Source organism: Bordetella tumbae, from assembly GCF_054780995.1.
In genome coordinates this window covers 1-56607 of the sequence record NZ_BAAGVG010000020.1, presented here as the reverse complement: position 1 = coordinate 56607, position 56607 = coordinate 1, and the positions used below count along the sequence as shown (strand labels likewise).

Sequence of the window (56607 nt, the reverse complement as noted above, 5' to 3'; positions counted from 1 at the left end):
CCACCGAACCCACCACTTGTTCATACAAGGGTTCGCCCATGCCGTGCAGGCATTGGAACTCATACTGCCCGGGATAATAGCTTTGCGGATCGGCCAGCTCATAAACCGTGGCCAGCGTTTGGGCATTGTGCGTCGCGAACTGCGGATAGACGGCATCGGGCGCGGCCAACAGTTTGCGGGCGCATGCGATATAGGACAAATCAGTGTAGGGCTTGCGCGTGTAGACGGGATAGTCTTCCATTCCCTCGAGCTGAGCACGTTTGATTTCCGTATCCCAATAGGCGCCCTTGACCAGACGGATCATCAAGCGCTGGCCGCTGCGCCGCCCCAGATCGATGATGAAATCAATGACATAGGGACAACGCTTCTGGTAGGCCTGGATGACAAAGCCTATGCCTTTCCAGCCCTGCAACTCCGGCTCAAAGCATAGTTTTTCCAGCAACTCCAGCGACAGTTCCAGGCGATCCGTTTCCTCGGCATCGATATTCAGGCCGATGTCGTACTGACGCGCCAGCCGGGCGAGTTTGAGCACGCTGGGATACAGCTCGGCCATCACCCGGCCGATCTGGGCACGGTAATAGCGCGGATGCAAAGCCGACAGTTTGATCGAAATGCCAGGGCCTTCATACACACCCCGTCCGTTCGACGCCTTCCCGATGGCATGAATAGCCCGCTCGTAGTCCTGGTAATAACGCTGCGCATCGGCCGCCGTCAGCGCCGCCTCGCCCAACATGTCGTAGGAATAACGAAAGCCCTGTGTCTCCAGCGCCTGTGCATGCTTGAGCGCCTCGGCCATGTTTTCGCCGGTTACGAATTGCTCGCCCATCATGCGCATGGCCATGTCTACGCCTTTGCGGATCAGCGGCTCGCCCCCCTTGGCAATCAAGCGCCCGAGCGAGTTCGTCATGCCTCGCTCACTGTGCGTCGCTACCAGCTTGCCGGTCAGCATCAGCCCCCAGGCGGCAGCGTTGACGAACATCGACGGGCTCTGGCCGACGTGTTCTTTCCAATTGCCATGGCTGATCTTGTCGCGAATCAGCACATTGCGCGTGGCCGTATCCGGAATACGCAGCAATGCCTCTGCCAGACACATCAGAGCAATACCCTCTTGCGAGGACAGAGAGAACTCCTGCAGCAAGCCCTGGACCAATCCGGCCTTGCCGCGCGAGGCCTTGCGCGCGCGCAGTGCCGTCGCGATACGGGTCGCCAAGGCCTGGCTGCGCGCCACCATGTCTTCGGGCAAACGCGCCTGCTCCATCAACCAGGGGATTGCGGCGGGCTCCGGCCGGCACCAGGCCTCGGTGATAGCGGCCTTCAACGGCGATTGCGTTGCCAAAGGCGTCAGTTGGGTAAACCGATCAGCAGGGTGGCCGGTGGGCAATAAGGTATCCATGAAAACTTGGTGATGAGTAAATCAGAAACAGAAAAACGCCGAGCATCCCAAAGATGCCCGGCGAACAGAGTCGCGATTGCGCTACTTAAACACTATCGAGTTGTGATCGGTCCACATCCGCAACAGCAGCTTGCGCCGCCGATAAGGCCTGCAAAAACACCGGCGCGCAGATTCCGGCAATGACCGTCGCCAGATCCTGGTCCACCTGGTCGTAGGCATGACGACGGCTCAGCAGATTGAGCGAACCGATCACGCAGCCCCCATGGCGCACTGGAATATTGAAGGCCGAGTGCAGGCCACGGTCGATCAGCAACGACGCCTCGGAAAACACCGTTCGTATATCGTCCTCGTTGCGCGCAATATAAAACTGCCCTTGCTCGAGGACCTGGCGTGACCATGGTCCCGCGCCGGTCGCCTTGAACCCACCTAATGGACTGATGCTTTCATCAGAGGTATGGAGCCGCTTCATCAAACGGTGGTCTTCCAGATAGAGCAGCGACGTAAACAAGGCGTATCCGAAAGCCTGTTTCAGCAAACCCGAGATGGCCTCCCATTGAGCCTGCTCTGTGCATGCCAGGCCCAATGCCCGGGCATGCGCGGCCCATGGCTGAAATGGCGAACTCATGCCTCGATTTCCTCCAGCACCACACCACGGGTGTTCTTGCCAAAGAACAAGATACCCAGGCCGCCAATCAACAGAATCGTCGTCATCATGGCAAACACACCACCAAAGCCCAGGACGGGGTAGGCAACACCGACAATGGTCGGAGAGGCAATCGACCCGACTCGCGCAAAGGCCGAGGCAGCGCCCATCCCGGTCGCGCGAATCGCGGTGGGATAAATTTCAGCGGTGTACGTGTACTGGCCCGCAATCACGCCGTTCATACCAAAGGACAGCAGCATGCTCAGCAAGATGATCTCGGACTCGCCACTGGCAAAGGCCAGCCCCAGCGCGGCCAGGCACGAGAACAACATATAGGCCAGGATGGTGTACTTACGGCCGAACTTGTCATTGAAGTAGGCCGCCGAGAAATACCCCGGAATCTGCGCGAGGTAAATCAGAATCGTGAACGAGAAACTCTTGGTGATCGTAAAACCACGCTCGACCAACAAGCTCGGGATCCACACCAGGAATGCGTAATAGCAAAACAGCACCGTGATCCAGAATACCCAGACCAGTACCGTGGTGCCAAGGTACTTGGCCGAGAACAGCGATGCCAGTTTCGCCCACGCGCTTTGTTGCGGAGCCGCGGGCTTTGCGGCGCCCGACTTGCGCGTCGAGACAGGCATGGGCAAGGGACGCCCCAAATGCTGTTGCACCTGGTTTTCGATGTTGGAGCAGATACGATCGGCCTCGGCCGTTCTGCCCACGTGTTCGAGCCAGCGCGGGGACTCGAACAGTGACTTGCGCCACCACAACAGGAAAATCACCGGCACGGAGGCAATAATCATGATCCAGCGCCAGCCATCATCACTCATCGGCACGATGAAATAGCCCAGCAAGGCCGACACCACGAAGCCAAAAGAGAAGAAACCTGCCAACGCACCGGTAAAGCGGCCGCGATATTTGCTGCTGACGAACTCGGCCAGATACGGCGCAATGATGGCGCCCTCTGCTCCCATCCCGACGCCGGCAATCATGCGCAGGATGTAGAACTCATGGAAATTCGTGGCGAAAGCATTGGCAAAGGTCGCCAAGCAAAATAGCAGCAAGGCCCACATCATGACCTTTTTACGGCCAAAGCGGTCTCCGAGAATGCCGGAGAACAATGCGCCCACCAGAAAGCCCACGTAGGTGCTGCTGGCAATCCAGCCGATTTCGCCTGTCGTCAGGCCCCACTGCGTACGCAGCGAAGGAATGATAAAAGCGATGATGCCGGCGTCCAGCGCCTCAAAAGCCAGCCCGAGGCCGCCGATCATCAGCAGCTTAAAATGAAAGCGGCTGAACGGCAAGCGCTCCAGGCGCTCCGATATAGAAAACATAATGAAATCCGAGAGGGAAGGATGGGGCCTGTCAGCAGGCGTTCTTGTAGACTTGGCCGCGTTGCACGATCAGCTTGATCGAGTCAGTGTCCGTGAGCAGTTCGATGTTTTCCAGCGGATTGCCGTCGATCAACAACAGGTCGGCGTAGGCGCCTTCGACCACTTCACCCAGACGGCCCTCGTGATTGAGGATCTCCGCACCGATCAAGGTGGCTTGCTGAATGGCCTTGGCATTGCCCACGACACGGCTGCGCAGCACCAACTCCTGGGATTGCATATAGTGGGTTTCGCCCAGCAGATCGCTGCCAAAACCCATTTTCACGCCGACTTCCTCGAGGATCTCCAGCGCACGCATGCCATGCGTACGTACGTCCGCGATCTTCTTGACCGAGTCGGCCGGCAAGCCATAGCGCTCGCCTTCATTGGCCAGACCTTCGTACGTAATGACCGTGGGCACCATGTAGACGCCACGTTCCTTCATGAGTTGCGCGGCTTCGTGATCGACCAGATTCCCGTGTTCAATCGTGCGCACACCGCACTTCACTGCGCGGATGATGGCGCGCGCCGTATAGGCATGCGCCATGACATACGTGTTGGCGTTGTCGGCCTCTTCCACGATAGCGGTCAACTCCGCCTCGGAAAAACCCAGGTTTTGAACCGGATCATGCGGAGAAGACACACCGCCCGACGCCATCACTTTGATTTGAGTGGCGCCATTGAGTATTTGCTCGCGCACCGCCCGGCGGCACTCGTCAACGCCATCGACCACTTGGCCGATATTGCCGATTTTCCCGGCGCAGGAGCAGGGATCATCCAGGATGTCATTACGTGCACGGAAATCTGCATGGCCGCCAGTTTGAGACAAGGCCTTGCCAGAGCAGAAGACACGCGGGCCATCGATCAACCCCGACGTCACCGCATCGGCCAGTGCCCAGTCGGCGCCGCCTGCGTCGCGCACCGAAGTAAAACCCCGGTCCAACATGCCTTGCATAATGGGCAACGCACGCAACAACGCCATGGTGTTGGACATGCTCGCCATGCGCCCCAGGTTAAAGGACGAGGCCACGACGTGCACGTGGCAGTCGATCATGCCGGGCATGAGCGTCTTGCCCTGGGCGTCGATCACTTCGGCTTCCGGCGACACCACATCTGCACCGCCAATCTGGGAAATCAGCCCGTCTTCGATCAGCACATTCTGTGCCTCCTCGAGGACCAACGTACGAGTATTGAGGATCTTGCAATTTTTTACGACGACGGGCTTCATAGCGGTAACGATTTAACCAGACAAAATACGACAGGCCGCACTCTACCGCTACAATCGCCTCGAAGGATATGGGGTTCCCCCTTAGAAATTCGACACAAATTTGAACAGCCATATGAGTTTTACTCATACGCCCCATGAGACGCCGCTGCCCCACCCTCTCTGAGCTGAACGCCTTTATCGCCTCGGCACGTCACCTGTCGTTCTCCAAAGCGGGAAAAGACTTGTTTGTGACACAGAGCGCCATCAGCCGGCACATCGCGACCTTGGAAAGCTATCTCGGACACACTCTTTTTTTGCGTACGCCCAATGGACTGCAATTGACTCGGATGGGGACGACCTACCTCAGCCTCATCAGGCCGGCGGTTCGTGCGCTAGAGAGTGCGACATCTCAAGTGATGACAACACAACAGTCCGCTCAGTCGCTCAGCTTGTCGGTCGCCCCAACATTTGCATCACAGTGGCTGCTTCCCAAACTCAAGACCTTCAGGGCGATTCATCCGGATATCTCCATCAATTTTGTGCGCTATACCGTAGCCGACTATAAAAGCACGGAGCTTGATTTCGATGCTTCTATTGAATACGGCTACGGTGACTGGCCCGACGGCACAGCGACGTATTTAATCGGCCGCGAAACTCGGATCGTGTGCTCTCCCGATTATCTCGATCGGCAACGCATCAAACGCTTTGACGACATCAAGCGCTGTACCTTGCTCCAACACATCGAGATTCCCCAAGCATGGGAAGACTGGTTTGCCAGCACCACGGGCGAATACAGCCGGGCCCGCTTTGGACCCGGCTTCAATCTATTCACCATGATCATCCAGGCCGCCGCGTCCGGCTTAGGGGTTGCACTCATACCCGATTGCCTCATCGAACGAGAGCTCGCCACGGGCGAACTCGTCGATGTGTTTCAGCAAACATTTGAAGGCTCACTCGGCTATTACCTCTGTGCACCGACTTGGCGCAGCAACATGGAAAGCTACGATCTCCTGCGTCAGTGGCTGGCGCATGAGTGTCTGCACACGCCATTAACGGGCCTGCCGAAAGACCAACCCATCAGCGATGCGCAACTCGCCGGATGCCGCTACTGCGGCGCGGCACTATCTGCATAATTGCGGCGACGCAAAACTCGATCAGTCTCACTCTTTGGCATCCGCCGCGCCCCAGCCATATTCCCACAAGAAAATCTTGTGAGCAGCTCACGTAAGCCGCTCACAAACCTTTGATTTATATGGTTTTTACTTATATGCATAGTGCATATTGATGTTTCACACTTCGCATGTGAGTACCTAGAATGGTCTCATGTAGGCAGTTCTAGAAACATCTGTGAGCTGCTTACACATCCACTCTAGATGCGGCGGCCATGATCCTTCCCCCTGTTTTTTCTGCACCTGCACATGAAGCAAACAGCGCCTTAAGTTTTGGGGATGACGCCTACGCCCGCGTGCGGCGAGACATACTTTCTTGCCGATTGCCTCCCGGCGCATTTGTGACCGAGCCCGAGCTGATGACTCGGTACGGCATCCGCAAGAACAGTGTGCGTATCGCCTTGGTGAGACTGGCCCAGGAAGGCTTTGTAAAGTCTCGCCCCCGCAAGGGCTACCAAATTGCGCCCATTACCTTACGTGACGTGGAGGAAGTCTTTACGCTGCGGGTTCAGCTCGAACCCCTGGCGGCACGTCTAGCCGTCGGTCGCGTTGACATCGCACAGTTGCGTGAACTCGAGGCCGCCTGCCGAGTGCAACACCCAGTCATGCAACTGAACGACCAGATTGATGCGTTCATGGATGCGAACTCAGCTTTTCATCTGGCCATCTCAGCCGCGTGCGGCAATGAACGGCTGCATCGCACGTTGGCATCGCTGCTGGACGAAATGTCCCGGCTGGTCGCGCTGGGATTTGGCGTTCAAAAGACCAAGCCGGAAATCAAGCACGACCATAACGCCTTGATTACAGCTTTCGAAGACAAGGACGGCAAACGTGCCGAGCTGATCGCGCGGCGACATATTGAGACATTCCAGGCAATGACCATGGAGAAACTGTATGCAAGCCTGGCAGAAACCGGTGCGGCCATTCCTATTAGCGGCCCAGGGAGCTGGCGATGAGTGCCCAACCCGACATCGTATTGGCCGGTAATGCCGCCCGCAGCGCGGCACCCATCGTGCTGCAGGCGACGCAACTCAACAAATTTTATGGCTCGCTGCAGGCCTTGCGCGACGTGTCTTTCGACGTGCGCCGCGGCGAAGTCGTTGCCTTGCTGGGGGCTTCCGGCTGCGGCAAAAGCACATTGCTGAATATCGTTGCGGGCCTGGACTCATTCGATACCGGCGACCTGGACATCGAGGGCCAGCCCACCGCACAATTCAAGCAGTGGCACAAACTGGCGTATATGTTCCAGGAAGACCGTCTGCTGCCTTGGCGCACCGTACGCGACAACGTCGAGTTCGGCCTGGAGGCCCAGTCACTGTCCCGTCATGAACGGCATGAGCGTGCGGAACAAGCCCTGCGCACCGTAGGACTGGCCGAGTTCGCTCAATCGTGGCCTCATCAGTTGTCCGGCGGTATGCGCAGCCGCGTTGCCCTGGCGCGCAGCCTGGTCGTCGAGCCGTCAATACTGCTGATGGACGAACCCTTTTCAAAGCTGGATCCGCACACGCGCAGCCAGATGCATCAGGAACTGCTGCGGATTCAGGCGGCCAGTGGCGCCACCATTCTGTTTGTCACACACGACGTTGAGGAAGCCGTCGTGCTCGCGGATCGCATCGTGTTGCTGGAGCCTCGTCCCGGCCGTGTCAAACAAATCGTCGACGTGCCGTTGGCTCGTCCTCGCTTGCCCACCGACCCGGACACGGCCGAACTGACCCGCCAACTCCGCCTGAAGGTAACGCCATGACGCAAACCGCCACTCGTTCCGTGTGGATCCTGCTGAGTCAGCGTCTGTTCCTGGCGCTGGTCTTCATTGCCCTCTGGGCGCTTGCCGCGTCGCGCATGCCGGCCTTTATCCTGCCCGGCCCCACGAAAGTCTGGGCGGCCATGCAAGCCCTATTCGCCACGCCCACGTTCCTGCACGATATCGGCATGACGCTGTACCGCGTAGCGATGGGCTTTGTCCTGGCCACCATAGTAGGCACGCCATTGGGTTTGGCGCTGGGAGCGAATCGTACGCTGGCCAATTTTTTCGAGCCACTGCTCTCGGTAGTCAATACCGTCTCGTCGGCAATCTGGGCGGTGTTCGCCATCATCTGGTTTGGCATATCAAACGCGACAACGATCTTTGTTGTCTTCATGACCGCCATGCCGCTGATCCTGACCAATGTATGGCAGGGATCAAAGAACGTAGACAAACAGCATATAGACCTGGCGCGCAGCTTTCGCATGTCGCGCACACAGATCCTGCGCAAGATTTATCTGCCCACCATCCTGCCCTACTTTTTCTCTGGCGCCCGACTGGCATTCGGATTCGGCTGGCGGGTGTCGCTCGTGGCCGAAACGCTGGGCTCCTCTGATGGCATTGGATACCGGTTGCGTCAGGCGGCCGATCTGGTGCAAACCGACCAAGTATTTGCGTGGACACTCACGCTGGTCTTGCTGATGCTTGCCCTCGAAGGGGGGCTGTTGAAACCAATGGAACGTCGTCTGTTCCGCTGGAAACCGATTTAAAACTCAACGGAGTTTTTGTGATGAACTGGAAAAAATATCTGCCCGTCACGCTGGCAGCAGCAGCCCTGCTTGCCTCTGCCAATGCCCTGGCCGCCGACAAAGTACGTATTGGCTATTGGAGCAGCGGCGTCAGCCTGGGCTATGGCTCAGTGCTGGAGGCCACCGATTTTCTGAAGAAGCAAAATCTGGACGTTGAATTCATTCGCTTCCCCGATGTCAACGCCCCCTTGCGTGCATTGGCCTCGAACTCGATCGATCTGGCCTTTGGCGCACCCGCCGCAGGTGTATTCAGCAGCGCCGCCGAAGGGGTGCCCATCAAGGTCTTTTCCGCGACCCAGCCCGCCGACGTGCAATTCGTCGTACCCGAAGGCTCGCCGATTACTTCATTGGAACAACTGCGTGGCAAAAAAGTCGGCATGTCGCCCGCCGGCAGTTCCGTCGCTGTCATCGCAGGCGCAGTGCTGGACGGCAACTATGGCATCAAGAACGGCGACTTCTCGCTAGTGGGCGGCAACGAATCCCGTATCGCGCAGTTCCTCGCGCAAAAGCAAGTCGATGCCGCAGCATTGCGTTCCGTCACGATCGCCCAACTGAGCGAACTGAAAGTCACTCGCCTGGGTACGTTTGCCGACGAATGGAAAAAGCTGACCAAGAGCGACTCCGTGCCGTATATCGGCATCGGCGCCGTGCGCAGTGAATTCATCGCGCAACATCCCGATGTGGTGGCTCGTGTACTGGCAGGCATGCGCAACACACTGTCGTGGGGCGAAGCGCACCGGGACGAAGTCGTGGAGATCCTGCAAAAGTCCGCCAACCTCCCCGAACAAGATGCCCGCGTATACGCAGGCCAATGGTCGAACATGAACCGCGTTGCCTTCGAGCCGGCGGATATCGCCACCCTGAAACGTGAGCATCAGGTCTTTACAGAAAGCGGAATGATCAAGGGCGAACTCAAAGAGGACCTGTTTGTTACCGGCCCGTACGAACAATCTAAATCCATCAAGTAACACCCCTAGAGCGTAGAGAGAGAGTTATGAGCAAAACCATGAAAGCACTGCTGTTGAGCGAACACGGCGACCTGGACCAACTGAAGGTTGTCACTGATAAACCCGCCCCCACCGCCACGGCAGGCCATGTAGTGATTCGCGTGGGTGCGTCCTCATTCAACTATCACGACGTATTCACCGTGCGCGGCATGCCCGGCATCAAAGTCCCGCTGCCTGTCGTGATCGGCCTGGATATGGCGGGTGAAATTGTCGAAGTCGGCGACGACGTGTCTGACTGGAAAGTCGGCGACCGCGTCCTGGTCAACCCCTTGAATCGCGCCAAGGGCTTGATGGGCGAAATGCTGGACGGCGGCATGGCCGAATACTGCCTGGTGTCCGCACAGCAACTGATCGCCCTGCCCGAGAAGGTCAGCTACGAAGACGCGGCAGCCTTGCCCGTCGCCTATGGCACCGCACACCGCATGCTGATCACCCACAACACCGTCAAAGCGGGTGATCGCGTGGTGGTGTTGGGCGCCAGCGGCGGCGTAGGCACCGCCTGCGTCATCCTGGCAAAACTGCTGGGTGCAGAAGTCATCGCCTGCGCGGGCAGCGACGCCAAAGGCGAACAACTGCTCAAGATCGGCGCCGACCACGTCATCAATTATCGCGAGACCGATTTCTCGAAATGGGCCATCGCGCAATATGGCAAGCCCCAGCGCCGCACCGACGAAGGCGGCGTGGATGTCGTCATCAACTTCACCGGCGGCGACACCTGGGTGCCATCGCTGAAATGCCTCAAGCGCGGCGGCACCTTGCTCGTCTGCGGCGCCACGGCAGGCCATGACCCGAAAGAAGATCTGCGTTACGTGTGGAGCTTCGAATTGAACATCAAGGGTTCGAACAGCTTCTACGACGACAACCTCAAGGCCCTGTTGGACATGGTGGCCGACGGCAGCGTCAAACCCGTCATCGATCGCGTCGTGCCGCTGGAACAAGCCGCCGAAGGGCTGGCATTGATTCGCGACCGCGAAGTGCTGGGCAAAGTCATCGTCAAGCCCTGATTTGATGCCCGTTTCGAAACTATTTCCCTGAATATTTCACCATCCATATCATGAGCGAAACCACACTCCCCACCAAAGAAGACATCCAGGCCCGCCTGCGCCGCGGTCCTTATCACGAATGGCTGGGCATCGAAGTCCTGTCCGTATCCGAAGGCGAAATCGAACTGTCCGCCAAATGGCGCGAAGAATGGGTCGTCAACCCCGACGGCGGCTACACCCATGGCGGCATTCTGGCAGCCTTGGTCGATCTGACGGCTGACTGGGCACTCGTATCGCAGACCGGACGCGGTGTTCCCACCATCGACCTGCGCGTGGATTACCACCGCGCCGCGATGCGTGGTGACCTGCATGCCAAAGGCAAAGTCATCAAGTTCGGCTCGCAGGTTTCGATTGCGGAAGCCTATGTGTACGACGCCGAGGGCAAGCTGCTGGCCAGCGGCCGCGGCGCCTATTCCACGCCCAAGCCCAAGGCCTGATCACCCGGCGCGTCCTGGCACAGATGCCGGACGCGCCACTCCAACCGGCCTCGAATTCTTTCCCATTGCCACGCAGTCCGTATCATGACTACTCTGAAGAACCTCGGTGACCTGATAGACCCCAAAGCCGATCCGCAGCAAATCGCACTGATAGGGCTGGATGGCAAAGTAGGAACGCCAGAGACTGCGCAGCAATATACCTATGCTGAAGTCGATGACCTGGCGCGCGGCGTTGCCCAGGCCCTCCTGTCACAGGGGTTTCAGACCGGTGACCGCATTGCCATCCTCGCCGCGAACTCAGTGCCCTATATCGCCACAGTCCTGGGCATCATGCGCGCTGGACTCATTGCAGTCCCAGTCAACTTCAAGTTCCCGCCTGCGCTGATCGACTACGTACTGCAAGACAGCGGCGCACGTCTGGTGCTGCATGATCAAGCCCGCGCCACGGCCATTCCCAGTCATATTCCCCGCGTCGCGCTGGATACGCCGGAGTTCGATGCCTGGCGCGCCGAGGGCAGCACATCCTCATATATACCTGGCGATAACGACACAGCGCTGATGCTGTATACGTCCGGCTCCACCGGCAAACCCAAGGGAGTACGGCTATCTCATGCGGGCCAGTGGTGGACCGTCGATACGCGGCGCAAAGCGACTCCCTTGGCATCTGAACGCGCACTGATCGCCGCCCCGCTGTATCACATGAATGCGCTGGCCCTGGCCTTTCTATCATTGGCCAGCCATGCGACGACGGTCTTGCTGCCTCAGTTCACAGCGGCAGCCTACATCGATGCCATCGGCACTTATCGCTGCACGTGGCTGACCGCCGTGCCGCCCATGATTGCGATGATGCTGCGCGAGCGCGATCTGCTGGCACACGCCGATCTGTCATCCGTTAAGGTCATTCGCATGGGCTCTGCCCCGGTCAGCGCCAGCCTGCTGACACAGATTCACGCCCTGTTTCCGGCCGCACGCGTCATCAACGCTTTTGGAACGACCGAGGGCGGCCCCGTCGTATTTGGCCCGCATCCGGCAGGATTATCCACCCCGACGATGTCGGTGGGTTATCCGCACCCCTCGGTCTCCGTACAGTTGCTGCCGGGCCCCGGCGATGGCCCGGAACAAGGCATTCTGACGCTGCGCAGCCCGGGTTTGATGCAGGGATATCACCAACGCCCTGACCTGGCGCTGCCATTCACCCCGGACGGCCATTACATCACCGGCGACGTCTTTCGCCGCGATGCCGATGGCTTTTACTATTTTGTCGGCCGACGTGACGATATGTTTGTCAGCGGCGGTGAAAACATCTACCCCGGTGAAGTCGAAAAAATGCTCGAACAGCACCCTGCCGTTCAGCAAGCCGCGGTGGTGCCGGTCGACGATGACATCAAAGGCACCAAACCCGTGGCGTTCATCGTGTTACGTGCCGGCCAACATGCCGACACCGAACAGATCAAACAGTATGCGTTGGCAAATGCGCCCGCGTATCAGCACCCGCGTCAGGTCTGGTTTGTCGACGCGCTGCCTCTGGCATCGACGAACAAGATCGATCGTCATCAATTGCTGGCAGAGGCTGCCAGGCGATTGAGCCTGGATCCCCAACATGTGAACTGATCCCGCACGCAACATCATGTCGTTGATAGCGCGATACAGACTGCATGTACCGCCGACCGTTTTGATTAGAAAGGACTCACCATGCGCTTTACGTTGATCAGCTTGATGACCGCTCTCACCGCGATCGCTCCTATTTCCGCGCACGCCCTGGACGAAGTCACCGTGGCCTTGGCCATTCCGCCCGCCGTGCACGACGGCGCGCCATATGCTGCGGCACAAGAGCTCGGATTTTTCAAACACGAGAATCTGGAGGTCAAGACCATCGTCTTTCAAGGCGCAGGCGCACTGTTGCCTCAGGTCGCCAGCAAACGCGTGACCTTTGGCTATCCGACGTCGGAACCCATCATCTCCAGCTATTTCAGCGGCAAAGACATTCTGCCGCTACGCTATTTTTATAACGGCGTGCCATCCAATACGATGGAATTCGCGGTCCTGGCGGACTCGCCGATCAAAACCATCGCCGACCTGAAAGACAAGCAGATCGGCGTGGGCGCGCTGACGTGGGGCACCATTCCCGGCGGACGTGCTGCCTTGCGCACAGCGGGACTCACCCCCGGCAAAGACGTCCAGTACGTCGCAGTGGGCGCACTGGCATCAGGTTTTCAGGCACTGAAGACAGGCCGCGTCGATGCCTTGAATTTCAATAGCAGTTGGAACGATATGCTGGAGATGTCCGGCACCAAAATCCGCCGCATTGCCTATCCCGAGGTCTTCAGCGAGACCGCGGGAAATGGGTTCATTACGCATACCGATAACTTCCGCGATCATCCTGATCTGCTGGTCCGTTTTGCCCGCGCCTACACCAAGGCCCAGATCGCGTGCCAGGCCAACCCGGAATACTGCGTCCAGGCATTCTGGCGCGCGAATCCTCAAGCCAAACCCGCGGACGCGGATCCTGCGCGTGCATTGACCGATGCGACCACGCTGCTGTCACGCCGCCTGAGTCGCGTGCTCAACAAACCCGACGGCCAGCCCCGCGTACCCGGTCAATACGATCTGAAAGCCATTCAAAGCGGTATTCAAGCCATGGCGAACGCAGGCGAGTACCCCTCTGCCGACGTCCCCATCAACAACATCTTTTCGAACGACCTGATTTCTCAAATCAATGATTTCGATGCGGAGGCAGTACGCCAGCAAGCCCGGAGCGCGAAATGAGTCATCCACGCATTAATGTCAGCCCTCAGGACGCCGCCGTCGATGTGCGCAGGCAGATTCAGTTGACCGGATTCCAGCCGGGTCCGGTACAACTCGCTGCGGCCTTGACGCATCCAGATGGCAGCGTCTGGCGCAATACGGCAGATTTTGTCGTGGGTACTGATGGCGTCGTCGATCTGGACGTCCAAGCACCAGAGCATGGCGACTGGACCATCGCAGATGCCATGGCAGCCGTCTGGTCACTGCAACGCCAATCTCCTCCCACCGATGCCACCCGCTCCGAAGAAACCGAAACGCTGACAATTCAGCTATCGGCTCGGAACAACCAAGGCCAAGAAGCCCACGCCGAACTCATCCAGCGGTTTCTCGTAGAGGGCGTCACACGCCGCGAGATCTCGGAGTCCGGCTTGATCGGCACCCTGTTTACGCCAGCCACAACCCGCCCTCACCCCGTCATCATCGTCATGAACGGATCCGGTGGCGGGATACCAAAACAGCGGGCCGCCTTATACGCCGCCCACGGTTATACCGCATTTGCATTAGGCTACTTTAAGGCGCCAGGCCTGCCCGAGAGCATCGGGAACATGCCGCTGGAATATTTTCAACACGCACTGGCCTGGGTACACCAGCACCTGCAACCGGAAAATGGCTTTGTTGCCATCACGGGCCAGTCACGCGGTGGCGAGCTGTCGTTGCTGCTGGCCTCGCGCTTTCCCGACCAGATCAGCGCCACCATCGCTTATGTACCGAGCTCGGTGATTCACGGCACGCTGCGCGCGGGCGAACCGGGCCAGGCCCCCGACTCCCCAGTATGGACCTGGCAAGGCAAGCCACTCCCCAACGTCTGGCAGAACAACGACCAGGCAGACTGGAGCGCTTTCCATCAACGTCCGAAGAACGGCGAATCCGTACGTCAGGAACCCGCCTTTCACACGCCCATGCGCAATCCAGACGCCGTGGCCGCCGCACGCATTCCCGTGGAACAAATCCGTGGCCCGGTCATGTTGATCTCCGGCACAGACGACGGGTTCTGGCCGTCGTCCTGGTATAGCGAACAGATCGAGAAGACCTTGCATGACCATCAACACGCCTGGCCGGTCGAACATGTACGCGGCGATGGGGCAGGTCATGCGATAGGCTTACCCAACCTGCCCACGACGCTGATCGCCAAACCCCACCCCGTTGCCCAAGTTGTCTTGACCGGCGGAGGCACGCCCGAAGCCAACGCGCGCGCCAATACAGCCTCATGGTCGCGCGTCCATGACTTCCTCCGTGCTGCCATACGCTCACACCAAGACCCGCAAACCCGGGCCGCCGGCGCATCGGAACAGGGGGCACAATGAGCGCCAGCCTGAGTCTTAATGGTGTCGGGCTGACATATCCTACTCGCACGGGTCTCATCCAGGCGCTGCAAGGAATAGATCTGCAGATCGAGGCCGGCGAGTTTGTCGCAGTGCTGGGTCCATCAGGTTGCGGCAAATCGACCTTATTGAAACTGGCCGCCGGCCTACTGCCCGCCACAGAAGGCGAACTGCGGCTGGGTAACGAACGCATTACTCGACCAAGCCGCCGCGCGGGCGTCGTCTTTCAAAAGCCCAATCTTCTGCCGTGGAAAACCGTCCTGGACAATGTGCTACTACCGGCCACGACACTAAAGCTGCCCACGGCTCCCGCTCGCCAGCGAGCTCAGGAGCTGCTGGAACTCGTCGGGCTATCTGGTTTTGCAGGCAACTATCCCTATGAGTTGTCTGGCGGCATGCAACAACGCGTGGGGATCGCTCGCATGCTCCTGCCCGATCCGGATCTATTGTTGATGGACGAGCCCTTTGCCGCCCTGGATGCCTTGAGCCGCGAAGCGCTGACGCTAGAGCTGCAACGCATTTGGAGCACGCAGAAAAAGTCCGTGCTGTTCATTACGCACAGCATTCCCGAAGCCGTATTCCTCGCAGATCGCATCCTGGTGATGTCCCCTCGCCCGGGGCGCATCATCGAAGACTACCGTCCCGGCCTGCCACGTCCACGTACGCTCGAGACCCTGAACGACGCAGACTTCACTGCAGCCTGCCATCACTTGCGACGCCATTTCACCCATGCTCAAGCGACTTGATATCACCGCGTTTCTCTATCCGCTCATCAGCCTGGCCGTCCTGGTTCTGGTGTGGCACGTATCGATCGAGATTTTCACCATCCCCGATTACCTGCTGCCGCCGCCGGCATCCGTCTTTTCAGCGCTGTACCACGGCCTGATTTCCGGAGAACTCTGGCCGCACATCGCTACAACGCTCGGGGAAACCCTCAGCGGCTACGCGATAGGTTGCGGCCTGGCAGTATTCATGGGCGCCTTGCTGGCCGAGTCCCGCACCTTTGAACGATTCTTCTACCCCCTGCTGATCGGCCTGCAGGCCATGCCCAAGGTGGCCCTGGGTCCGATTATTCTAGTGTGGTTCGGTTTCGGCATGGCGTCCAAAGTCGTGCTGGTGGCGTTGGTCTGCTTCTTTCCGCTGTTCGTCAACACGGTAAACGGCATCAAGCGCACCGATCCCGAGCTGCTGGATGCATGCCGCGCCTTCTCCGCCTCGCGCCTATATCTGTTGCTGCACGTCAAGCTGCCTGCCGCATCAGGAGAAATTTTCTCAGGATTGCAGATTGGCGTCTCACTCGCCCTGATCGGCGCGGTGGTCGGCGAGTTTCTTTCCGCGCAGCAAGGCCTGGGCTACTTGATCGCCTCGGCGTCCGTCAGCATGAGCCTCGCGACCATGTTTTCTGGTGTGCTGCTGCTTGCTGCCATTGGGCTCACGGGATCATTGATCATGCGGGCTATCCATCGGCGCGTTGTCTTCTGGGAAGCGCGATCCGAGAAAACAGGCCGATAATCCCGAGCCACCGGCCGCCGATGCTGCCGTCGAGCCGCGGGGTACTCAGGAGATGTCCTGCCCCACGTGCGTGCGCACGGCTTTCTGTACTCGCTTGAGGTCGCGCGACTCCATCGCATCGACAATATCGAAGTGCTCTTTGGCCGACTGCACGATACGCTGGTGTGTCACCCACTCGCGCGCCGGTGCCGCCGGACCGCGCTTGCGCAGCTCGTAGATCAGCGCCACCAACTCTCTATTGCGACACATGTCGTACATGGCGGTATGAAACGCCATGTTGACTTCGTACAGATCAAGTACCGTGCCGGATACCAGCAGTCCCTGGAAACGCTCGGCCAGCGCACGCAGCTCGGTCAGCTTGGCTTTGGTGATGTGAGGCATCAGGTCTTCGACCGCTGCGACTTCCAGCAGTTTGCGTATATCGCGAACCTGCTCATCCCTCGTTACATCGCGCTCGAACACATGGTAGCCCCGGTTGGGGACATGGCTGATCACCCGGGTGCTCGCCAATTGGTCCAGCGCACGACGCACCTCCAGGCGAGTCGCATCGTAACGCTCTTGCAGATCGATCTGCTTCAGCCAGGAGCCCGCACTGAAAACTCCTGCCTGGATGTCTTGTGCGATACGGTCGGCCAGATCGACTTTTTCTCCAACCGATTTGGACATCGGCTACTCCCGCGATTTGCCTAAAGCACACATTTTAAGCTGAAGGTTCGCCCTCCAGACGCCAACGCAGGCTCACCCCTCCCACCCCATTGGGCGCCAAGGCGGGGATGGCCTGTAACAGGCGTCGAGTATAAGCGTGCTGGGGCTGGTCGAAAATCCCGTCACGCCCGCCCTGCTCTACGATTTCCCCTTCGCGCATGACAATGACCCGGTCGGCCACCTGCTCGACCACACTGAGATCGTGGCTGATGAACAGGCAGGAAAATCCGTGCTTTTCCTGCAGCTGTGCGAATAATGTCAATACCTGTGCCCGAACCGTGACGTCCAGTGCCGACACCGGCTCATCGGCGATGACAAAAGCAGGCCGTCGCACAACAGCGCGAGCGATGGCCACCCGTTGACGTTGTCCTCCCGAAAGCTGATGCGGATAGCGCGACGCGTACTCCGGCCCCAAGCCCACCTCCGTCAATACCTCGTCCAGACGCATGCGTTTCGCTCGTGCGTCCAACTGGGGCATGAAACGCAGCCCTTCGCCAACCAATTGACCGATGGTCATACGGGGATCTAACGATGAATACGGGTCCTGAAACACCATCTGGCAATTCATTCGATAATCACGCCACCCTGGCGAGCCTCGCCGGATGGATTGCCCACGGAACCGCACCTCGCCTGAAGACGCTTTTAGCAGACCTGCTATCACGCGTCCCAATGTCGTCTTGCCCGATCCAGACCCGCCCACGACGGCGACCACCTCGCGCGGTCGTACCTGCAGATCAATCCCTTTCAACGCGCGCATCCCCTCCGATCGGGAAAACAATCGCCGCCGCCCGGCATAATCCACAACCAGATTACGCACCTCGACCAATGGAGCCTCGGCCACAGGAGGGCGAGCCGGCATCCGCCTTGGCATCGCATCCAGCAGTTTTCGCGTATACGGATGGCGTGGCGTGGCCAGAATTGACTGGGTGTCGCCCGACTCTACGACCTGCCCTTGTTCCATCACCACAATACGATCGGTGTAGCACGCCACCATCGGCAGATCGTGACTGATCATCAACACGGCTGTATTCTGTTCGCGGGCCAACGCGCCCATCAGTTCGAGTACATCGCGCTGCACTACCGCATCCAACGCCGTGGTGGGCTCATCCGCAATCAGCAGCGCAGGCTCCAGCAACATAACGGATGCCAGCATCATGCGTTGCCGCATGCCGCCGGAAAACTCATGCGGCCACGCCTGCATGGCCGCTTGCGGATCGCGAATGCCTACTCTGGCCAGCATGCTGAGGATGCGCTGAGTACGAGCCTTTACATCCAGATCGCGGCGATGCAACGCCAGGCCTTCGTCAAGCTGTCGGCCTATCGACATCGACGGATTCAACGACGTCATCGGCTCCTGAAACACCATGCCGATACGAGCTCCACGCAAAGTGCGCAGTGTTGCAGCGTCGGCCTTGGCTATGTCAATACCATCAAAGAGGATCGAACCGCCAGATTGCACCAGGGGAGCCGGCGTCAACCCGATCACAGCACGTGCTGCTTGCGTTTTTCCGCTGCCGGATTCCCCAACGATACCTACCCGCTCGCCAGGGGCGACTTCGAAAGAAACACGCTTGACAATTTCACGCCCGCCCTGCCCTACCGCGATGCTCAAGCCGGCCACAGACAACAAGGGATTCACGTCGCACTCCTCATCCGGGGATCCAGTCTGTCGCGCACGGCATCGCCCAGCAGATTAATACCCAACAACGCCACGGCGATACACACGCCCGGCAATATGGACAGGTAGATGGCTTGCGCCAGGAAAGGCCGCGCCGAAGCCAGCATGTTGCCCCACGTCGGTGCGGGAGGCGGCACTCCCAAGCCCAGAAAGGACAACGCGCTTTCCGACAGGATGACCCACCCGAACATCGATGTCGCCAGCACCGTCAGCGGCGCCACACAGTTGGGCAATACATGCCGGAACATCGTATAGGCCTCGGAGTTGCCCAGTACACGAGAGGACTCGATGAATTCGCGCTCGCGCAGTGACAGCACAGTGCCGCGCACGATGCGAGTCACCGAGGGCGTATAGGCCAGTCCCAGCGCCAGAATGATGCCGTATTTATTGGCCCCCACGATGGCCAACAACCCCAGCGCCAACAACAAACCAGGAAACGCCAGCAAGGCATTGTTAAAAGCCATGATCACCCGATCCGTCCAACCTCGTGCAAAACCGGTAATCGCGCCGATGATCGTGCCGGCGATGATGGCCAATGCCACAGTGGTCAGACTGATCCAGACGCTACTCGTCGCACCGGCCATCAAGCGCGACAGCACATCGCGCCCGAACTCGTCCGTGCCCAACCAGAACTCGCCGCCGGGCGGTTTCAGACGTGCGGCAAAATTGATCCGCAATGGATCGTGCGGCGTCCACACCGAGCCTATCAGCGCAATCAACACAATCATGCCGACGATCGCACAGCCGATCACCGCGTTTGCGGGAAATTTTCTCTTGGTCATTCTGCCGCCACCTTGGGATCAAAGAACGGATAACAAAGATCGATGACGAGGTTCACCACCACATACACCACCGCCACAAACAGGAGGCAACCTTGAATGACGGGATAATCCCGAGAAAAGATGGCATCGACCAGCAAACGGCCCAAACCGGGAATCGTGAACACCGTCTCGACCACCGCAATACCGCCTAGCAAATTTCCCATCACCAAGCCGATCAGCGTCCAGGTCGGCCCAAATGCATTGCGAAAAGCGTGATGAATCATCACTGCTGATTCACGCAATCCTTTGGCACGAGCGTGGGTGATGTAATCCAGACGCAGCACCTCCAACGTGCTGGCACGCGCCATGCGCATCAGTACGCCGATTTCATGCAAAAACAGCGTCAGTATCGGCATCACCAAATACAGCAATCCCGATCGCCAGTCAGTGCCGATATCCACATAGCCGACGACAGGCAGCCAATCCAGCTTTACGCCAAAGAAAATCAGCAGCAGCAAGCCCAGCCAGAATGAAGGAATCGACACCAGCAGTGTGGCGGCACTGACCAGCACCAGGTCGGGTGTTCGGTTCTGCTTCCAGGCCGCAATCATGCCGGCGGGCACGGCAACAACGCTGGCAAAGAACACCGCCGCCACGACGATCCGGGCGCTTATCAGAAACCGGTCCCACACCAGCGGCAGTACCGGCTGTCCGGTACTGATGGATACGCCGAGATCCCCGGAGAGCAAGTGGTTGACCCAGATACCGAATTGCACAAGCAAGCTACGATCCAGCCCCAGCGAGGCGCGTAAATCCGCCAATGCTGCTGGTGTCGCCAGATCGCCAAGCATCAGTTGCGCCGCATCACCGGGGATCAGGCGGATCAAGACAAACACGGCGACAGCCACGATGACAAGCGTGGGAATGGCCATGACAATCCGAGCAAGACAAAAACGCAGCATGTCGCTACTCCATTATCATGAGTTGCCGTTTCTATCAGCAGGCTGCTTGCCTGCTCTCGCGGCACGCCGCTGTTTCAATGCATCGGCAAGAAAGTCCTGCACCGTATCGACGCACAGCAATCCCTCGTGCGGCACGTTCTCGACGATGTCCAACTTGACATCGATGCCTGCACGCACGAAGGATTGACGCAGGCTCTCCAGACGCGCGGGCCGGGTACTGCCGGCATCGTTAGCGCCAGGCATATAGAACTTTCCGCCCTCCTGATGCGTGATTTCCCACGTTTCCAGATCGGCGGCGCCTACCACCATATGCACGGCCACTTGCTTCAGGGCATCGATATTCAAGGCCTTGCCGAACCGCTGCTCCATATCACGCACGCCGATCCACCAATCACGATCGGCATCCAGCAGCGTCACCGACCCCGGCGCGCCGATGGACACCGTCCACAAACGCTCGGGATGCAACAGCGTAAAACGGTTAACGAATTGACCGCCACCGGAATAGCCAAACAGTGCAAACCGGCTGAAGTCACAACCGAATTTCGCCCCGATTTCATCTACCATGTCGAGCAGAATATGGTCATAGCGCAGCTCGCCTTCTTTGATCTGCTTGAAACCATCGCGATTGCCGTCGCCCAATACACCTACCGGGAACAACGGGCACAACACAATGCAATCATTCCAACGGGCGAACTCGGCAAACGCATCACGATATTCCACAAAAGCGCGGCCCGTGCCGTGCACAATCACCACCAACTCCATCGGATGCTCGGCGGTGTCGATGTGCGGAGGCACATACATGCAATACGAAAAGCGCGGATCGCTTTGAGACGCAAATATCGTAGCCTTGCCTAGATCGTAAAGCGCACGAGCGCGATCAGTATTGGTAACGGGAACAAGCATGGACATCCTCGAATAGGCAAATGACATACAGCCGGACGGACGCCGGATGTTATTTATTTGTGCATAAATTGGCGCCAATTTTAGTGGGATAAATCCCTCGATGACAAGAAAATAATCAGCGCAAGATCATTTCAGTGCCTGTTATCCGGCCTTGTAGCTCTTGAGATGCAGGCTGGTCTCGGTCGCCGCGATGCCTTTGATGAGCCGTACGCGCTCCAGAATCTCGGACATTTCGGCAATGTTCTGCGCTCGCAATTCAGCCAGCAGATCCCAACGCCCATTCGTGTCGTGCAGCGCAGCAACACCAGGTTCGCCCAGCAATACGCTGATGACTCGGCGAGTCTCATTGCCGTCGATGGCAATACTCATCCATGCCGATATTTGCTCGGGATGCGCATCGGGTTGTAGCCGCACCGTGTAGCCGACAATGATGTTTTCGGCCTCCAGGCGGGCGATGCGGTTATTGACGGTGCCGCGTGAAACGTCGAGACGTTTGGCAAGGGTCGCCACCGACTCCCTCGCGTTGGCTCGCAGCAATCCGAGTAATCGTTGATCGAGATCGTCCATTCTCATTTCGTCAATTCTTGGTGCCAGTTTGGCATCTTATCGTGGTTTTCTGTACGGGATGCAGACTATTTCTTGACAGCGATACGCATCAGAATTTCGGGTATGAACAACGGAGCAAACCATGACATTATTGCTGACCACTCCCGACGTAGTATCCCTGATCGAACGACGAACGCTGCCTGACTTCCTGCGGCAATTGGAACAAGCCATCCACGACGACTTCCTGCGCTGGCTGGACTTCGACAAGTCCGCCCGGCTGGCCGCTCACTCACCTGATGGCGTGATCGAATTGATGCCAGTGGCCAATGATCAGTTGTACAGCTTCAAGTACGTCAATGGCCATCCCAAGAATCCGCAGTCAGGATTGCCTACGGTCATGGCCTTCGGCGCCTTGGCGGAAGTATCCACGGGTAAACCATTACTGATCAGTGAATTAACCCTGACGACCGCCTTGCGTACCGCAGCGACATCAGTGATGGCCGCTCGCGCGCTCGCACGCAAAGATTCGCGCTCGATGGCCCTGATCGGCAACGGCGCGCAAAGCGAGTTCCAGGCACTTGCCTTTCATCACCTGCTGGGTATCTCTGAACTGCGTGTCTACGACATCGATGCCGCGGCGACTCGCAAGCTGGTCGACAATCTGGCCACGACGACCCGCCTAAAGGTGATCATCGCGAATAGCGCGGCACAAGCCGTACATGGCGCCGATATCGTGACGACCGTCACCGCCGACAAGACCTACGCCACCATCCTGACACCCGAAATGATCGAACCCGGCATGCATTTGAACGCGGTCGGCGGAGACTGCCCGGGCAAGACCGAATTGCATCGCGACATCCTGGCTCATGCATCGACCTTTGTAGAGTTCGAACCTCAGAGCCGCATTGAAGGCGACATCCAACAGATGCCTGCAGATTTTCCAGTCACCGAATTATGGAGAGTGCTGCGCCAGGAGGTCAAAGGCCGTACCAGCGCCGATGAAGTCACCGTCTTCGACTCAGTCGGCTTTGCCATGGAGGATTACTCTGCCCTGCGTATGCTGTACACCGAAGCTCGCGAACAGGGCATCGGCCAAGAGGCGACGCTGATCCCTGAATTACAAGACCCCAGAGATTTGTACTCCACGCTGGTTGCACAGACCGCTCGTATGGCGCCCGCTCGACGCGCCGCTTAAATCACACGGCAGGTTACGGCGCTGCCAGCAGCGCCGTAACCCAAAGGGGTTACTCCTTCTTGCTCACTTCCCAGGCTCGCGGCTTGCGCAGCGCCCATGGCTTGTAGCCTTCAATGCCGTCCCGGAATGCCCCGACATCCGCTCCGTTATACAAAGGGATAGTCGGGATGTCGCTCAGAAACATGCCGTGCAACTGATCGAAGATCAACTTACGTTTCTCTCGATCCATTTCCTGCGCCGCCTGCTCGATCAATTTGATGGCTTGCGGGTTGTCCCATACTTTGCGTGGCTGAGTCGCCTTGTCGCCGGACACGGCTTCATAGCTTTGCGCGGGATCCATGCGCGGTGAGTACGGCTGCACCAGCATCTGATATTTTCCGGTCACATAACGGTCCTGCAATGCCCCCCACTCCATGACGTCCAGCCGTACATTGATGCCAACGGACTGCAGCATGGCTTGCACCAATACCGCCGCGTTATACGACTGGGCGTAGCGTCTGGAGGCGATCAAGGAAATCGGCTGCCCCTGATAACCGGATTCCTGGAGCAGTTTCTGCGACAACGCAGGATCGTAGGTCCAGCCTTTTCTTTGCACGTCGTCAAAGTAACTGGAAGCCAGGGGCACAATGGAATTATTCCAGGGTGCCAGTTTTTCATTCACCGCATCGGCTAATTGCGCATAATCAATCGCATGCGCCATCGCTTCGCGCAGCTTTGCATTGCTCAGCACGGCATCACGTGTCTGGATGAGCACGCCCGTCATTCCCAACGTATCGGCGTGCGCCACAGTGATCCCCGGCGATTTCTGCATTTCTGGAACGTCCGTGTTGGACAAATCCGAGATGATGTCTATGTCTTTGCGCTGCAAAGCCAGCTTGATGGTCGATTCATCAGGAATAATGACGAAACGGACCTCATCGACCAGTGGACGCTTGGAACCGGTAAACCCATCCCTCTCCCCGCCTGCCGCGCCCGTGCGATTGGCATAGTCCTTGAATTTTTCCAGGCTGATATATTCGCCACGCCGCCACTCTTTCAACTCGAACGGGCCTGTGCCGATGGGATGATCCCACGTCCCGTCTGCACGTACGGAGTCCCGATGCAAGATGCCGGTGCCGCCACAGTCCAACCGCGACAAGCCATTCAGAAACAGGCCGCTGGGCCGTTCCAGCTTGAATATCACGGTAGATGCATCGGGGGTCTGCACGTCTTCGACTTTCACGCCATCACGGCCGTCGAATTCCGTGCGGCAACGCCAGCTGGTCTTCGGATCCATGTAATGCTGCCAAGTCCACAGCACGTCCGCCGAAGTCAGCGTCGCGCCGTTGTGGAACTTCACATTCGGCCGCAGCTTGAATGTGTAGGTCTTGCCGTCTTCGCTGACTTGCATTGATTCGGCGAGCTGTGGCTTGACATCTCCGCGCTCGCCAAAAGCTACCAGCCCTTCGACGATATGCTGCACGACGGTGTCGCTATTCGCGTCGCGATTCACGCCTGGCTGAGTCGACCGAATATCGGCCGTCAATGCGATGCGCAACGGCGTGGCAGCATAGGAGGTCGAACCCAGAGCGAGGGTCAAACATACGGCGGTCATGCTCTTCGACATAGTATTCATTTTTCTACTCCCCCGATAACTGTTGTGGAATATGGTGAGTCATCTGTTTTCTCTTATTGGTAGAACACACTTGTGACAGCGGCCTTCAGCGCTTTACCATCCCCGTCAGATCGGGATGGTGCAACAAACCACTATTCACGTTGACGCTGCGCTGTACCGTAACTCGATCGCCATCGAATATGCACACGACAGTGTCCTTGAAAGCAGTCTGCGGAAAAATCCAAGTCATTTCCAATGTGTTTGCACTGGCCCATCGTGCCGTGGCAACAACCGGCTCGCGGTCAAAGGTATAGCCATGATGCAAATCCTGCCCCGGCATACTCGTAGCAGACTCTATCCACTGCCCCAGACCCGCCCGTATCTCGTATGACCCATTGGCATCGGTCAATCGAAAGCGGCATTCATCATCCGCAAATGCGAGCCGGATCGACTCTACACCTGCGGCGTTCGGATCAATGGCGTAGCTGTTCCCTGCCACGGCGTCTTGCCTGTCTGAATACCCGGCAGAAGGCGCCAAAGGCTCGGCCTGCCAGACACACAGGCGTTGCCCCAAACGGCCATCCGCCCCGGCATCCAGTATTGGCGCCCCCAAAAAAGCCGGCACGAGATACTGCTGCACATAAGGCAGCAACGTCGCGCTCTTGTCTATCGCGGCCGTGATGGCCAATGTGGCGCCGTGCTCAGGAAATACCGTAACCAGCTGGACGAATACCCCTATGGCGCTGTAGGCGCCAGCCGGCCGTATTTGCCAGTGATAACCGTAGGTACTGTCCGGCCCGCCTTGTGCACGCGTGGAGTCATGCGCCCAACGTGCCGGCAAGACCTGCGTGCCATTCCATACGCCACCCTGAGCATGCAACAGTCCCAGTTTCAACAAATCGGCGGTTCTTGCGGTCAGGCCATTACCCCCGGGATTAACGCCGTCGGGCCCCACCGACCAACGCTCGTCACGGATATCCAGCGGCTCGAACAAACGCGGCTTCAGATAGGCGTGCAATGTCTGCCCAGTGATTTTGGTCAAGATGGCGGACAACATGTAGCTGGCCGCACTGGTATAGACATACCTCGTCCCGGGTGCGCAAACCAGAGGGATTTTGAAGAACTCCGACGTCCAGCTGCTGGCGATATTTCGCCACACGGAACCCGACACGCCGCTTGCGTGCCCTGTGCGCATCGTCAATAAATCGCGCACGGTCATGGCCAGCAACCATTCGCTGGCATCGGCAGGCACCTCGTCAGGGAAAAAACTCACGACCTGGTCCGAGAGGCTCAGCAGCCCTTCGTCGATGGCCAGTCCAATGGCGCAAGCGGTAAAACTCTTGGCCACTGAATGCAAGACGCGCAGCCGGTCAGCACGATACGGCCAGCGCCACCCCTCGGCGACGACCTTGCCGTGGCGATGCAGCATGAAACTATGCACATCCAGCCCAGCAGACTCCAATTGGTCCAGGAAAATAATGATCTGATCGCTGTCGACCCCCACCGAAGAAGGGGCCGCACGTAGTAAACCGTCGTCGAAAACCGGCTTTGCTCCACCAGGAAAGATGCCACGCTGACCGCCGTCGACGCTCGTACTCTGCATGCCTAACCTCACTAAAGGGTGGTCGCTGGGATATCTCAGTACGGTAACACATTTTGGCGCCAATTTTATTCACAAAACGACGCCTGCTCGCTAAAACAACAGTTCGCTCAAAACAAAGAGCCCACCGTTGCCGGTGGACTCTTCGGTCGTGCCGCCATGAGCACACATGGAAAGCTGTCAGACGATCAGCCGGCATCCTCGGCCAGGAATTCAAACCCCATTGTGCGAGCCTGATAGTACAGGCCGCCATCCTGCACGATCAGAAATGCCGCACGCGTATCACCATCATTGTGATGCGAATGGGGAGCAGCAGCCGGGGTCACCAATGTTGCGCCGACTGTCCAAGGGCACGTCTGCCCATCGACTCGGGAATAACAGTCCTGCCCAGACAAGACCAGCGTCAACGCAGCCGAGTTATGGCGATGCGCCGATTGATGGCAGTGTGCAGGCAAGGTGTTCAATGACAGCGTCAGATTAGCCATCAAGTTGCGGCTGCTTTCATGGGCTTGTGCAGAAAAGACCACTGCCATCCCCGACGTGCCGGCATCTGGCATGGTTTGATAAATCGTCGCAATCTGATCCGCAATATCTTGGGCGCGAAAAATGACTGCCCCTGCCTCATGACCCGGAGACGCTGCAGAGGCCGCTCGTAAACCATGGTGCGCCAGCATCGGCTCGTCTGTCACCAGCCACGCCACGCAAGAAACGTCACCAGCATTGGCCAAGCGATGCTTTCCCGCCGGCAAATACAGCACATCGCCCGCGAAAACCTGCTGATCGGCCTCGCCATCCAAATCGGCAATCTGCAGCGTTCCGCACATCACGTACCAAATGGAACCGCTGGCAGTGAAATCCGCCTCCAAAGCATCGCCTACGTTAATGCGCGCGTAGCGCGCCAGCATGAAGGGCGTCGTGGCGGGATACGAGGTCGCCAATGCTTGCGATTGATCGCACACGACATAACCTGTCGCGGCGTCGGGCTGTAGCGCTTTTCTCACCGGCTCCGAAAAAATTCCGGCCGGTACCGCGGACAAATGGATATTGAACGCATTAGCCGAATTAAAGTAGCGCGCACGGCGTTCGGCCGCAAATAGCGGACGGGTAGCCGTTCCCACTGGCAGCGCCGCCATGGACGACTGGCGTTGAGGCTCACTTCCAGAAGACATAACGCTTTTCCAGAAAATTAATCGTGCCAAAGAAAATCAAGCTCGCCGCAGACGCGACGAAAATTGCGGACCACACTTGGACGAAATCAATCTGCAGTACCGCTTGATATATCGTCCAACCCAAGCCGCCCGTTGCCCCAAGCATTTCGGTAACGATAGCCACGATCATGCTGCGTACAGTCGAGACCCGCATGCCGGCCGCAGTCAGAGGAATAGCCGCGGGCACCCGCAAGCGCCACAAGATCGCCGCACGATCGGCGCCGAAACTGCGCATCAGATCCACTGCCCTCTGATCGACGCGATCCAGGCCGGCCAAGGCATGCAAAAACACGGTAAAGCCCACGGCCAATGCCACCATGATGATCTTGGACTCGGGACCAATACCAAACCACAGCAGGATCAGCGGCGCATAGGCCACCACGGGCACGGAGTTCAGCGCGGTAGCCGTAGGCAGCAACACACGGCGGGTGGCCGGCAACATCGTCAATATCACTGCCAACAGCACTCCACCGGCAGACCCCAGGAAAAATCCGCCTATGGCCTCCATCAGCGTCATCGCCGCCGCATTGCCCAAGGACGTTCGCTGATCCACGATAGCGGCCAGAATGCTGCTGACGCTCGGCAATACGTAAGCAGGCAGATCAAACACCCGCGCCGAGGCTTCCCACAGTATCGCAACACCGGCCAGCCCCATCAGGGCACGCGTCGTCGCCCTCGAAGGACGTAAACGATTGAGGTTCACAGCTCGCTTCTCCAGAAAACCACGCGACGCTCTGCTAATGCGACCAGACCATAAAAAGACGTCCCCAGCAGCCCTGACATCAGAATCGCTGCCCATAGGGCAATGACCTGCTCGTTGTACATTGCCTGCAACAACAGCACTCCGAGCCCTGTGGTGTCGCCGAACCATTCTCCGGCGATGGCGCCTAGCAAGCTCAACGTACACGCCAACCTCAGCGCCACAAAAATCTGCGGCAGCGCAGCAGGCAACTGCAAACGGAACAAGAGTTGCCAGCGCGTCGCGCCAAAGCTTCTCAGCAGATCGACCTGCCGTTGATCGACGGCATCCATGCCATGCAATGTATTCACGGTGACAGGGAAGAACGTCAGGTAGAACGCAATCAATGCCTTGGCCAATATGGTGTTGCCGAACCACAGTACGACCACTGCACCAAATGCGATCACCGGTATCGTCTGCGAAATCACAAACAAGGGGAAAATCAGCTCACGCAAGGTGCGGGACTGTTTAAACAGCACGCCGTTGGCTACCCCCACCACCACACCCATGGCGAAGCCCAGCAGCGTCTCGCTCATCGTTCGAAAAAAACCCGCAATATAGGCGTCCGGAACGGCGATGATGGACATCACGATGTCGGACAGCCGTGGCAGGTAGTACGGCTTGATATTGCCCAGCACCACCACGCCCTCCCACAGCGCGGCGGCGATCAGGATTGCAACCGCGCCACGCAGCGTCGTCAGCGCGGCAGACCGAAGCATCGCGGCCGCGTTGCTCATGGACGCCGCTCCTCGACAGGAATGGCCTGTAGAAAACGGCCGTCAAATGCGGTGGCCACATCTACGGGCTTGGTGAGGACCTTGTTCTTGAGCAAAAACTCCTCGGTTGCCTGAATTGCTTTGGAGTCGATCCAGAACAAACCCTCGGTCTTGGCCTGCCCCGCCGTCATCAGACGATAGGCTTCCGTGAGCATGAATTCCTGATGGGCTCGGTCCAGCGTAGGAGCGACTTTCATCACCGCGTCGACCGCCTCCTTGGGATGCGCCATGGCATCGCGCCACCCCCGGATGGATGCCCTCAGGAATTTCGTAATCAGCTCGGGCTGCTCCTGGGCCGTTTTCCTGGACACGATCAGGGTATCGCGCGGAAAGGTCACGCCATAGTCCTCGGCCACGAAAGTACGCAGATTATCCGCCCCCATCCGCTGCTTGATCGTGTAAAGCTCGTTGTACCAAGTCGCGGTGGCGACATCGACATCCCCATTGACGAATGGCGTGACACTGACCTGTTGCGGCTGGATATCTACCTTGCTGCGGTCCACGCCGTTGTTAGCCAGCATGCCAAACAGCACATAGTTCGCGCCAGTGAACCAGGCGGTCACTTTTTTGCCTTCGAAGTCCTTCAACGTCTTGACCGGACCGTCTTTGCGCGTCACGAAGACAAAAGGCGTCACCTGATGCGAGACGCCTACCGATACGATAGGCATGCCTTTATCGATCGCCGCCATCACGCTATCAGTGCCGCCAGACAGACCGAACGTATCCGCGCCCGTGGCAACCAGATTCTCGGTCAGCAGATTGGGGCCGCCGGGATTGATGGTCAGATCAATGCCCTCGTCCTTGTAGTAGCCCTTCTCCAAGGCGTAATAAAAGCCCGCGAACTGCGTCTGCGGCAGCCATTTCAAGCGCAGTGTCGCTTTCACCAGATCTGCGGCCTGCGCAGCGAGAGGGGCCAATACAGCCAGACCCAACGTGGCCGAAGCCGCCAATACCGCCAATGTGCGTCGTTTGTTCATGATGATTCCGGCAAGTGCCACAAGGAAGATAGGAAAAAAAGCGTCGAAGAGATTTTTCCCGGTCCATTACGGACCAGCGCGTTATCCCGGCTCGTCGCCTCAAAATGGCCGCGAGCCCGCCACCGTCGTTCTGTGCATGACACGGCGATACTTGTTGTCGTCATAGGGCGTCGCGCAATGCATGGTGCAACGGTTGTCCCACAAGATCAGATCGCCTTGCTGCCAACGGTGACGAAACACGAATTCATCCTTGATGGCATGTGCATTCAGCTCGGCCAGCAGCGCATCAGATTCCGTGTCCGGCAGATCATTAATGCACTTCACGATATCCTGCCCCACATACAAAGACAGTCTTCCTGTTGTAGGATGCGTGCGCACCACGGGTTGATTCACATCTGGCGTACGCGCCTTTTGCTCGTCGGTCAGCGGCGCACGGTCTGCAAACGCCTTGCCGTAATAACCCGCATACGAGTGGGTGGCACGCAAGTTCCGAATACGTTGCTGCATGTCAGCTGGCAGCCCCTCATACGCCAGATGCATGCTCGCAAACAAGGTATCGGCGCCCTCTGGCGGCACCTCCACGGCATACAACAGCGATCCCATACTGGGCTCGGCCACATATGACAGGTCCGAATGCCAGTTCCAGCCTTCTTTATGGTTGCCAATAGGCTTTCCGTTCTCACTCACGTTGGAAAGCACGTAGATCTCGGGCAGCCCGGTTGTCAAAAACTGCTTGAGCACATGAGTCATCAGGGGACCGAAACGGCGGCTGATTTCAACGTGGCGTTCATTCGACAATTTCTGATTTCGCAGCAGAATGAGCGAATGTTGATCCAACTCCTCGACCAATGCGTCGATTGCGTTATCGCTATCTGGCGATGACAAATCCAGATCCAACACCTCCAGACCAAAACCGGGGTGCAACGGTCGGGTATTCAACACAATGGGTTCCTCAAACGTAGGCAAAAGCGATGTGGAAAGCATGATTAATTCCGATAAGAAGGATCCTGACGATCCAATTGACGAATGAACGCAGGCCACTCGCGCTCGCCCGCCACCAAAATGTCGCCTTTCATTTCCCAGAACTGTCTGGCGGCTTTTTCGCAGACCTCGTGAGACGGCAAAACGAGCGGGCCCGCCCCTCCCGCCACTGAAGCCTGCATCTGCAGCTGTATCTGTGCAGCACGCTCGAAGTAGTACAGCAGCATGAAGGCTTCGCCGGGAGTACGCCCCACAGTCAGCAAGCCGTGATTGCGCATCAACATGACGGGATGCTGGCCGAGATGCGCGATCAAGCGTTCCTGCTCGTCCAGATCGATCGCCACGCCCTCGTAATCGTGAAACGCCTGGCGCTGATAAAAGCGCATCGCGAACTGCGACAGCGGCAACAAGCCATCCCGCTGGGCAGAGACGGCAATACTGGCATCCGAATGCGTGTGCAGTACGCAGACCGCATCATGGCGACTCTGATGAATCGCGCCATGAATGACGAAACCAGCGGCATTGACCTGGTATGGCGAATCGCAGAGTTTTTGACCATGGATATCGATACGCACAAGGCTGGATGCCGTGATCTCCTCAAACAACATGCCATAGGGATTAATCAGAAATTGATCATCGGTTCCCGGCACCCGCAATGAAATGTGGTTGTAAATCAGGTCGTCCAAGCCTAGTTGCGCCACCAGGCGGTAGCAGGCGGCAAGGGACACACGGGCCTCCCACTCGGCTTCTCCATACTGCTCTCGGCCAAGCTCGACCGTGTTGGATACCAATTGCGCAGGCGCTAAGGTGATATTCATCATCACGTTCAATGCCCTCCTTTGCTGCGCTCGCTGGCCGTAAAGGACTTCATGCTTTCTTCTTCAATCGCCTCCAGCAATACACGCTTGAGCTTCATGAATTCGGCGGACGTGACGATATCCGCGCGACGCGGACGGGGCAGGCTCACTACCTGCTCCATCTTTACTTGCCCGGGCCGCGACGTCATGACCAGCACGCGATCCCCGAGAAAGATCGCCTCGTCCACGTCGTGAGTAATGAATAGAATCGTGCGCCGATGCTTTTGCCAGACGTCGAGCAACCAACGCTGCATCATCGTGCGCGTCAACGCATCCAACGCGCCAAATGGCTCATCCAGCAGCATCAGATCGCGGTTGAACATGAACGTCCTCATCAGGGCAACGCGCTGACGCATCCCCCCGGACAACTCATGCGGATACTGCTTTTCAAATCCCGCCAAACCAAATTCGGGCAACATATCCAGCGCAGCGCGCCGTGCATCAGCGCGGCGCGCGCCTTCGAGTTCCACAGCCAGAATGGCGTTATCGATCACGGTCCGCCAGGGCAGCAGCAGGTCGCGCTGCGGCATAAAGGATACTTTGCCCAATAGATCCCTGGCTTTGCAGGGTTTGCCCAGGAATTCAATCCGCCCGCCATCATCGGGCTCTTCCAAACCGGCAACGATATTGAACAGCGTGCTTTTTCCGCAGCCGCTGGGGCCTACCACGGTCACGAACTCGCCGGGGGTAATAGACACGCTCAGGTCGCTCAGTGCGCACGTCTTGCCAAACGTTTTAGACACTCCGCTCAGCGTTAATAACGGCGCAGATAACCCCTGAGCCAAGTCGGGCAGCGCAGCAGCAGTGCGGCTATCCGGGTTGACCGAATACATAGCTCGTGAGGCTAATGAATGCGCGGTCATATCGGGCCCGCCTGTGCCAGCGTGGTCAACGTCCCTTTCAGCCCAAAATCCATCGTTCACCTTCCTTCGGAAATGTTTGTATGCATGAACATTGACTATGTATTTCCCGATTCCAAACACGATCGGTAAATCGTCGCTCCATGTCTATCAAGCAATACCTGTGCCAGCATTTTTGGCCTTAAAACTCAGTCATGAGGCTAGGATTGCGCTAACTTGGTGCAGTTTCTGGTGCATACTTGGCTCGATCTGGAGCATTTAATTATTTATTTCTTGTATACATTAGCCGCTAAAATAGGGAGAACGATGACGCCGGGGCTTAACCCGCCCCCTTGTTCTCCTCCGCTATATTTAGAGAGACCGAAGTGAAGGTAGACTTCTCCCCGTCAACAACATCATCCGCGCCGTCCATCACAAGCCGTACACGGACGGCGTCGCCTCGCCATCAGCCGGACATGAAACCCGTTCAGAACCGCTCCGAACAGATTCAACAAACATTGGAAGCCGAGATTTTTTCGGGAAAACTGAGTCCGGGCGCACGTTTGGATGAAGTCGAACTCGCAGAACGCTTTCAGGTATCGCGCACCCCCGTACGCGAAGCACTGCGGCATCTGGCCTCGGGCGGCCTGATTCAAATGCGCAACCGTCAGCCCGCCTTGGTAGCGACGCTCTCCGCACACAAACTCGTGGAAATGTTCCAGGTCATGGCGGAACTGGAGGGCCTATGCGCCCGTATGGCAGCCCGCCGCATCACCCCCGCGCAGATTGCGGAGCTCAATCGTTTACACGAAGCCCTCATCTTGCTGTCAAACACGGATCGGGTCGAAGAGTTCTATGATGTGAACCGGCAGTTTCACGAATTGATCTACGAAGCTTCTCAAAACGAATTTCTGGCTGAGCAAACCCGAGCGTTGCGTAATCGTATCGGCGCCTATCGGCGCCTGGTCACGCACAAGCCCAGCCGTCGCGAGGGCACCATCAGCGAACATGCTGAAGTCTTACGCTGCATCGTCAAAGGCGAAGAAGACGCCGCGGCCAACGCAATGCGCGGACATGTGAACCTGTTGGGCGAGAAACTGCTGGATTTCATCGCCCTGTTTCCTAAAAGCTCCGAGTCTGAATTAGCCGGATGAGTTTGCGCGTATTGGAGTATCGGCCGCCTATGGCCGTTTTCTCCTTGCGCATATCTTTATGCCCTTGAGCATATTGCCAATAGAGCTTTGTTCTTTGCCGACGGCGTCCATATCATTTCTGCTTCTATTGCAGCGCGAGTACAGCAGCGCGACACATATAGCAGACAATGCAACGACGTACTTTCCTCTCCCTGCCCGCTCTCGGCCTTGCCTATGGGCTGACACTGCCCGCTGCCAACGCAGAGACTTCCTCCACCAAACTCGTCATCGCTGATCAAAGCGAGTTGGTACGTAACCTGCTGGAGGCCAGCGGTGAGCGAGACAAGCTGAACCTGGAATTGCCAAACTTTGCCGGCGGCCCGGCCATCTACGAAGCCATCCGTGCCGGTGCGCTCGACATTGCCTACGTCGGTGACACGCCCCCCATCCAGGCACGGGCCGCCGGCACGCTGCTGCCCATCATTGCGAGCTTTACTCGTGAACGCGCGCAGTACATCCTGACCTCCCGTCCGGGCCTCGTCATCAACAAGCTGGCTGAATTGAAAGGCAAGAAACTCAGCTACGTCGAAGGTTCGGGCCGTCAGGTCTATTTGATCGAGGCGCTCAACCGCACAGGATTGTCGTTGGCCGATGTCGATCTGGTTCGCCTGCGCGTAGCCGATCTGCCCGACGCCATCCGCTCAGGCGCAGTGGACGTCGCCGTACTGCAAGAGCCGCACGTTACACGCTTGACCAAGCAGGTCGGCGCCTCACCCGTGCTTGATCCAGAAGAACGCCACATCCTGCCTTCGACCAGCTATTTCTACGCACGCCCCGACGTGTTGGCTGACCCGGCCAAAGCGGCCTCCATCGGACAGTTCTTGGCGGCATTCACGCGCGCTGCCACATGGAGCAACGCCCATCAGGCCCAATGGGGTCAGGACTACTACGTCACGTTCCAACGCATATCGCAAGACGACACCAAGGCCATTCTCGCGTCGCAGTCGCCATACGTATTGCAGACCTCGACCGAAGCTATTGCCCACCACCAGAAGCTGATCGACATCCTCTATCAAGCTGGCGCCATCAAAGAACGCTTCGACGCGCGGCAATCCTTCGTCGATACCTACGACAAGATCATCACCGCGTCACGCTGAGACCTATTTTTAAGCAGACATAACCCTCGACTGGCGTTGCTGGGTTTGGTGCCACGCCCAGGAGGCCATCATGACGAAAGCCCTTCAAAACACATTGGCATATGCGCCAAGCCAAGCCCACCATCGTGCCACGCCGGCACCGCCCGCACGCCCGGTCAACCTTGTGCCCGCACGCTTACCGCCAGGCTGGCGATTGTCAGGCCCTGTGCTGCTCCTCGTGCTCTGGGAGATCGCCTCGCGCACTGGCCTCCTGTCGCCTGAAACACTCACTGCGCCATCAACCGCTCTGGTGACAGGGTACGACATGCTGGCCGACGGCACCCTGCTGCCGCATTTTCTTGCCTCTGCTGCACGCGCGTACACCGGGCTGGCGCTGGGCGTACTGATAGGAGTTGTCTTGGCCCTGTTGTCGGGGCTCACACGCACAGGCGAGGCCCTGATCGATGGTGTCGTTCAGATCAAACGCGCCATCCCGACGCTGGCATTGATTCCATTGGCCATTATCTGGCTGGGCATCGGAGAGGCAATGAAGGTCTTTCTGATTTTCACCGCCGTGCTCGTTCCTATCTACATCAATACGCACGCCGCTCTGCGTGGCATAGACATCGGTCATGTCGAACTGGCCACCACCCTAGGCCTGACACGCCGCGAGTTCATCCGTAAAGTCGCATTGCCGGCAGCTTTACCCGGTTTCTTTGTGGCCCTGCGTCTGGCTGTGGCTTTATGCTGGACCGCGCTCGTGGTACTCGAACTCATCAATACCCAGACCGGTATCGGTTATTTGATGAATCGTGCACGCGACTGGGGTCAGACCGACATTATCGTGGTCGGCATCATCATCTACGCCGCACTGGGCCTGGCCTCTGACGCAGCGGTGCGCTTTGTTGAGTCGCGCGTGCTGTCTTATCGCAGGACTCTTGGCTCATGAATTCGCCTATCGACTCCAACGGCTCGATCATTCTGCGCGAAGTCTCACGCGCTTTCTCTGGCAAGACCATTCTGGATCGGATTTCACTGGACATAGAGCCCGGGCAGTTTGTCGCTCTGCTGGGGGAATCCGGATCGGGCAAGACAACGTTATTGCGAGCACTTGCCGGTCTCGACCTGGATGCTAGCCGGACGGGACACATCAGCGCCCCCACCAATACCTCGGTCCTGTTCCAGGATGCCCGGCTGCTGCCCTGGCTAAGCGTGGGTGAGAATCTGCGCCTCGGGCTGCGCCGTCCCGACTGTGAGTCGGCAGTGCCCGAGATGCTCGAAGCCGTCGGTCTAGGCGACAAGGCCGACGTCTGGCCCAGCACGCTTTCTGGCGGGCAAAAGCAACGCGCTGCGCTGGCGCGTTCGCTGTTGCGTGAGCCCACGCTGCTGCTCGCCGACGAGCCCTTTGGTGCGCTCGATGCACTGACCCGCCTGCGTATGCAAGCCCTGCTCTTCCAACTGGTCGAACAGCATCGCCCCACTGTCATACTCGTCACGCACGACGTGGACGAAGCCCTGCTGCTGGCCGATCGTATTCTGGTGCTCAAGGATGGGCGCATCCACGAAGACCATCGAGTGACGCTGCCGCACCCGCGCCAAACGCATCAATCCGGTTTCGCCACGCTGCGCTTGGCCTTGCTGCGCAATCTGGGCGTCGAAACCGAAGTCGTTTAACAAACACCCTGCCGGACTCGCCCTGCGAGCCAGGCAGCCGCATATTTTTTCCGGCGTGACTGCCGCAGTTTTGCTGAGCAACAGATGACTCGCCCTCTGAATCGCCAATTGCACCTGAATCTATTTTTGATGTCGCGCGGCCACCATGAAAGCGCATGGCGTCACCCCGATGCCTCGCCTCTAGCGCTGACCGACCTGGAGCTCTATGCCAAATCGGCGCGCCTGGCCGAAGCCGCAACGTTCGATGCGGTCTTTCTTGCTGACTCTCTGGTGGCAGCGACCGGGGCACGCAGCGCGCCGTCCAATGGCCTGGAACCCTTGACGCTGCTGTCGGCGCTCGCCGCGTTAACGTCGCGCATCGGCCTGATCGGCACCGCCTCCACCACCTACAGCCATCCCTACACGCTGGCCCGCCAATTCGCGTCGTTGGACCATATCTCAAAAGGCCGTGCGGGATGGAACATCGTGACATCGTGGGCGCCTCAGGCCGCGGCCAACTACGGCTTGGCGCAGAACGTCGAGCATGGCGAAAGATATCGCATCGCCGAAGAGTTCCTCGAGGCTGTCGATTCGCTCTGGCGCAGCTATCCGGCCGATGCTGTCGTCGATAACCGGGCAGAGGGCTACTACCATGATGCCTCGCTCATCCAACCTGCCAACTACAACGGCGACGCCATCAAGACCCATGGTCCGTTGAACATCCCTGGCAGCCCCCAAGGCCGGCCGGTTTACATCCAGGCCGGACAATCCGACACGGGCCGTGCTTTCGCCGCACGCTGGGCCGAGGCCATTTTCACCGCACACACCAGCAAGGAGTCGGCCCAGGCCTTCTACACAGATATCAAGGCACAGGCCATCGCCCATGGACGCCGTGCGCAAGACATCGTCATTCTGCCCGGCATCAGTGCCGCGATCGGTTCCACCCGCCACGAAGCGAAGCAGGTCTGGGAAGAACTCAATGATCTCACCAGCCCCGAAGTCGGCCTGACCCGTTTGTCCAACCGCTTTGGCGGCCACGATTTTTCGGCGGTACCGCTGGATCGCCGGCTGACCCGTGATGATTTTCCAGACCCGAATCTCGTCGAAGCCTCCAAGAGCCGTGTGGTCGGCTACGTTGATATGGTCCTGCGCGAAGGCCTCACACTGCGTCAGTTGTTGCGACGCCTGGCCGGCGCTCGCGGACATTTCACCGCCACCGGAACTCCGGAAGAAATCGCCGATACGATTACCGACTGGTTCCAGACCGGCGCGGCAGACGGCTTTAACGTCATGCCACCGATCTTGCATAGCCAGTTCGAACTGTTTACGTCAGAGGTGGTGCCGTTGCTGCGCAAGCGTGGGCTGTTTCGCAGCGAGTATGAAGGACATACGCTGCGCTCACATTTTGGATTGACGTCGTCGGCAACCCATACGTAGGGTTCAGCAAAAAGACTGCTTGCATTAGCAAAGTCACATTAAACTTCACTTTAATTTGACATCAGCAATGCAAGTGACGACCCAATGGGGCACACGCCAAGACTCTTTCCAACCAGCTGCAAAACTGGCACCTGAGCTTACGTTATAGCCCCAGCCTGTCCTTCAGTCGCGCAATGAGATCCATCCTCTCATGCAAGATGGCTAGGATTAGCGCCTGGCGATTCTGTCGAGGCAGGCAAAAGAGCACATGCTTCCCTGCCCGCCTTACGCGCAAGCCGGGAAGCAGTTCGTCCAACACTGTGAAGACTCCTTGGCCGTCGGATACTTCACAAGCTGCGTTTTCTAGCTCGGCAACATAAGCAACACTCTGCGTTTCACCCCAAGTCCCTACGGTATAGCGAACAATGTCCCGTAAATCTGCAGCGGCCCCACGGGAAAGAACGTAGGGACGAGTCATCGCACCTTACTGCGGCGCAGTTCCATCATGGCGATGTCGGAAATGCTGCCCTCTTCCAATTCGCCGCGCTCTGCCTGGGCCAGGCGTTCGTTAAGCAGGGTCTTCAGTTCATACAGGGCCTGTTCCTCCCCAACTGCCTGAGGGAACAGGCGCTCGAGGGCGTACTGTTTGATGGTCTTACCTTCCAGAGCAGCCATCGCCTTGAGAGCTTGGTGCTGCTTGTCGGTTACGTCTATGGTCAAGCGGCTCATGGGCATACCTCTGCCTATCAGTCTAAAATGACCACATTACCACAAATGTGGGCCTTAAGGCAGAGGCGCGAGGAACAGCCCTTCGAGGGCCATTAAAATAACTCAAAATGTAACTTCGGATACGACATATGCGTTTCAAAAGCCACTATGACACGTTAAAAGTTGCAAGAGACGCTCCCTTTTCCGTTATACGCGCTGCTTACAAGACGCTGGCACAACAGCACCACCCAGACCGAAAGCTAAACAATGCCGAAGCAGCAGAGCTTATGAGCTTGTTAAATCAAGCTTACGAGATACTCTCTAACCCCGAAAAACGAAAGCAATACGACGAGACCCTCAGCCGAGAGGAGGTTGGTACCGTCCCTCCACGAACAAGTTCGCCTCCCCCTAAACAGCAACCAAACTCGTCATCCACATCCGCGTCGAAGCCGCCTCACGCAGCGGGGAAAAAAACATCTATGGGTGAATCCGCTTCCACGCTATCTTCGTTTGCTTCCCTCATAAAGCCCGCGGCAGTTATCTGTGTATTGGTATTTTTCATTTTGCTATTCAAGCTGAGCTTTTCATTGCAGCACACCACTACTCAAGAGCCGCGCAACGCCTATCCACACGCCCCTCCCAATGTCGCCCCAACGCCGACGCTAGCGTCCTCCACACTTACGGCCTCAGCGTCGCCCCCACCTATTCCTTTCTCTACTCCAACAGAGCCAGAGTCGTCATGGCTGCCTGATATCGGCCTTACCGCAACTGTTGACACTGAGCAGCTCAATGTAAGAAATGGTCCTGGCACTAAGTTTGACGTAATAGGGAAATTAGCACAGGGAGTCCCGGTGGTAATCAGGGGCAATGTCCAAGGTAGTTGGGTCGCAATTCTTTATGGCGAAGGGACGGGCTATGTAAACAAAAAGCTGCTTAGATTTCAGGGCCGTCTCTCAACAGTCCCGCCAGTAGACTGCCAAATCGAGCGCCCTCCTTCAGGAAAGATTCTCTTGAAGAACAGTAGCGGCCCACATCAATTGGAAGTCCAAGCGCCGTTCGACAATGACGTATATGTAAAACTCAAGAACGTCAGTGGCCAGACAATCCTAGCGGGGTTTGTAGGTCAGGGGCAATCATTCACATTCGGAGGCATTCCAGATGGCTCTTATCAGGCTTGGTTTGCCATGGGCACGAATTTCAGCACGGCCTGTCGTCGATTCATGACCGACATGGTTGCTACGTTCGACCCGAACTTTCAGGAATACCGCAGCTCGGTTCAGGGGAACTACATTTATCATCAGGTCATGAGATATTCGTTGCAGCTCCAAAGGGATGGGAACTTCTCGACTCAGACCGGCTCGGTTAATGATTTTATGTCCGACTAAAGAAACGGCCGTCCCCAGCTCACCGTGAGAATAGACGAAAAAAAAGCACTGGCGCCTATGCGCAGTGCTTTTTTAACTACAAAGAATTCTGGTGGGCTGTGAGTGGCTCGAACACTCGACCTACGGATTAAGAGTCCGCTGCTCTACCAACTGAGCTAACAGCCCTGATCTGCGGAACACGAAAACGCGCGCCAGCAGTCAAGAGGCAAAATTATACATGCTTCCCGATAACTCTCCAAACCGGCCCATAACGCACGCAAACTGACGTGTAACTTACAAAAACATGGTCGCTTCTGCGGCGTATATCCGGGATTACGCTGAATGCCCCCTGACCGCTATTGACAAGGCAGTAGGCCGTGTTCGATGATTCATTCCCACTTGTACGACGACGTACAAGAAACCAGCCTCACGCCCTGCGACCATTACCCTTGTCCGCAGCGATACCAGGACTGCGCGACCGGAGACAACCTCATGAGCAGTACCCCTGCCCAATCCCGTTTGTTCAACCGCTTGCTATTGACCGGCGCAGCCGGCGGTGTGGGCCGTGCTATCCGCCCTCTGCTGGCAGCTCAAGCCAAACACGTGCGCTTGTCCGACCTGCCTGCGGCGCTGACTGCTCAGGCAACGAACCTGGCTCCGCACGAAGAGGCCATCCCTTGCGATATCTCGGATCGCGCAGCGTTTGACGCGCTGGCAGCCGATTGCGACGCCATCGTGCATCTGGGAGGCGTATCCGTCGAGCGTCCGTTCGAGGAAATCCTCGAGGCCAACATCAAGGGCGTATTCAATCTGTATGAGGCGGCGCGCCATCATGGCATCAAGCGTATCGTGTTCGCCAGTTCGAATCACGTCACCGGCTTTTATCGCCAAGACGAGACCATTGACGCGCATGCCCTGCGCCGCCCGGATGGCTATTACGGCGTCTCCAAATCGTTTGGCGAAGACATGGCGCAGCTATATTTCGATCGCTACGGCATCGAAACGGCCAGCATACGCATCGGCTCGCTGTTTCCCGAACCAGCAGACCGGCGCATGATGGCGACATGGATCAGCCTGAACGATTTCGACGCACTGCTGCACCGCTGTCTATATACACCGGACATCGGCCACACCGTCGTCTATGGCATGTCGAACAATCGCACGGTGTGGTGGGACAACCGCTATGCCGCCAAGCTCGACTACACCCCGCGCGATACGTCGGAGATCTATCGGGACAAGATCGAGGAACAACCTGCACCGCCGGCAGATGACCCGTCGGTGATTTTCCAAGGCGGCAAGTTCACCGTCGCGGGGCCGTTCGAGCCGCAATAAATCTGCTTGGCAGTGCGTTCGGCACGTAGGTGCTGAGCGCCAGCTATTTGGATTTCGCTTTGCCCTGGGGCGAGGAGGCCTTGGCCGGCTGGCGCAGTTGCTGCATCATTTCACTGCATGGTTTTTCTTCCTCGCCGGAGCTGGGTGCCACCAGGGCCAGCAAGCTTGCCACAGGAGTCAACAGCACGCCCAACGCGACCGCGCCTGCGCCGCGCGCGGCCAGAGGAAGCACCTGCACCCCCGCATCGGGATTGGCAAAAGTACCTTTCACATACAGCGGTGAACGCAGCGAGAACAAGCGAATGCCTTTGCTTTCAGGCGAAATGTCCAGATCGAGCGTCTCATCCTTGAAATTGACATTGCCCTCGATCTGCACAATGGCATTTTCCGTATCAAAGACAAACACTCGCGGCGTCATGACGCCCTGTTTCATGTTCAGATCAGCCGCACCGCAATTGATCTTGACCTCTTCGTCACCGAACAATTTGCTGATCACGTAGTTGCCGACGTTCAGGCCGGCAATCTCCATGAGCCCTTTGCTGATGACACCGTCATTGACCAATAAGCGGGCATCGCCACTTGAGGTACCCAGCAAAGCCGCGACGGAATTGCCCGCGCCTTTCAACGCCACATCTCCGTTCAACTGGCCCAAGGCCTGCTGCATGGATTCGACGTTGGGAAATAGCTGCTTCAATCGCAAGCCTCGCACTGCGACCTTTGCGTCGCCGGTCATGGGTGTTTTGCCGCCATCGAGCTTCAAGTCGGAGTTGATCGTGCCACCGGCAAAGCCAAAGCGTAATGGGTCCAGTGTGAGCAAGCCGTTATCCAGCACAAGATGGACGTCGAGTTTACTGATCGGCCTTTTTTCGTCATAGACGATGCGCCCGGCAGTCAACGCCACATCCGCGTCCATGTCGCGCCATCGTTCGGTCCGGAATTGTTGCGTGGGCAGGACTTTGCCTCCGGATGGTTTCGCCTTGTCATCCCCTTTGGCGGCGGCCTTTTTCCCGGCGTTGGGCTCAACGCCGATCAGCGGCCCCAGGTCTTGCATCCGCAGCTGATTCGAGCTCAATTCACCTGTGAGCTTGGGACGCGGAACCCCGAGTTTGAACGTCAAGTCTCCGTGCAAGTCGCTCGCCCCGACCTTACCGTTGAAATCGCGATACCGGAACGTGGCGCCGTCAGCCTGTTTGAGTCGCGCGCTCAAGCGGCCATCGGTGGCGTAACGTGGCGTGTCCGGCAGGGTCACGCCGATCAGTGGGTACAGGTCCGACATCGTGGCGCCGGACAAGGCCAGACGCAAATCCAGCGCCCCAAGGTTCGCAGGGTCGGTCAACGTACCGGCTACCGCCACGTGCGTATCGCCGATGGTGACGTCAGCCTGCAAAGGGAAAGGCCGATTGGGATCTTTGACAGCCAGCATGCCGCCGATCTTGCCGTCGCCTTTCAGGGGCAGTTGCTTGTAGCGGCCTTTTACTTTCCAGCCAAAGACGTAATCGTCGGGAACGGCGACAGCGGTGTGGTTTGTCGCTTGCGTGGCGTTGGCACCGTCCTCGCCGCTGGCTGGCGGCTTGGTGGCCAATTCGGCTTTCGCCGCAGCCAACTGCGCACTGGAGGGTTTCGCCTGAGAACTCTGGGCGGCGGGCTGCTGGGCGGCAGGGGATGTGGCGGAGGAGGCCGGCTCCGCCGGTTTCACTGCTGCCGCTTTTTCGCCTGCCTTTGTTTTCTCGGATTTGGCCGAGGATTTGGTGTCTTTGCCTGCGTCTTCTTTTTTCCCGTCGGCGCTGGATTTACCCGCTATATCTTCGTAGGGGATGGGTTTGCCCAGCGGATCGATCTGGGCCTGGATGTCCGCGTTCAAGGTCTCATCACGGAACGCGATCTGTCCTTGGTCAAAGCCGATTTCGTCTATATCGATTTTCCACTTCGAAGGCTGCCCGTCGCCTTCCGGAAATGTAAATAACCAATTGGTGCGCCCATCCCTCAAGCGCTCCAGATTCGCCCGGGCTCCCGTCAACTGGATTTCACGAATAACGACCTGCTGAGTCAGCAACGGCAACGGCGACAGCGTGAATTCGGCGCGTTTGAGCGACGCCATGTCCCGATACTGCCCCCACGGCGGGTTGCCCAGGGTGACATCGTTCAGCACCACATGAGGCCACGGTACCCAGCCCTGCCAGCCGGGCATATCGCCGGGACGCCGCCATTGCACCGTCACATCCCCGTTGATGGCGAACGGACGTCCGATTGCCTCGGAGACCTTGGTATTAATGGTGGGCTTCAGGTAGTTCCAATTAAAAAGTGCAATGGCAACTACCAGGGCCGCCACCACGAGAATGATGACGCTACCCAGCCCGATAAGTACTTTCTTCGTACGCGTCATGGCTGTATTCCTTTGCCTGACCCGCCTCAAGCAGCCTGGCTTTCCTATCCAGGGTATAGGCAGATCCGGGAATCATTGCCAGAGAATGTATACGGATTTTTCTAAATCTACCTGAACGGCGCAACCGGTCATGCAAAAAAGTAAAGACCGCCCTCTCTGCAATGACGATGGGGACGACAGCTGTACAGCAAGTTTCAGGCCGCAGCGGGATGGGCAGGGGTACACGGCCCCTGCGGATCGTTCTCGGCGTCGGGACGAGGCGCAATAGGAGGTAAGCCGAGCGCGGCTCGCAGGCGCTGGCAGTCCGGATTGACGGAGCCATCGGGCTGCCAGACCTCGAACTCGCGGCACGGCGTCGGCCGCAAGGAATAAATGTCGCAATGAATCCCGGGCTGGCCCAGTTCTCCGCGTAATGCGACGCAGCGCCCACCGCCTTTTTCCGTACCGGCCATGCAGACCCGCAGCGGGCTGATGGGGCGCACCAGCGCCAAAGGCACGGTCCCGCCGTTTTCGCCGGCGACCTCTCCGCAATAGAACGACACCCGAAAGTGCGCACAGCAGGCGCCGCAACTCAGGCAGGGATTGGCATCATCGCCACCCAGGGTGGCGGGAGCAATAAGCTCGATGGGGTTCGGCTGCAGCCGGGTCATGATGGGAGGCGCCAGAAAAGGCCAAGGGACGGCCGGCAGTGTAGCCAGCGGCTTGGCCGATTTCAAGAGGCCGCCTTCCCCATCGGTACAGACGACTCAATTGTCGACGGTAATTCCCTCTTCCCGGATCAAGTCACCCCATTTTTTGGTGTCATCACGCACCAGATCGGCGAACGCTTGAGGGGTGGTCGGCGACAGCTCGACTCCTGTGGTCTCGGCATAGGCTTTCAATTCCGAGGTCTGCAGAACGTTGGCCAGTACGGCGTTCAGCGCAGCGACTGTGTCGGCTGGCGTGCCCTTTGGCGCGAACACGCCATACCAATTATTGGCATAAACATCAGGAATGTTCAGCTCGTCAAATGTCGGCACATCGGGCAGCACAGTGGAACGCTTGGGCGCAGCAATTGCCAACGCTTTCGCTTTACCAGACTGAATGTGCGGCATCAGGCCGGACACATCGCCAATGAAACCATCCACTTGTCCACCAATGGTATCGGTGATGGCAGGGGCAGCGCCCTTGTATGGCACATGCAGGATCTTGCCCTTGGTAGAAAGTTTGAGTTGGACGACCGCCATGTGCGGCATGCTGCCCACACCGGATGAAGCCATCGACAAGCCATCGCTCTTGATCTTGGTCACGAACGCCTGTGCGTCGGCATAGGGGCTCTTTGCGCCGACCACCAATACCTCCGGTACAGAAACCAGCAGCGACACGGGCGCGAAGTCCTTGATAGGGTCGTAAATCAGCTTCGGATACAGAGCGGGATTGATGGAGATCGCACCAACGGAGCTCAAGAACAAGGTCTGGCCATCAGGGCGAGCACGCGCCACGTACGAGGCGGCGATCGCGCCGTTTCCGCCGGGCTTGTTCTCGACCAGAACGGGATGCTTCAGCTCTTTCTCCAGCTGCGCGGCGACAATGCGAGCCAGAGAATCTGCGGGGCCGCCTGCAGGAAAGGCAACCACCAGACTCGTGGTGTTCTGCGCTTGCGCACTCACGGCCGCAGCACCCAATACGGCAGCCGCTACATACTTGAATAAACGGGATGTGGACAAATGCGTCGCGGTCAAGCGTTTGACCACACGTCCGTAGAGTAGATGAAACATGATCGTCTCCTGTCTGATTATGGTGTACAGCTCGCTGACAGGCATGCAGCGAACTGCAAACAACGTTGAAGCTACAGAGCGGTAGCGCCCTGGGTGTTAACAAATAAGGAATAGATCGACGTGCACGACGCCATGAACAAGCGGTTGCGGTGCTTGCCGCCGAAACACAGATTGGCGCAACGCTCAGGCAACGCGATACGCCCCAGCAATTCACCCTGTGGCGAAAACACGCGTACGCCATCCAACTCGGCAGTACCCATCCCCCAGCCACACCACAGGTTGCCCTCGATATCCATGCGGAAACCGTCAGGCGTCCCGTCGCCAGCATCAAACAGCACTCGCGGCGGGCTCAGGCTGACGCCATCATTCGCGACATCGAACACCACAATGTTGCGCGGCCGCGCGCGCGACTCGATCACATACAAATGCCGTTCGTCGGGTGAAAACGCCAGCCCGTTAGGCCCCTGTACGGTGTCGCACATCAAGCGGACCTCTTGACCATCTGGACTGATGCGATAGATCGCCGCCGGCAGTTCCTGTTCGGCTTTCTCGCCCTGGTAATAGCCGACGATGCCAAAGGGAGGATCAGTAAACCAGATCGAACCATCTGACTTCACCACCACATCATTGGGCGAATTCAAACGCTTGCCTTGATAGTGGTCGGCCAATACCGTGATCCGGCCATCATGTTCCGTACGCGTCACGCGGCGGCCCAGATGTTCGCAAGTAATCAGGCGGCCCTGACGGTCGCGCGTGTTGCCATTCGCATGGCCCGACGTATGGCGCCAGACGTGTGTTTGCTGACTGATCTCGTCCCATCGCATGATGCGGTCGTTCGGCACATCGCTCCAAAGCAGATAGCGTCCATCACCGAACCATACCGGCCCCTCCGCCCAACGGCTGCCTGTAGCCACGCGCTCGACGGCTGCCAATGGCAGCACCAGTTTCTCGAAACGAGGATCCAGTGCAATCACCGCCGCATCCGGATAACGCGTGGGCGCCGCCCTTTCAATCGCATCGTGCACTCATGCCTCCGTCGACGATGATTTCGGTCGCGGTGACGAAGCGTGCCTCGTCCGAAGCCAAGAACAACGCTGCATTGGCGGTATCCATGCCGTCACCCATGAACGGCAGCGGAATACGCGACTGCCGCTGCGCCAGCAATGCATCCACGTCGCCTCCAGCACGCTGACCGGCCAGACGCACCTCAACCATAGGGGTATGCATCTGCCCAGGAATGACGGTATTGCAACGAATATTCTGCTTGGCGTTCTCTATCGCCACCACGCGGGAGAGTTGAATCACACCGGCTTTCGCGCTGGCGTATCCCACTTGTGCCGAGCCCGTCCAGCGGATGCCGGAGGTCGATGCAATATTCACGATGGCGCCACCGCCTTGAGCCTGCATCCGAGGTAATACATGGCGGCAACCGAGGTATACGCTTTTCAGGTTGAAATCGATCTGGCTGTCCCAGGTGTCTTCGTCCAAGGTCACCGGGCCACCTTTGCGCGATCCACCTACGTTGTTGACCAGGATATCGACGCGCCCCCACGTATCCATGCAGGCTTGCACCATATCGCGTACGGCGTCGGAATCCGTCACGTCCGCACACCAGGTCGTGATCTGCCCTCCGACCTCGCGCACGCGGGCAACGGTTTCCTGCATCGCACCTTCGTCACGATCGACGGCAAAAACCTGCGCGCCCTCTTGCGCAAATCGATAGGCAATGGCGCGGCCATTGCCCCAACCTGGACCCACGCTGCCCGCGCCCGTAACGATGGCTACCTTGCCTTGCAAACGGCCTGTCATGATCTGTCTCGCATAATGTTGTTTTCGTCAAAAAAGAATGTGGCGTCGAACAACTACCCTCAACGCCCGAAGCTGATCGTGCTGCCATCCGGCGGTTCGATCTCGAACACATTGATCGTCATCGAAATCAATGTGTAGTAGCCGGTGATGCCGACCAGGTCCACAACACTATCAGTCCCCAACACGTCGACCGCCTCCTGATACAAGGCATCTGGAACGCGACGGGTCTGCAGCAACGCGCAGACAAAGCGATACACCACCGACTCGTCTGCCTGGATAAACACCGGTTCGTCGCCCAAGCGGATCTGCTCGGCGATACCCGCATCCAGGCCGGCCTTCAGCGCAATCGGATGATGCGCCCACCATTCGAATGAAGCCTGCCACCATGCGGCCATGGTCAAGATGGCCAACTCGGATAATCTCGGTGGCAGACTGGAGTCATAGCGGCAATATTGCCCCAACGCCTGTGCGTGCTCTGCCAGGCCTGCGCGATGCAGCCAAATAGCCAGAGGTCCGCGGACTTTGCCACGCGGCCCGGAGGCGATAGCGTCGTAGATGCGGCGTTGATGCTCGGAAAGGTTTTCGAGTTCAGGAGGATTCAGTCGTGGCATATTCGGGCCTCTACCTAGTCTTGCACCAGGCGAAACATGGTGCGTTTGGTATTGATGAAATTCGGACGGACACGATCGCTCCAGGATGTCGCACGCACGGCCAACCAGGCGGGCGACCCAAAGGCTTCGCGTTGTGCCAGGTCATAGCAGGCGTAATAGCGCGGCGAGCTGTTTTCAGCGAGATACCGGCGCGCCCTCACCGTGCCTGGTACGGCGGCTAACCCTGGCAGATGCTCAGTCTCATACCAGCTATCAAAGTCGGTTTCCGCACCTGGTTTGATATCGGTCTCGACCATATAGAACCAAGGGGCTGCCTGGCCGATGGAATGACCCGCTACATCAGTAGTCAATGCGAGGTTCACCATCTGTGCATCGGGATGTGATTGCCGCACAGCCGCCGGCAAATTACTGATGCCGGCGTTGAGGCCAGCCTCAGTGCCCGCGACCTCTGCAGGCCAGGACAACCACACATAAGTCTCGACGTGATCCACCGCGTGATAGATACGAAAATTCGCTTGCTTCACACCAGGCAGCGCCAGCACGGCAGCCGTGTTTAAGGCCTCTTTGGGAAATTTGATCAACATTGATTTCATCGTCCGAATCGATACAAGGTGTGGGGGTTATCAACCAATATCTGGTGCTGCACGGCGCGATCGGGGCAAAGACGCAGAAACGTGTTGAGCAACTCGCCGTCATCCGGCATATCGCCGGCCACATTGGGATGCGGCCAGTCCGTGCCCCATAGCAGGCGCTCCGGCATCGCCTCCAACAAGGCGGTCACCAAGGGCTCGGCATCGGCAAAAGGCCGTTTCCCATGACTGGAGACACGATCCAGCCCAGAAATCTTGATCCAGGCATTCGGGTGGTCGCGTAATGCCAGCAGCGCCTGAAATGCGTCGTTCGCTACGCCTTGCGAGGCGGCGACCCGCCCCATGTGGTCGATCACGAAGGGCACTGGCAGACGTTTCAGGCGCGGCAGCAGGTCCATGAGCGATGCTTGGTCGGAATGAATGCAGACATGCCACCCGAGCGGCGCGATCCGCGGCGCCACCTGAGCCAACTCATCCCAGCCCCCGTTGGCCAGATGAGCAACGAAGTTGTAGCGCACGCCCCGCACCCCGCGGGAATCCATATCTGCGAGCTCCCGCTCGCCCACCGTTGGGGGCACCAGCGCGATAGCACGATACTGCCCTGCCCCTTTGTCCAGCGCGTCCAGGGTGGCCGACATGTCGTAGCCATGGCAACCCGGCTGGATGATCACGCCACGGCTGAATCCCAGTTGCTGATGCATATGGCGCATCTGTTCAAACGACGCATCGGGAGGCGTATAGGGGCGGTCCGCCGCATAAGGAAAAACGTCGGCCGGTCCAAAGATATGGAAATGGCTATCGCAAGCCTGCGCCGGTAAAGCTTGGCTGGCAGGCGTAATCTGGGCAAGAGGAGGCGCGCAATCGGGCATGGGAATCGTGTAGCTGTCGTGAATTCGCATGATGCGCAGTCCACGCCCTGCCGGCAATGAGACTTAGCGGACTTCTGATATAGCAAAAACGTATACCATTGTGTCTATGGATCTCAAGCAAATCCGCTATTTCATCGTGGCCTGCGAAATGCGCAGCCTGTCCCGCGCCGCCGAGGTGCTGGGATTGTCACAGCCCTCGCTCAGCCGGCAGATCCAGTTACTGGAGGCGGAGCTGCGCCATCATTTATTGATCCGTACCGGCCGCGGCGTTGCACCCACGCCCGCCGGCTTGCGCTTTCTGGCGCATGCGCAGGCGCTGGATGACCTGGCGCAACATGCGAAACAAGATATGCGCGCCTTTGGCTCGACCTCGCAGGACAAGGTCCGTCTGGCCATGCCGCATCGCGTGGCTCGTCGATTGGCACCGCACATCATGCAGGCCTTTCGCCGCAAACACCCCACGGCCGCACTGACCCTGGCAGAGGGTTTGAGCCTCGAAATGAACGAATGGCTGGTAAAAGACCGAGTCGACCTGGCGCTGCTGTACGACCCGCCCCCATCGACGCTGGTGCGCTACGAGTCGGTGTACCGCGAGGATCTCGTCTTGGCCTACACCAAATCGTGCCGGCCTGCCCCGCCGCCCAGCGTTCGCGCAAAGGATCTGGGTCGCTACCCCCTGGTACTGCCCAGCGCCCCGAACACCATCCGGGCATTGGTCGAGAAAACTTGCCGCGAGCTCAATGTATCCCTGGACGTCATTGCAGAAGTCGACGTGGTACACACCATTCTGGAAACCATGACTCAGGATAGTCTGTACACCATCCTGCCACGATCAGCGTTGCACGATATCCAGGGGCGAGACGATCTGGTCTGCTCGACCATCATCGATCCTGTCATCATGAATAATCTGACCCTGGCCACGCCCGATCGTCAGATCCTGCCGCCGCTGGTCGAGTCCACCGCTGACATTATTCGTGGTCTCGATATGCGGCAACTGTTTGCGTGAAAGGTACGCGTCTATCAAGCCAACACCGATACCGCTTTGATCTGCGCCCAGGCGTGCGTGCCCTGTACCAGGCCTAGTTGATCTCGCGAATATCGGGTGATCCGCGCCAATAACGGTGTACCGTCAGCATCCAGGCGCACCAGGATGTGGTCGGGATGGCCGGCGGGCGCCATGTCCTGCACCCGGACAGAAATCACATTCACAATACTGCTCTGCTCTGGGTGCACGAGTGTAATGCTCACGTCACGTGCCTTGACAGCCAAACGAGTTGCGGTGCCCGGCGGCAATTGCTCGTGCACCACGCGTAAGCATGATGCGCTATCTGGTAACTGCACAGACATCAATTGATAAGCAGGGTCAAATCCCGCGACCGCTCCGGAAACCACCACCGAAGCATCATCAGCCATGGCCAATGGTAAATCCAGACGCGTCAGCATCTGTGCGATCGTGCCGCTCGCGATAGCCCGCCCGGCGCTCAACAACACCAGGTGGTCGGCCAGGCGCGCCACCTCCTCGGGCGAATGACTGACATAGATCACGGGAATATCGAGCTCGTCATGCAGCCGTTCGAGATACGGCAGAATCTCCTGCTTGCGCGCGATATCCAAGGACGCCAAGGGCTCATCCATCAACAACAGACGAGGACTGGTCAGCAGCGCGCGAGCAATACCGACTCGCTGGCGTTCTCCGCCAGACAATCCGCCAGGCATACGTTCCAATAGATGCGAGATCCCCAGCAGCTCTGCTGCCTGCAGCAGATCCACGCGACGCTCTGCCGCAGGAATACGGTTCAGGCCAAACGCGAGATTACGCTGGACCGTCATATGGTCAAACAGACTGGCTTCTTGAAAAACATAGCCCAGCGACCGGCGATGTGTCGGAACGGCAATACCGGCCTCTGTATCCAGCCAGACCTCGCCATTGATGCGCAGATAACCTCGCGACACCGGGGCTAATCCCGCCATGCATCGCAAGCACGTCGTTTTGCCCGAGCCGGAGTGCCCATATAGTGCCGACACACCGCGGCCCGGCAGATCCAGATCGACGTCCAGCGAAAACTCTCGGTAATCCACTCGAAAGCGGGCTTCGATACCTGTGCTCATTATTGTGTCGGTGGAACGCTGATGTGACATGTGTGATCGACCCGTCACCACAGCGACGCAGTGCGCCGGCGCGTATACAGCAACAGCAACACCACAAATGCAAACGCGACCATACCGCCTGCCAGCCAATGCGCCTGCGCATATTCCAACGCTTCGACATGGTCATAAATCTGCACGGAGACAACGCGCGTTTTGCCCTCGATGTTGCCGCCCATCATCAGCACGACGCCAAACTCGCCTACCGTATGGGCGAACCCCAGAATCGCAGCTGTGATAAATCCGGGCCGCGCCATAGGCAACACGACGGAAAAAAAACAATCCCAGGGACTGGCACGCAACGTGGCCGCTACCTCCAGCGGACGGCGCCCGATGGCTTCAAATGCATTTTGCAGAGGCTGCACCACAAAGGGCAACGAATAAATGACCGAAGCCACCACCAACCCAGCAAAGGTGAACGGCAATGTCCCCAAGCCCAATGCCTGCGTGACCTGACCGATCCAGCCGTGAGGCCCCATCAGCACCAATAAATAAAAACCCAGCACCGTTGGCGGCAATACCAGCGGCAAGGCCACCACGGCGCCGATCGGGCCTTTGAGGCGCGACCGGGTATGCGCGAGCCACCATGCGATGGGCGTGCCAACGATCAACAACAACACCGTCACCAGGGACGCCAGTTCCAGTGTCAACCAGATCGCGGCCAAATCGGCAGAGTCTAAGGGCATAAGAGACAGGGACGACGAGATCCGCCTATTGTCCGCCTAATTGATACCCGTAGGACTTAATAATCTCGGCAGCCTTGGGGCCTTTCAGGTATGCCGCGAACGCGGCGGCCACCGGGTTGTCTTTGCCTTTGGCCAGCACGACGGCATCTTGTTTGATGGTGTCATGCAAATCACCCGGGACAATCCAGGCCGACCCAGAGGTCAGTTTGCCGTCCTTGTAGATCTGCGACAGTGCGACAAAGCCCAGTTCGGCATTGCCGGAAGCGACAAATTGCTGGGCTTGTCCGATGCTCTGCCCTTCGACGATTTTGGGTTTCAAGGTTTCCGTGAGGCCGAGCCGCTGCATGACTTGTGTCGCGGCCAAGCCGTACGGTGCGGCTTTTGGATTGGCAATGGCCAAATGCTGAAATGCATTTTTCTTCAGTACATCGCCTTGATCATCGACATAACCCGGCTTGGCCGACCACAGCGCCAATGTTCCCACCGCATAGGTAAACCGTGAGCCGGGCACCGTATCGCCTTCGGATTCTAGTCTGGCCGGACGGTCATCATCGGCTGCCAGGAACACCTCGAAGGGCGCACCGTTTTTGATCTGTGAATAAAACTGCCCGGTCGCTCCGAAGGAGGCTAGAACCCTGTTGCCCGTGTCCTGCTCGAATTGCTTGGCGATGGCCTGCAGCGGCGCAGTGAAATTGGCGGCGACGGCGACTTGCACCTCTGCGGCCAATGCGGATGTGGAGACAGACAATAAACCAGCAGTCAAAACGACAGCAAGACGTACGGCAGCCATGGCAGAGTCACCCTATTAAAAGAAAAGGAACAGTCGATTCGCTATATACACAACTATATAACGAAATTGACCTGACTCAATGGGAGATGCCTTAAGGCTGTAGGCGGTCGTCCAAAACGACTATTTCACGCTGACGCAGGGCGCGCGGTAATGAAAGAACCGCGACGCCTCGAGCGTCTGCGATAACGCAGTCTGCGTTTATGGCCCTGTAGGCAGCCAACGCGCGTTGGAGTAGGCCATATCCAGGGCGATCAGGACCTGCGCAATGGAACTGCCAGAACACGCCATGCTGGCGACCAATTTGCCGCCGGAAAGCATGACACCTGGCAAATCGCCTTGATACGCCCGCGAGATGAGTGTTGCCGTCGTCACTAACCCTGCAGTCACGGCCTGGTAATTTCCGGCGCCTATCCCGGTGCCTGTCCCCGTCTGCACGGCGCGATCCATGAGCGCTGTTGCGTTCAAACCGTTAGCCAGTGTTGACAACGTGTCAGTGCTGAAAAGGCCGCTTGTCATACATTTGGAGAAAGAGACCGCGGTGCTGTACGCACTGAACAAGCCCAAGGCAGAGTCCTGCGCCACGCTGCCTGCGTTGCGCAAACTCTCGCGGCTGGCCTGCGCCACCGGCTCAATACTCAATGCGCTGGCGGCAAGCTTGACCACATCACACCCAAGGTCTTTAGAATCCTTGGGAAATAATCCTAGGCCAATGTCAAACAAGGGGGGCAGCGCCGCCCCCGCGCCAACCGGGATTTGCATAATCAATCCTTCCTTTAGGCCAAGTCAGTCAGATCCGTTGCCGATGACGCGAGAGACGGATCGGGTATAGAGGCAAGCGCCAGTATCGACTGCAGCTCGCCGTCGCGAATAGCGGCAGCCAATGCGTCGACGTGCTCGGCAAATGCAATGAGCACACCGGCAAACGCGGACTCGGTCCAATTCGCCTCGTTCGGCATCCACGTCAGTTTCAGCAAAATTTCGTGAGTCGCAGGCGCGACCCCCACGTTCGCCATGCCTGACAGACTCGGAGCCATATTGACCGCCAACAAGGCACGCAGGGTACTGGCGGGCATCGTATCGTCGGCCATGCCCAGGATCCCGGTAAAGAGCAGGCCCACTGGGGTCGGCGCCGGCGCAATACTAAAGACGTTCCCACCTTTGGTCGTCAACGCCAGCATGCCGTTTTGATCGACGACGATTGGAATTCCTAGAGCTTGTTCAAGAGAACTACCCCAATCACGCAGCCGTTCGAGCGAGTCCATTGTCATCATGTGTGTCCGGAGAAAGCAGAGAACACTGCGTGAGTAACTTGGGATTGCATAAGGTTCCGGTCATGCATCATGGTCGTCCAATACAACAGCCCACTGGCCACCTTCGGTTCGGCCACACACGTCATGAAGGACGAATCGCCTCAGCAGTCTTATTCCGGCACCAGTTTCATTGGCATGTACCCATCTCCGGCAACGCTTAGCTGCTGTGAATCGACGGGAAAGTAGGCCCAATAGAGCGTATAAGCCACATCCGCCGCAATCACGACACCTAACACGACAGGGTGCCCGGTCAAAGCGATGGTGGCTGCCAATTTTGCACCGGCAAGCAACGCCCCCGGTACATCGCCTTGCTGCGTTAGCGTGACGAGCTTTATCGACGTCAGCGCCCAACCGGTCACCACGCCGTAGTGCCCGATCCCTGCACCAACGCCGACCGCCATCGTGACCAGGCGATCGACGGCACTCGCCGCGCTCACGCCGCTCAGCAACCCGATCAAGGCGTCCTTGCTGGCAAAGCCGTTCTCCAGACAATTACTGAACGCGGTGACGGTAGCTACCAAACCGAGCGTCGCAAAGACCGAGTCCGGCACCACTCGGCCAATCGCAAGCAAGGTGTCTCGACTGAGGTGTGCGACAGGCTCAACGGTCAACACGGCCACGATGCGTTGAATCCAATCGATCCCGGTGTCCGTCCAACTGTCTGCCGAGGAAGCACCAGTCGCAAGCGGTGCCAATACCGCCGGCAGTGATGTACCTGTGGTTTGCATGCCCCTCTAACCTAATTTACGAGGCCTCGCCAACAGAAGCCCGCATGACCCCCGCAGTCACTGAGCCAGCTTGAAGCGCCATGCAGGCAATCCTGGATGAAATGACGATGCCTATTAAGTAACCGTGGATTGCATAAGGTTCCCACGATGATTCATCGTTGGTTTGCGTGATGGAACTCGATTCAGGGGAAAGGCCACTCACGGGTTTCCTTAACCTGCAAAGAGCGAAAACATAATGCAAACGGAATTGTCTGGCCGCCTGGGTTTGTGCTTTTTTCTATTGCTACTCGTTGCCCTGGTTCCCAAGAGCGTATTGGCCTCATCATGGTTTGTCGCTCCCCAGATAGGCACACAAGGGCTGAGTGCACAGGTTGGGTATCGATCTGATCATGACTTCAGCGTACGTGCCGCCTGGAATCAGTTTGGTTTTGACAAGTCGTTCACGGTCGATGGTGTCAAATACGATTCCGATATTCGCTTGAAATCGCTGGGTTTGTTATTTGATTACTATCCGCTGGACAACGGGTTTCACATGACCGCCGGCCTGTACAGAAACGACAACCGCATTTCCGCGAGCGGTGTTATCGACCGTATGTTCTCTCATCGCATCGGCAATCATGTGATCCAGGTAGACGGCAAGCAGCTAGGAAAAAGTTCGGCCAAGGTTGAGTATGCGCCAGTCGCCCCCTATCTGGGGATCGGGTATCACAACGTCGTGAAAGAAGGATTCAGCTTTGCGGCAGATATCGGCGTGCTCTATCAAGGCAATGCCAGAGTCAGCGTTGAACCGCCCGAGGGGGTGCGTAACCTCAACATCCAGCAGGTCAAAGACCGTACGCAGCAACAAAAGCACGAGATCGAAAAGATGGCGAACAAGGTGCGATGGTATCCCGTCGTCAGCCTCGGAGTGGCTTATACCTTCTAAGAAAAAAGCGGGCATTGCGCCCAATGACAGTTAGTTAAGCGCTGGCTGGCATTTTTTTTATCGCTGTTGGTGTGGTGTGGGCGTTTGCTGCTCGTGATTGTTTCTCTGAAGACGTCCCTGTCGCGTGCCTGGGCGTGGCGCCGGGCCTATCGCACGGACTCGGCCCATGACCAGGGGCCTCGGTCCGCTGCGCGGACTAAATCCGCGCTCAACGGCCCGGCGCCACGCCCAGACACGCGACAGGGACTCATGATGAGGGAATACAACGAGGGCTGATTGCCATCGGCGTTTTTTGAAGCTGTCTTTGCTAATGCGATGGGCAGGGTTCATGTCACGCGGCCAAACTGGACGCAAATCAACGGAGTCTGCTCAACAACGAGAAGCGTACAAACATCCGTCAATGGCAGACATTGCGAGCAGGAGGTCGGCGTGTAAAAGCCCCGCCGGGCCGTTGAGCCGCGATTTAGCCCGCGAAGC

57 protein-coding genes and 1 tRNA gene (1 of these 58 only partly in view) are annotated in these 56607 nt (G+C 58.0%); 22 read left to right on the top strand and 36 right to left on the bottom strand.

The window, feature by feature from the left end; all coding sequences use genetic code 11:
- The 4 genes from putA to ACYVI2_RS20880 all read right to left on the bottom strand — a co-directional run.
- Nucleotides 1-1393, bottom strand: the start of a protein-coding gene (gene putA / locus ACYVI2_RS20895) for a trifunctional transcriptional regulator/proline dehydrogenase/L-glutamate gamma-semialdehyde dehydrogenase (RefSeq protein ID WP_460490348.1). The gene continues 2348 nt to the left of window position 1, outside the view; the window shows 1393 of its 3741 coding nt (coding positions 1-1393); its start codon is at nucleotides 1391-1393; its stop codon lies beyond the left edge, outside the window.
- An 85-nt stretch (nucleotides 1394-1478) separates the two neighbouring features.
- Nucleotides 1479-2018 (bottom strand): GAF domain-containing protein, encoded by a 540-nt coding sequence (locus tag ACYVI2_RS20890; protein WP_415820419.1) that lies wholly within the window; start codon nucleotides 2016-2018, stop codon nucleotides 1479-1481.
- The gene (locus tag ACYVI2_RS20885) at nucleotides 2015-3376 is read right to left on the bottom strand and encodes an MFS transporter (protein ID WP_415820420.1); all 1362 of its coding nucleotides are present in this window, start codon (nucleotides 3374-3376) and stop codon (nucleotides 2015-2017) included. Before ACYVI2_RS20885 ends, ACYVI2_RS20890 begins: the two co-directional genes overlap by 4 nt.
- A gap of 31 nt (nucleotides 3377-3407) precedes the next feature.
- Nucleotides 3408-4640: a metal-dependent hydrolase family protein gene (locus ACYVI2_RS20880; protein WP_415820421.1), complete on the bottom strand. Its 1233-nt coding sequence runs from the start codon at nucleotides 4638-4640 to the stop codon at nucleotides 3408-3410.
- Nucleotides 4641-4774: 134 nt separating this feature from the next.
- Between ACYVI2_RS20880 and ACYVI2_RS20875 the strand changes: the two genes are divergently transcribed.
- The 12 genes from ACYVI2_RS20875 to ACYVI2_RS20820 all read left to right on the top strand — a co-directional run bounded on the left by ACYVI2_RS20875 (nucleotide 4775) and on the right by ACYVI2_RS20820 (nucleotide 16464).
- A complete protein-coding gene (locus tag ACYVI2_RS20875; RefSeq protein WP_415820422.1) occupies nucleotides 4775-5752 on the top strand; it encodes a LysR substrate-binding domain-containing protein in 978 nt (325 codons plus the stop codon).
- Nucleotides 5753-6003: 251 nt separating this feature from the next.
- Nucleotides 6004-6744, top strand: coding sequence for a GntR family transcriptional regulator (locus ACYVI2_RS20870; protein ID WP_415820423.1), 741 nt, complete (start codon nucleotides 6004-6006; stop codon nucleotides 6742-6744).
- The gene (locus ACYVI2_RS20865; protein WP_415820424.1) at nucleotides 6741-7532 is read left to right on the top strand and encodes an ABC transporter ATP-binding protein; all 792 of its coding nucleotides are present in this window, start codon (nucleotides 6741-6743) and stop codon (nucleotides 7530-7532) included. The genes ACYVI2_RS20870 and ACYVI2_RS20865 overlap by 4 nt, the downstream gene beginning before the upstream one ends.
- Nucleotides 7529-8299, top strand: a complete 771-nt coding sequence (locus tag ACYVI2_RS20860) for an ABC transporter permease (protein ID WP_415820425.1) — start codon at nucleotides 7529-7531, stop codon at nucleotides 8297-8299. Before ACYVI2_RS20865 ends, ACYVI2_RS20860 begins: the two co-directional genes overlap by 4 nt.
- Before the next feature lie 20 nt (nucleotides 8300-8319).
- Entirely contained in the window at nucleotides 8320-9306 is a 987-nt protein-coding gene (locus ACYVI2_RS20855) for an ABC transporter substrate-binding protein (RefSeq protein ID WP_415820426.1), read from the top strand.
- 38 nt (nucleotides 9307-9344) lie between these two features.
- The gene (locus ACYVI2_RS20850; protein ID WP_415820427.1) at nucleotides 9345-10349 is read left to right on the top strand and encodes a zinc-binding dehydrogenase; all 1005 of its coding nucleotides are present in this window, start codon (nucleotides 9345-9347) and stop codon (nucleotides 10347-10349) included.
- Between the two features lie 50 nt (nucleotides 10350-10399).
- Nucleotides 10400-10825, top strand: a complete 426-nt coding sequence (locus ACYVI2_RS20845) for a PaaI family thioesterase (RefSeq protein WP_415820428.1) — start codon at nucleotides 10400-10402, stop codon at nucleotides 10823-10825.
- An 84-nt stretch (nucleotides 10826-10909) separates the two neighbouring features.
- Nucleotides 10910-12436 (top strand): class I adenylate-forming enzyme family protein, encoded by a 1527-nt coding sequence (locus ACYVI2_RS20840; protein ID WP_415820429.1) that lies wholly within the window; start codon nucleotides 10910-10912, stop codon nucleotides 12434-12436.
- An 81-nt stretch (nucleotides 12437-12517) separates the two neighbouring features.
- Nucleotides 12518-13591 carry an ABC transporter substrate-binding protein gene (locus tag ACYVI2_RS20835; RefSeq protein ID WP_415820430.1) on the top strand — a complete coding sequence of 358 codons (1074 nt, stop codon included), beginning with the start codon at nucleotides 12518-12520 and terminating at the stop codon, nucleotides 13589-13591.
- Complete coding sequence (locus tag ACYVI2_RS20830; RefSeq protein ID WP_415820431.1) at nucleotides 13588-14934, top strand: acyl-CoA thioester hydrolase/BAAT C-terminal domain-containing protein; 1347 nt, start codon at nucleotides 13588-13590, stop codon at nucleotides 14932-14934. The genes ACYVI2_RS20835 and ACYVI2_RS20830 overlap by 4 nt, the downstream gene beginning before the upstream one ends.
- A complete protein-coding gene (locus tag ACYVI2_RS20825) occupies nucleotides 14931-15698 on the top strand; it encodes an ABC transporter ATP-binding protein (protein ID WP_415820433.1) in 768 nt (255 codons plus the stop codon). The genes ACYVI2_RS20830 and ACYVI2_RS20825 overlap by 4 nt, the downstream gene beginning before the upstream one ends.
- Complete coding sequence (locus ACYVI2_RS20820; RefSeq protein ID WP_415820434.1) at nucleotides 15682-16464, top strand: ABC transporter permease; 783 nt, start codon at nucleotides 15682-15684, stop codon at nucleotides 16462-16464. The genes ACYVI2_RS20825 and ACYVI2_RS20820 overlap by 17 nt, the downstream gene beginning before the upstream one ends.
- A 45-nt stretch (nucleotides 16465-16509) precedes the next feature.
- On the opposite strand, the gene ACYVI2_RS20815 is transcribed toward ACYVI2_RS20820, so the two are convergent.
- From ACYVI2_RS20815 to ACYVI2_RS20790, 6 genes are all read right to left on the bottom strand, one after another.
- Nucleotides 16510-17130, bottom strand: a complete 621-nt coding sequence (locus tag ACYVI2_RS20815; RefSeq protein ID WP_415820435.1) for a GntR family transcriptional regulator — start codon at nucleotides 17128-17130, stop codon at nucleotides 16510-16512.
- 34 nt (nucleotides 17131-17164) lie between these two features.
- Nucleotides 17165-18808 (bottom strand): ABC transporter ATP-binding protein, encoded by a 1644-nt coding sequence (locus ACYVI2_RS20810; RefSeq protein WP_415820436.1) that lies wholly within the window; start codon nucleotides 18806-18808, stop codon nucleotides 17165-17167.
- The gene (locus ACYVI2_RS20805) at nucleotides 18805-19629 is read right to left on the bottom strand and encodes an ABC transporter permease (protein WP_415820437.1); all 825 of its coding nucleotides are present in this window, start codon (nucleotides 19627-19629) and stop codon (nucleotides 18805-18807) included. The genes ACYVI2_RS20810 and ACYVI2_RS20805 overlap by 4 nt, the downstream gene beginning before the upstream one ends.
- The gene (locus tag ACYVI2_RS20800; protein WP_415820438.1) at nucleotides 19626-20570 is read right to left on the bottom strand and encodes an ABC transporter permease; all 945 of its coding nucleotides are present in this window, start codon (nucleotides 20568-20570) and stop codon (nucleotides 19626-19628) included. Before ACYVI2_RS20800 ends, ACYVI2_RS20805 begins: the two co-directional genes overlap by 4 nt.
- Nucleotides 20571-20585: 15 nt before the next feature.
- Complete coding sequence (locus tag ACYVI2_RS20795) at nucleotides 20586-21473, bottom strand: alpha/beta hydrolase family protein (protein ID WP_415820439.1); 888 nt, start codon at nucleotides 21471-21473, stop codon at nucleotides 20586-20588.
- Between the two features lie 141 nt (nucleotides 21474-21614).
- On the bottom strand, nucleotides 21615-22040 hold the full coding sequence (locus ACYVI2_RS20790; RefSeq protein ID WP_415820440.1) for an Lrp/AsnC family transcriptional regulator: 426 nt from the start codon (nucleotides 22038-22040) through the stop codon (nucleotides 21615-21617).
- A gap of 121 nt (nucleotides 22041-22161) precedes the next feature.
- Here ACYVI2_RS20790 and ACYVI2_RS20785 point away from each other — a divergent pair, with 121 nt between their 5' ends.
- Nucleotides 22162-23214 carry an ornithine cyclodeaminase gene (locus tag ACYVI2_RS20785; protein ID WP_415820441.1) on the top strand — a complete coding sequence of 351 codons (1053 nt, stop codon included), beginning with the start codon at nucleotides 22162-22164 and terminating at the stop codon, nucleotides 23212-23214.
- 49 nt (nucleotides 23215-23263) lie between these two features.
- On the opposite strand, the gene ACYVI2_RS20780 is transcribed toward ACYVI2_RS20785, so the two are convergent.
- The 9 genes from ACYVI2_RS20780 to ACYVI2_RS20740 all read right to left on the bottom strand — a co-directional run bounded on the left by ACYVI2_RS20780 (nucleotide 23264) and on the right by ACYVI2_RS20740 (nucleotide 32809).
- Nucleotides 23264-24820 carry an ABC transporter substrate-binding protein gene (locus ACYVI2_RS20780; RefSeq protein WP_415820475.1) on the bottom strand — a complete coding sequence of 519 codons (1557 nt, stop codon included), beginning with the start codon at nucleotides 24818-24820 and terminating at the stop codon, nucleotides 23264-23266.
- Nucleotides 24821-24914: 94 nt separating this feature from the next.
- Nucleotides 24915-26411 carry a serine hydrolase domain-containing protein gene (locus ACYVI2_RS20775; RefSeq protein ID WP_415820442.1) on the bottom strand — a complete coding sequence of 499 codons (1497 nt, stop codon included), beginning with the start codon at nucleotides 26409-26411 and terminating at the stop codon, nucleotides 24915-24917.
- 185 nt (nucleotides 26412-26596) lie between these two features.
- The gene (locus tag ACYVI2_RS20770; RefSeq protein WP_415820443.1) at nucleotides 26597-27577 is read right to left on the bottom strand and encodes a cupin domain-containing protein; all 981 of its coding nucleotides are present in this window, start codon (nucleotides 27575-27577) and stop codon (nucleotides 26597-26599) included.
- Entirely contained in the window at nucleotides 27561-28319 is a 759-nt protein-coding gene (locus ACYVI2_RS20765) for an ABC transporter permease (RefSeq protein WP_415820444.1), read from the bottom strand. The genes ACYVI2_RS20770 and ACYVI2_RS20765 overlap by 17 nt, the downstream gene beginning before the upstream one ends.
- Complete coding sequence (locus ACYVI2_RS20760) at nucleotides 28316-29092, bottom strand: ABC transporter permease (RefSeq protein ID WP_415820445.1); 777 nt, start codon at nucleotides 29090-29092, stop codon at nucleotides 28316-28318. Before ACYVI2_RS20760 ends, ACYVI2_RS20765 begins: the two co-directional genes overlap by 4 nt.
- Nucleotides 29089-30108: an ABC transporter substrate-binding protein gene (locus tag ACYVI2_RS20755; RefSeq protein ID WP_415820446.1), complete on the bottom strand. Its 1020-nt coding sequence runs from the start codon at nucleotides 30106-30108 to the stop codon at nucleotides 29089-29091. Before ACYVI2_RS20755 ends, ACYVI2_RS20760 begins: the two co-directional genes overlap by 4 nt.
- 99 nt (nucleotides 30109-30207) lie before the next feature.
- On the bottom strand, nucleotides 30208-31092 hold the full coding sequence (locus tag ACYVI2_RS20750) for a TauD/TfdA dioxygenase family protein (protein WP_415820447.1): 885 nt from the start codon (nucleotides 31090-31092) through the stop codon (nucleotides 30208-30210).
- Between the two features lie 2 nt (nucleotides 31093-31094).
- Nucleotides 31095-31910: a class II aldolase/adducin family protein gene (locus ACYVI2_RS20745; RefSeq protein ID WP_415820448.1), complete on the bottom strand. Its 816-nt coding sequence runs from the start codon at nucleotides 31908-31910 to the stop codon at nucleotides 31095-31097.
- 5 nt (nucleotides 31911-31915) lie between these two features.
- Nucleotides 31916-32809 (bottom strand): ABC transporter ATP-binding protein, encoded by an 894-nt coding sequence (locus ACYVI2_RS20740; RefSeq protein WP_415820449.1) that lies wholly within the window; start codon nucleotides 32807-32809, stop codon nucleotides 31916-31918.
- A gap of 452 nt (nucleotides 32810-33261) precedes the next feature.
- Between ACYVI2_RS20740 and ACYVI2_RS20735 the strand changes: the two genes are divergently transcribed.
- The 5 genes from ACYVI2_RS20735 to ACYVI2_RS20715 all read left to right on the top strand — a co-directional run bounded on the left by ACYVI2_RS20735 (nucleotide 33262) and on the right by ACYVI2_RS20715 (nucleotide 38144).
- Nucleotides 33262-33939, top strand: coding sequence for a GntR family transcriptional regulator (locus ACYVI2_RS20735; RefSeq protein ID WP_415820450.1), 678 nt, complete (start codon nucleotides 33262-33264; stop codon nucleotides 33937-33939).
- 167 nt (nucleotides 33940-34106) lie between these two features.
- Entirely contained in the window at nucleotides 34107-35075 is a 969-nt protein-coding gene (locus tag ACYVI2_RS20730; protein WP_415820451.1) for an ABC transporter substrate-binding protein, read from the top strand.
- A 70-nt stretch (nucleotides 35076-35145) separates the two neighbouring features.
- Nucleotides 35146-36003 carry an ABC transporter permease gene (locus tag ACYVI2_RS20725; RefSeq protein WP_415820452.1) on the top strand — a complete coding sequence of 286 codons (858 nt, stop codon included), beginning with the start codon at nucleotides 35146-35148 and terminating at the stop codon, nucleotides 36001-36003.
- Nucleotides 36000-36728, top strand: coding sequence for an ABC transporter ATP-binding protein (locus tag ACYVI2_RS20720; protein ID WP_415820453.1), 729 nt, complete (start codon nucleotides 36000-36002; stop codon nucleotides 36726-36728). Before ACYVI2_RS20725 ends, ACYVI2_RS20720 begins: the two co-directional genes overlap by 4 nt.
- 96 nt (nucleotides 36729-36824) lie before the next feature.
- Complete coding sequence (locus ACYVI2_RS20715) at nucleotides 36825-38144, top strand: NtaA/DmoA family FMN-dependent monooxygenase (protein WP_415820476.1); 1320 nt, start codon at nucleotides 36825-36827, stop codon at nucleotides 38142-38144.
- Between the two features lie 142 nt (nucleotides 38145-38286).
- Here the strand turns inward: ACYVI2_RS20715 and ACYVI2_RS20710 are convergent, their stop codons facing one another.
- Nucleotides 38287-38601 (bottom strand): type II toxin-antitoxin system RelE/ParE family toxin, encoded by a 315-nt coding sequence (locus ACYVI2_RS20710; RefSeq protein ID WP_415820454.1) that lies wholly within the window; start codon nucleotides 38599-38601, stop codon nucleotides 38287-38289.
- Nucleotides 38598-38852, bottom strand: coding sequence for an antitoxin (locus tag ACYVI2_RS20705; RefSeq protein ID WP_415820455.1), 255 nt, complete (start codon nucleotides 38850-38852; stop codon nucleotides 38598-38600). Before ACYVI2_RS20705 ends, ACYVI2_RS20710 begins: the two co-directional genes overlap by 4 nt.
- A 128-nt stretch (nucleotides 38853-38980) precedes the next feature.
- Here ACYVI2_RS20705 and ACYVI2_RS20700 point away from each other — a divergent pair, with 128 nt between their 5' ends.
- Entirely contained in the window at nucleotides 38981-40216 is a 1236-nt protein-coding gene (locus ACYVI2_RS20700) for a DnaJ domain-containing protein (RefSeq protein WP_415820456.1), read from the top strand.
- An 89-nt stretch (nucleotides 40217-40305) separates the two neighbouring features.
- On the opposite strand, the gene ACYVI2_RS20695 is transcribed toward ACYVI2_RS20700, so the two are convergent.
- Nucleotides 40306-40381, bottom strand: a tRNA-Lys gene (locus ACYVI2_RS20695).
- A gap of 306 nt (nucleotides 40382-40687) precedes the next feature.
- Here ACYVI2_RS20695 and ACYVI2_RS20690 point away from each other — a divergent pair.
- On the top strand, nucleotides 40688-41527 hold the full coding sequence (locus ACYVI2_RS20690) for an NAD-dependent epimerase/dehydratase family protein (RefSeq protein ID WP_415820457.1): 840 nt from the start codon (nucleotides 40688-40690) through the stop codon (nucleotides 41525-41527).
- Nucleotides 41528-41570: 43 nt separating this feature from the next.
- Here the strand turns inward: ACYVI2_RS20690 and ACYVI2_RS20685 are convergent, their stop codons facing one another.
- From ACYVI2_RS20685 to ACYVI2_RS20650, 8 genes are all read right to left on the bottom strand, one after another.
- A complete protein-coding gene (locus tag ACYVI2_RS20685) occupies nucleotides 41571-43910 on the bottom strand; it encodes an AsmA family protein (protein ID WP_415820458.1) in 2340 nt (779 codons plus the stop codon).
- A gap of 194 nt (nucleotides 43911-44104) precedes the next feature.
- Nucleotides 44105-44560, bottom strand: coding sequence for a YkgJ family cysteine cluster protein (locus tag ACYVI2_RS20680; protein ID WP_415820477.1), 456 nt, complete (start codon nucleotides 44558-44560; stop codon nucleotides 44105-44107).
- A gap of 96 nt (nucleotides 44561-44656) precedes the next feature.
- On the bottom strand, nucleotides 44657-45667 hold the full coding sequence (locus tag ACYVI2_RS20675; protein WP_415820459.1) for a Bug family tripartite tricarboxylate transporter substrate binding protein: 1011 nt from the start codon (nucleotides 45665-45667) through the stop codon (nucleotides 44657-44659).
- A 71-nt stretch (nucleotides 45668-45738) separates the two neighbouring features.
- Nucleotides 45739-46692, bottom strand: coding sequence for an SMP-30/gluconolactonase/LRE family protein (locus ACYVI2_RS20670; RefSeq protein WP_415820460.1), 954 nt, complete (start codon nucleotides 46690-46692; stop codon nucleotides 45739-45741).
- Nucleotides 46676-47476, bottom strand: coding sequence for an SDR family NAD(P)-dependent oxidoreductase (locus ACYVI2_RS20665; protein WP_415820461.1), 801 nt, complete (start codon nucleotides 47474-47476; stop codon nucleotides 46676-46678). The genes ACYVI2_RS20670 and ACYVI2_RS20665 overlap by 17 nt, the downstream gene beginning before the upstream one ends.
- Before the next feature lie 59 nt (nucleotides 47477-47535).
- Nucleotides 47536-48087: a carboxymuconolactone decarboxylase family protein gene (locus tag ACYVI2_RS20660; RefSeq protein ID WP_415820462.1), complete on the bottom strand. Its 552-nt coding sequence runs from the start codon at nucleotides 48085-48087 to the stop codon at nucleotides 47536-47538.
- Nucleotides 48088-48101: 14 nt separating this feature from the next.
- Nucleotides 48102-48671 (bottom strand): hypothetical protein, encoded by a 570-nt coding sequence (locus ACYVI2_RS20655; protein WP_415820463.1) that lies wholly within the window; start codon nucleotides 48669-48671, stop codon nucleotides 48102-48104.
- A gap of 5 nt (nucleotides 48672-48676) precedes the next feature.
- Nucleotides 48677-49576, bottom strand: a complete 900-nt coding sequence (locus ACYVI2_RS20650; protein ID WP_415820464.1) for an amidohydrolase family protein — start codon at nucleotides 49574-49576, stop codon at nucleotides 48677-48679.
- Between the two features lie 76 nt (nucleotides 49577-49652).
- Between ACYVI2_RS20650 and ACYVI2_RS20645 the strand changes: the two genes are divergently transcribed.
- On the top strand, nucleotides 49653-50552 hold the full coding sequence (locus tag ACYVI2_RS20645; protein ID WP_415820465.1) for a LysR family transcriptional regulator: 900 nt from the start codon (nucleotides 49653-49655) through the stop codon (nucleotides 50550-50552).
- Between the two features lie 14 nt (nucleotides 50553-50566).
- Here ACYVI2_RS20645 and modC read toward each other — a convergent pair whose 3' ends face one another.
- The 6 genes from modC to ACYVI2_RS20615 form a co-directional block, all read right to left on the bottom strand.
- Nucleotides 50567-51655 (bottom strand): molybdenum ABC transporter ATP-binding protein, encoded by a 1089-nt coding sequence (gene modC, locus ACYVI2_RS20640; RefSeq protein WP_415820466.1) that lies wholly within the window; start codon nucleotides 51653-51655, stop codon nucleotides 50567-50569.
- A 44-nt stretch (nucleotides 51656-51699) separates the two neighbouring features.
- Nucleotides 51700-52377 carry a molybdate ABC transporter permease subunit gene (gene modB, locus ACYVI2_RS20635; protein WP_415820467.1) on the bottom strand — a complete coding sequence of 226 codons (678 nt, stop codon included), beginning with the start codon at nucleotides 52375-52377 and terminating at the stop codon, nucleotides 51700-51702.
- Nucleotides 52378-52402: 25 nt separating this feature from the next.
- Nucleotides 52403-53167, bottom strand: coding sequence for a molybdate ABC transporter substrate-binding protein (gene modA / locus ACYVI2_RS20630; RefSeq protein ID WP_415820468.1), 765 nt, complete (start codon nucleotides 53165-53167; stop codon nucleotides 52403-52405).
- A gap of 198 nt (nucleotides 53168-53365) precedes the next feature.
- On the bottom strand, nucleotides 53366-53926 hold the full coding sequence (locus ACYVI2_RS20625) for a hypothetical protein (protein ID WP_415820469.1): 561 nt from the start codon (nucleotides 53924-53926) through the stop codon (nucleotides 53366-53368).
- 14 nt (nucleotides 53927-53940) lie between these two features.
- A complete protein-coding gene (locus ACYVI2_RS20620; protein ID WP_415820470.1) occupies nucleotides 53941-54438 on the bottom strand; it encodes a CesT family type III secretion system chaperone in 498 nt (165 codons plus the stop codon).
- Between the two features lie 149 nt (nucleotides 54439-54587).
- Nucleotides 54588-55205 (bottom strand): hypothetical protein, encoded by a 618-nt coding sequence (locus ACYVI2_RS20615; RefSeq protein WP_415820471.1) that lies wholly within the window; start codon nucleotides 55203-55205, stop codon nucleotides 54588-54590.
- A 235-nt stretch (nucleotides 55206-55440) separates the two neighbouring features.
- Between ACYVI2_RS20615 and ACYVI2_RS20610 the strand changes: the two genes are divergently transcribed.
- Nucleotides 55441-56130, top strand: coding sequence for a hypothetical protein (locus tag ACYVI2_RS20610; RefSeq protein WP_415820472.1), 690 nt, complete (start codon nucleotides 55441-55443; stop codon nucleotides 56128-56130).
- Nucleotides 56131-56607 lie beyond the last annotated feature (477 nt).

Bases quoted from the DNA above. Each gene is read 5' to 3' on its own strand.
- ACYVI2_RS20880 (WP_415820421.1), bottom strand. From the start codon at position 4,640: ATGAAGCCCGTCGTCGTAAAAAATTGCAAGATCCTCAATACTCGTACG.
- ACYVI2_RS20620 (WP_415820470.1), bottom strand. From the start codon at position 54,438: ATGATGACAATGGACTCGCTCGAACGGCTGCGTGATTGGGGTAGTTCT.
- ACYVI2_RS20780 (WP_415820475.1), bottom strand. From the start codon at position 24,820: ATGTCGAAGAGCATGACCGCCGTATGTTTGACCCTCGCTCTGGGTTCG.
- ACYVI2_RS20645 (WP_415820465.1), top strand. From the start codon at position 49,653: ATGGATCTCAAGCAAATCCGCTATTTCATCGTGGCCTGCGAAATGCGC.
- ACYVI2_RS20680 (WP_415820477.1), bottom strand. From the start codon at position 44,560: ATGACCCGGCTGCAGCCGAACCCCATCGAGCTTATTGCTCCCGCCACC.
- ACYVI2_RS20735 (WP_415820450.1), top strand. From the start codon at position 33,262: ATGAAACCCGTTCAGAACCGCTCCGAACAGATTCAACAAACATTGGAA.
- ACYVI2_RS20890 (WP_415820419.1), bottom strand. From the start codon at position 2,018: ATGAGTTCGCCATTTCAGCCATGGGCCGCGCATGCCCGGGCATTGGGC.
- ACYVI2_RS20775 (WP_415820442.1), bottom strand. From the start codon at position 26,411: ATGCAGAGTACGAGCGTCGACGGCGGTCAGCGTGGCATCTTTCCTGGT.
- ACYVI2_RS20710 (WP_415820454.1), bottom strand. From the start codon at position 38,601: ATGACTCGTCCCTACGTTCTTTCCCGTGGGGCCGCTGCAGATTTACGG.
- ACYVI2_RS20665 (WP_415820461.1), bottom strand. From the start codon at position 47,476: ATGACAGGCCGTTTGCAAGGCAAGGTAGCCATCGTTACGGGCGCGGGC.
- ACYVI2_RS20800 (WP_415820438.1), bottom strand. From the start codon at position 20,570: ATGCTGCGTTTTTGTCTTGCTCGGATTGTCATGGCCATTCCCACGCTT.
- ACYVI2_RS20820 (WP_415820434.1), top strand. From the start codon at position 15,682: ATGCTCAAGCGACTTGATATCACCGCGTTTCTCTATCCGCTCATCAGC.
- ACYVI2_RS20760 (WP_415820445.1), bottom strand. From the start codon at position 29,092: ATGAGCAACGCGGCCGCGATGCTTCGGTCTGCCGCGCTGACGACGCTG.
- ACYVI2_RS20860 (WP_415820425.1), top strand. From the start codon at position 7,529: ATGACGCAAACCGCCACTCGTTCCGTGTGGATCCTGCTGAGTCAGCGT.
- ACYVI2_RS20750 (WP_415820447.1), bottom strand. From the start codon at position 31,092: ATGCTTTCCACATCGCTTTTGCCTACGTTTGAGGAACCCATTGTGTTG.
- modB (WP_415820467.1), bottom strand. From the start codon at position 52,377: ATGCCCTTAGACTCTGCCGATTTGGCCGCGATCTGGTTGACACTGGAA.
- ACYVI2_RS20655 (WP_415820463.1), bottom strand. From the start codon at position 48,671: ATGTTGATCAAATTTCCCAAAGAGGCCTTAAACACGGCTGCCGTGCTG.
- ACYVI2_RS20700 (WP_415820456.1), top strand. From the start codon at position 38,981: ATGCGTTTCAAAAGCCACTATGACACGTTAAAAGTTGCAAGAGACGCT.
- ACYVI2_RS20725 (WP_415820452.1), top strand. From the start codon at position 35,146: ATGACGAAAGCCCTTCAAAACACATTGGCATATGCGCCAAGCCAAGCC.
- ACYVI2_RS20685 (WP_415820458.1), bottom strand. From the start codon at position 43,910: ATGACGCGTACGAAGAAAGTACTTATCGGGCTGGGTAGCGTCATCATT.
- ACYVI2_RS20885 (WP_415820420.1), bottom strand. From the start codon at position 3,376: ATGTTTTCTATATCGGAGCGCCTGGAGCGCTTGCCGTTCAGCCGCTTT.
- ACYVI2_RS20870 (WP_415820423.1), top strand. From the start codon at position 6,004: ATGATCCTTCCCCCTGTTTTTTCTGCACCTGCACATGAAGCAAACAGC.
- ACYVI2_RS20830 (WP_415820431.1), top strand. From the start codon at position 13,588: ATGAGTCATCCACGCATTAATGTCAGCCCTCAGGACGCCGCCGTCGAT.
- ACYVI2_RS20850 (WP_415820427.1), top strand. From the start codon at position 9,345: ATGAAAGCACTGCTGTTGAGCGAACACGGCGACCTGGACCAACTGAAG.
- ACYVI2_RS20865 (WP_415820424.1), top strand. From the start codon at position 6,741: ATGAGTGCCCAACCCGACATCGTATTGGCCGGTAATGCCGCCCGCAGC.
- ACYVI2_RS20690 (WP_415820457.1), top strand. From the start codon at position 40,688: ATGAGCAGTACCCCTGCCCAATCCCGTTTGTTCAACCGCTTGCTATTG.
- ACYVI2_RS20770 (WP_415820443.1), bottom strand. From the start codon at position 27,577: ATGTCTTCTGGAAGTGAGCCTCAACGCCAGTCGTCCATGGCGGCGCTG.
- ACYVI2_RS20705 (WP_415820455.1), bottom strand. From the start codon at position 38,852: ATGAGCCGCTTGACCATAGACGTAACCGACAAGCAGCACCAAGCTCTC.
- ACYVI2_RS20790 (WP_415820440.1), bottom strand. From the start codon at position 22,040: ATGGACGATCTCGATCAACGATTACTCGGATTGCTGCGAGCCAACGCG.
- ACYVI2_RS20795 (WP_415820439.1), bottom strand. From the start codon at position 21,473: ATGCTTGTTCCCGTTACCAATACTGATCGCGCTCGTGCGCTTTACGAT.
- ACYVI2_RS20815 (WP_415820435.1), bottom strand. From the start codon at position 17,130: ATGTCCAAATCGGTTGGAGAAAAAGTCGATCTGGCCGACCGTATCGCA.
- ACYVI2_RS20650 (WP_415820464.1), bottom strand. From the start codon at position 49,576: ATGCGAATTCACGACAGCTACACGATTCCCATGCCCGATTGCGCGCCT.
- ACYVI2_RS20610 (WP_415820472.1), top strand. From the start codon at position 55,441: ATGCAAACGGAATTGTCTGGCCGCCTGGGTTTGTGCTTTTTTCTATTG.
- ACYVI2_RS20740 (WP_415820449.1), bottom strand. From the start codon at position 32,809: ATGACCGCGCATTCATTAGCCTCACGAGCTATGTATTCGGTCAACCCG.
- ACYVI2_RS20615 (WP_415820471.1), bottom strand. From the start codon at position 55,205: ATGCAAACCACAGGTACATCACTGCCGGCGGTATTGGCACCGCTTGCG.
- ACYVI2_RS20840 (WP_415820429.1), top strand. From the start codon at position 10,910: ATGACTACTCTGAAGAACCTCGGTGACCTGATAGACCCCAAAGCCGAT.
- ACYVI2_RS20855 (WP_415820426.1), top strand. From the start codon at position 8,320: ATGAACTGGAAAAAATATCTGCCCGTCACGCTGGCAGCAGCAGCCCTG.
- ACYVI2_RS20825 (WP_415820433.1), top strand. From the start codon at position 14,931: ATGAGCGCCAGCCTGAGTCTTAATGGTGTCGGGCTGACATATCCTACT.
- ACYVI2_RS20875 (WP_415820422.1), top strand. From the start codon at position 4,775: ATGAGACGCCGCTGCCCCACCCTCTCTGAGCTGAACGCCTTTATCGCC.
- ACYVI2_RS20625 (WP_415820469.1), bottom strand. From the start codon at position 53,926: ATGCAAATCCCGGTTGGCGCGGGGGCGGCGCTGCCCCCCTTGTTTGAC.
- ACYVI2_RS20845 (WP_415820428.1), top strand. From the start codon at position 10,400: ATGAGCGAAACCACACTCCCCACCAAAGAAGACATCCAGGCCCGCCTG.
- ACYVI2_RS20720 (WP_415820453.1), top strand. From the start codon at position 36,000: ATGAATTCGCCTATCGACTCCAACGGCTCGATCATTCTGCGCGAAGTC.
- ACYVI2_RS20745 (WP_415820448.1), bottom strand. From the start codon at position 31,910: ATGATGAATATCACCTTAGCGCCTGCGCAATTGGTATCCAACACGGTC.
- ACYVI2_RS20660 (WP_415820462.1), bottom strand. From the start codon at position 48,087: ATGCCACGACTGAATCCTCCTGAACTCGAAAACCTTTCCGAGCATCAA.
- modA (WP_415820468.1), bottom strand. From the start codon at position 53,167: ATGGCTGCCGTACGTCTTGCTGTCGTTTTGACTGCTGGTTTATTGTCT.
- ACYVI2_RS20805 (WP_415820437.1), bottom strand. From the start codon at position 19,629: ATGACCAAGAGAAAATTTCCCGCAAACGCGGTGATCGGCTGTGCGATC.
- ACYVI2_RS20675 (WP_415820459.1), bottom strand. From the start codon at position 45,667: ATGTTTCATCTACTCTACGGACGTGTGGTCAAACGCTTGACCGCGACG.
- ACYVI2_RS20835 (WP_415820430.1), top strand. From the start codon at position 12,518: ATGCGCTTTACGTTGATCAGCTTGATGACCGCTCTCACCGCGATCGCT.
- ACYVI2_RS20730 (WP_415820451.1), top strand. From the start codon at position 34,107: ATGCAACGACGTACTTTCCTCTCCCTGCCCGCTCTCGGCCTTGCCTAT.
- modC (WP_415820466.1), bottom strand. From the start codon at position 51,655: ATGAGCACAGGTATCGAAGCCCGCTTTCGAGTGGATTACCGAGAGTTT.
- ACYVI2_RS20755 (WP_415820446.1), bottom strand. From the start codon at position 30,108: ATGAACAAACGACGCACATTGGCGGTATTGGCGGCTTCGGCCACGTTG.
- ACYVI2_RS20785 (WP_415820441.1), top strand. From the start codon at position 22,162: ATGACATTATTGCTGACCACTCCCGACGTAGTATCCCTGATCGAACGA.